The following is a 57,671-nucleotide window of genomic DNA, read 5'->3' on the forward strand; positions in this document are numbered from 1 at the left end:
TCTCTACTCCTTTTTCCTCTTCACAAAGGTCTTCATCACGTCCATGAGAACCTCTCTACTCCATTTTCCTCTTCACAAAGGTCTTCATCACGTCCATGAGAACCTCTCTACTCCATTTTCCTCTTCACAAAGGTCTTCATCACGTCCATGAGAACCTCTCTACTCCATTTTCCTCACACCAAGGTCTTACCTACATGAGGACCTCCCTACTCCTTTTTTCTTATCCCCCATATCTTCATCTAAACGTCAAGAAATACCCTTACGACTACTCCACCATTCAATTATTTTGTCAATTCCAATACTATAAAAAAGCCTGCCCAGAAAGCCTAGGCTCTCCAAACAGACTTACATCATTATAAATTCTTCACAAAATCAGCCAGTATCGGCGGAAATTCCTCAAATGAGAATTTCACATTCAACCTTTCCGTCCATTGATGAGGGTCCTTCCCTACTGGTCCCAAGTTGAACACCGGCATCTGCAATGCTTCCATATTTGCAAAAGGTAACGAGTATGTCGCCCCGTAAACCGGAATATTGAATGGTAAACGGTCTTTTGCCGAAAAGTCCCCTTTGCCTATGAAACTCAAATCGCATAAGCCCGAAAAATAGCGCTGCTCATTAAATTCAACATTCGCATTCACTTTCCACTTCTGAATGAATCTGCGTGCAGAATCCAGTAGCTCCTGATTGTCCGTTGCCACCGCTGGATAGTATGGAGGTGCAAAAAACAAAATAATCATTGGCCCTAAATCCTTACAAAGCGAGGCGACTTCTTCTACAACTTTGATGGACTGCTCCCTTTCATCTAAATGCAAATTGGATACAATCACCGAAGAAATTCTCATGTCCATTTCCTGATCCCCATGGATGGCTTTTGCCTTTTTCAGAATTTCTTCATAGGTATATACCGTTACGTCTACAGGCATTTCGGTAAAAGACGTAAACCGCTTAAACTGGTCGGCTTTCCCTTTGCAAAATTCATTGATATTCTTAGCCGCTTGTTTTGCAATTCGAAGGAAATCTGACTCCCAATCTGTCAGTGACTTTTCCATAAAAAGGACATTGTATAACGTCACCGCAGTGTGTGGAATCTGCACGGAATATTCCATTTTCAAATCCTTTTGTATCAAGCTAGTAGGGGGTGGTGTAACTTCCGCACCTACCTGCTCACACAAATCCGTATTCCACTCCATTAATTTTTGAATCTCTGAAACCATCAAGTTAGCATTAAGTCCAGCCAACGGCTCACCCACATGCGTTTCTTTTCCGTAGCAGAAAAAGCCGGGCAATAATTTACCTATTGCGCCAGTATAAAGATAAAGGTTGTTGTCACCAGGGTATTTTTGAAACATCGGTTCCGAATTGACGCAAGCCTTATAATTCAAATCATGCGTGGAAGCCAGATCAGCCAAAGCAGGCAATGCCTGAAGCATCCCTTGAGAGTTCACCTCTTCATCTGGGACTGCCAATAAAAGCAGGTTCACATCCCATTTCTCGTCAATTGCTTTTTCCAGGAGAGACATTTGCAGTGCCAGTCCCGCTTTCATATCCATGACCCCTCTGCCAAACAACCAATCTCCTGATAAAAGATGTTCTTTTGCTTCAGCAGGAAGTGCATCGGCATTGTTCTCTAGTTCCCGGGTCAGCTCAACCGGTTGAAAGGCCAAGTCCTTTAGGAAACCATAATCCTCAACCCCTACCACATCAAAATGACTGACAAGCACAATCGTTTCTTTCTTCTCTGATTGCTTCACTAAAGCGGTTACAAAAGAACGACCATCCTCCATACGATGAAGCTCAAGATTCCCAGGGTTCTCTTGGAAATAATCCAGATGATTCAGTTGATAATAAATAAAGGAAGCTAAGCGCTTCTCTTCCCCGGATAATGTCACACTTCCGTGCTGGACAAGGGATACAAGTAGATTTGTCAACTGCTCTTTCGTTTGCCAGTGCATCTCCCATCCTCCTCTAGTTAGTAATATTTTGCTCCTATCATACTACTAATTTTAGAAAATGAACACCTATCTTTTGGTGGGAACAAAAACGTTTGATATAATATTTTAGGAACTCGAAATATATAGGAGGAGTAACTTATGAATTCAGCATTATTTTCCCCATATACAGTAAAAGGCGTCACACTGAAAAACCGAATTGTCATGTCTCCAATGTGCATGTATTCCAGTCATAATGAAGACGGGCATGTTCAAGATTGGCATATGACTCACTATGTATCCCGTGCAGTTGGCCAAGTAGGGCTGATTATGGTGGAAGCAACAGCTGTCCAACCACAAGGCCGCATTTCTCCACAAGACCTTGGAATTTGGAACGACGAACATATTCAAGGCTTCCAAGAATTAAATAAACAAATCAAGGTCCATGGATCCAAAACTGCCATCCAGCTTGCTCATGCAGGAAGAAAGGCAATGGTAGACGGAGACATCTATGCACCAACCGCGTTGGCATTTAACGAAAAAATGAAAACTCCTGTGGAAATGTCTACAGAAGACATAAAAGAAACAATCGCTGCATTTGTGGAAGGTGCAAAACGTTCCAAAGAAGCTGGATTTGATATTATTGAACTTCACGGTGCTCATGGATATTTAATCAATGAATTCCTATCACCTCTTACGAACAAGCGTAAGGATGAATACGGTGGAAGTAAAGAAAATTGCTATCGCTTCCTTGGTGACATCATTGATGGTGTAAATGAAGTATGGGACGGACCTTTATTTGTCCGTGTATCAGCTAATGACTATCACCCTGAAGGCTTAACAGCTGAAGACTATGTAACCTATGCAAAATGGATGAAAGACCAAGGGGTGGATTTAGTGGATGTTAGCTCTGGTGCGGTGGTGCCGGCAGCGATTGATGTGTATCCTGGCTACCAAGTTGGCTTTGCAGAAACGATCAAGTCCGGTGCAGACATTAATACTGGCGCTGTAGGACTGATTACTTCTGGTTTGCAAGCGGAAGAAATCCTAAGAAACAATCGCGCAGATCTAATCTTTGTTGCAAGAGAACTCTTACGTGACCCTTACTGGCCAAGAACAGCTGCAAAAGAACTGGGTGTGGAGATTGAATCCCCTAAACAATATGATCGTTCTTGGTAAGACAAACGGCCACTCTTCGTGAGTGGCCGCTTTTTTTTAATGGGATGACTCTAGTAGGTTTTTCTTTTCTTCTTTAACAGAACGCAACTCTTCTTCCATTTGATCTCGCTGGCCTTTCAAGCTTCCAAGCAACCTGGAAACTCTTCCAATAATCTGAGACGTCTGGTCATAGCTTTCCGTAATTTTGCCATGTACCATCCAATCGACAATCAGCCCGTCAAAGAAGTAATCAGCAAAAGTCAGCATCCCGCCCACCTCAATAGTGGAATCAAAATGATGCTTTATATCGAGTAATTCATCTTGAAAAACTCGTAGCTTATTTTGTGCTTGATGAATATGTTTTTTTGCTTCATCCAAGCGACTGTGCTTCATCGCAGTCGAAACCATTCCGCCGCCGAACATATCAAACGTGGACCATCCTTTTGCAGAATCTAATGAAGATAACGCTCGCTCCAAAGCATGCAATGCCAATTGGCCGGCATCAATAGCTTCATGGTATTCATTTAAATTTGATTGCAGGTCCGCCTCTTTATCGGCCAAGTCAAATAATTTTACACTCCAAACGGAATTGGAGTCATAAATTAGTTTTTCTTTTTCCCGAATAATTTTCTCGTATCTGACAGAAGAGTTAGCAATGGGTGTTAAAAGCGCTTGAAACTCTGCCAACTCACCTTCTACGTCCTCTATTGTCTCAACCGCTTCCGTATATTTTAGTTTTGCCGCAAGTACTTCCTTTTGTTCTTGATCCAGCTTCTCAAACTTTTTGCCAGTCAAGGAGTAGAAAACACTTGTAAGTGTAAAGCGTTCAAGGCGAGCAACATCCTCTTCTTCTTTTTCCAACAATGACTTTAACTGACTTCTTTTCCGCTTTTCTTCTGTCAAATATGTATTTAACCTTTCAATATGCTCTTCGTACTTTGCTCTCTTACGCAGGTTGTCTTTAACTTCTAATAACTCTTGATTTAAATCCGCGAACAAAATAATCCCCCCTAATTTCTACCTATATAATTTACGTTTAAGGATTGATTAAGTTTCACTCTCATTCACATGCCAACCCCTTTAATGTATGAAGCTATTTGATTGTCATCAAACTCGTCCATAAAAAATCCTCATCAAACACTTCAGCCGGCTGCGAAACCTTTACCATTTCCCTAAATTCCAGAATATTAAAGGATTCCATGAATAGACGCTTTAATCTTTCTTCTGAATAGCCGATCCCTCCATTCATGCTTCTTTGTGCATAAACATCCCAGTCAAAAGTCACTGATGCACCTTTTGCATTAAAGCAGACCAATCCAAAGTGACCTCCTTTTTTAAGAGCTTTCCTTATCGTTTCTATGTAGCTCAATCGGCGATGAGGGGCAAGGTGATGGAACAATCCGCAATCATAGATAAAATCATAAGTATGGGGTTCAACTTCAAACTCAAAAATAGAGGATTGTTGAAAATTAATAGACACATTTTCAGATAGGGCACGTTCTTTGGCCCAGGTCAATGCATTTTCTGAAATATCTATGGCATCTACTGCACAACCCTTATTTGCTAGATAAATTGCATTCCTTCCTGGTCCACATCCAATCTCTAACACTCGTTTAGGGAATAAACCTTTCTCAAAATAGGATACTAGATTTTCATCCGGACCGTTCACTTGGAAAAATGGGATCTCCTTGTTTCTGTCCTCATAAAAATCATTCCAAAAAGCTCTAGGCTCTCGTAAAAGTCCGTCTAACATTTGAAAAAGATCTTCATTACTGATAATTTCTTTAGCCATTTCCACTCCCCCTTACCTTATATGTAATATTGTACCAATACACTATCCATCCATTGTTACAACATCTTTAAAGTTAGGTGAAATAGCTATAATTGCAAACCTGTATCACCTATAAAACTCTTATTTACCGCAACTATATTTGCCCTATCTTTCTTTAAGAAACACTAATGGACCTACAAGGGTAGGGACACACTAAATGATGTTCTACCCCGCCTAAATTCATCCTGGCAAATGATAGATTATCACTCTCTGTAACAATCGTAATATAATTGTAATAAAACTATTAAAAAGAACGATTACCTCGAGAGTAATCGTCCTTATTACTTTATTTTATTTAATAGTAATTTCATCAAAGTCATTTACCACTACCGTGTTAGAAAATATCTCTTTCGCCTCTTCCATTAAAGAGAGAACATCCTCTTTCTGATATCTAGCACTTATATGAGTAAGCAATAATTGTGATACACCGGCCTCCCTAGCTACAGTTGCCGCTTGTACAGTAGTGGAATGAAAATACTCCTTTGCAAGCAATTCATCCTTTGCTGCAAAAGTTGCTTCATGAATTAGAACATCCGCAGCTTCCGCTAGTTCAACAGAAACAGGAGTATACCTTGTATCCCCAAGTATTGTAATCACCTTCCCTTTTTTAGGAGGACCGATATAATCAATTCCTTCTACTATTCTCCCGTCAGAAAGGATGACGTTTTTTCCCTCTTTTAGGTCTTGGAGGTGTGGGCCAGAAGGAATATTGCTTTGCTTGACCTTATCCATCAATAAAGCCCCAGGCAAATCTTTTTGAACGATTCGAAAACCAAAGGAAGCAATTCCGTGGACAAGTAATTTCCCAATTATGCTGAAGTCCTCTTCTTCCAAAAATAATCCATCTTCTTCAAACTCTTTAATCACTATGGGATATTTCACATGCGTCATACTTACACGCAAAGAAGTTTCAATATAATCTTTTATCCCTACTGGTCCATAAACCGTCAAAGGTGTTTCCCCGCCTTGAAAAGAACGGCTGCTCAACAATCCTGGCAAGCCAAAGATATGATCTCCGTGTAAGTGGGTGATAAATATTTTGGAAATCTTTCTAGGTTTTAATGATGTATGTAGTATTTGATGCTGAGTTGCTTCTCCACAATCAAAGAGCCACACAGAACCCTCTTTATCATCTATATGTAATGCCTGCGAAGATACATTTCGGTGCTTTGCAGGAACACCAGAACCTGTACCTAAAAATGTTAGTTTCATATTCATCCGCTCCTCTTGTTCCATTATACTCAAAAATGAAAATTTCCATAATACAATCATTGAATATAGTACAATGATAGTATCACGGAAAAAGGAGAATGGATGCTATGGATAACATTTCTACAATCGTATTTGACCTGGACGGAACTCTTTATGAGGACACTCATCATTTTCAGTATTATGCCGATCTTCTAAAAAACAAATTGCCTGCGGAAGTACAGTCCAAGTTTGAAGAAGACTATAAAGCTATACAAGCAGGTACACATACGCTTAAGATGGGTAGGGTGTATGATGCTAAAAAGGATCTAATTCTCTCACATATTGATGGCAAGGTATCTAAAGGCTGGACTTGGGATGGAGTGGAAGTATTACAAAAAGAACTTACTTCTTATTATCCTGACACTCTTCAATTTGACCTGTTTGATATGCTAAGTATCGGGGATTTATGGTGGGTACCAGTTTCCATTGCCAAGCACTACGGATTAAGCAGCGAGGAAGCATATGCGGCATTTCTTCAAACAAGAGAACATATGATGACAGATGATTTCGTGTTAGAACCATTAGCAGAGTTTGCTACTGTATTAGAAAAACTTCATAAGAAATACACCTTAATTCTTATGACAAATAGCCCACAGACAGACAGCGATGTCATATTGAAAAAACTCGGATTCACTTCTTACTTCCATGATAAAATTTACGAGGCCAATAAACCGGTAAATACAGAAGACCGTCTTTCATACATATCTCAACAACACCATGTTCCTTACAAACAAATATTGAGCGTGGGTGATAACTACATAAATGAAATCCTTCCTGCCGCACTATTGGGTTGCAGTACAATTTGTATCGATCCATTTGACCTTTTTAAAGAAAGTGAAGCAACCTATACAGTTACAGGATTAACAGAGCTTTCCATACTACTAGATAAATCCTTTTTGAAATAACACTTCTTCTCGGTGTTATTTTTTTTGAATAAAACTCTTGCTTTTAGAACGTTTGTTCGATTATAATAAAAACAGAACAAATGTTCTGAAAACTAATGAGGTGATACTAATGAAGTTAATCCAACAATCTTTCTACGTCATTTTAAAACTATTGGCTGTTTCCGGTTTTGCGATTCTCTTTTATGTGATGATGACAGATAAGACAAGCAATGCCCCTATGTTCATGCTGAGCTTAATGACGTCTCTTAGTTTAATTGCAATCCCTGGTATGAAGAATGTAATCAATAACTACGAAGAGACTCATCATGAATCCTGATCCTTATTCTGTTTCCAAGGAAACTGCACTCCAAATTGCAAAAAGATTGATCCATTATAATGTTACTAATGACTTGGATATAATCAGCTCCGTAGTGGATGTCTGTAAAGAAGATGTCGTTGACTACCTCAAAAAGCCAACAAAATTTAAAAAAGCCCTGCAATCGAACATCACAGGACCAGGTTAATCAGTTATTATTCTTTTGTTCTTCTACTGGAATCTCTGGGATAATAACTGGTGCAACTCCTCCACCACCGCTTCCACTTTCATGATAATACATCGGAACTTTTCCTGGTATCACTAAATCTCCTATTTTAACAGAGTTATTTATTTCCATTGGCTGTTCTACCAACGGAATGATAATGTTCATCTTCACACTTACATTTACATAGACCTCTATAACTGTATTATTTATTCCCGTTTCAATAACTTTCGTCTCAACATTCGAGATAACATCTCCTAGGATTTCAAACCGCACCGGTATTTTGGGACCAAGATTGGAAAAAAGGGTCGTTTTGGTTGCCATCCCCAATGGAACCTTATAAACAATCCCATTCTGCTTTTTTGACTCTTCGTAATCTATGTTCAAATCATTTTTATATGATTCCATTCCTTCAAGATTACCTTCTTCTAGAAAGTCCAGATACCTTTGAACTCGTAATGTAGTTTCTGAAATGACTGTGTTGACTACTTTGTGATTAGTACTAAATGCAACATGATCTGTTCCTTCATTCAGAACGATAATTAATTCCTCGGGATTTAAACTGTTTGCAATTTTCTTTGAGACGGCATCATTAATAGCTTGTGTTGCAATCTGACGTGCTTTCGTTTCTGCTATACTCCTTAAACTGGGCTCCAAATTTTTATTGATAATGATCAAACTAAAAACCGTCAAAATATTAAATAAAATAAACGTAATCAAAAACACGTACTTTAATGGTAGTGGCCCACTTTTCAATAGGGAAGTCCGACGCATTCTTCTCATAGTTGCAATCCTCCTCCCCTTATATATATATGACTGTTGGACAGATTATTAATCATTTTTTTAGTAGTCTCTGTTAAAGTGGACCGTGAATTTATAAGTTTTCTAGCTACTGATTGGAGCAAAAGGCGTAGACTCCTGCGGGGGAGGAGCGACATTGTTAAGACCTCCAAGCGTTGTGAGGAGGCTCAAGGTCGCCTCGCGGAAAGCGTAGCCATTTGCGGAAATCAGCAGCGGTGTTACAAAGCCATATTTATTTGACATAAAAAACCTGCAACCAATATGGTTTACAGGTTTAAAACTTACTCCAAAAAATCCTTCTGAAAACTAGTCGTTATTTTAGCCTTTGAGCCCGCATCCGCAGTATTCTTATTCTTAATACCCCTTTTAATAATTCCCTTCCCAAATTTATCTTCTAGATCCTGAAGGGTTTTATGCAACGGTTCTTTTTTGGCATCCTCTTGAAACGTAAAAAGGTCCAACTGTTTAACGGAATCATCCTTTTCCACAAGTTCTTGAGCAGTTACACCCAATAAACGTACAGGCTCTCCGTCCCAATGCTTTCTAAGCAAAAACATAGCAGCTTTTTTTATATCACTTTCACCTTCTATGGGGTTTGAAAGCTTTCGGCTCCTTGTCACAGTATGACGAATACCATACCTTATCATTAGCTGAATGTTATGGCTGAGTACTGATTTCCTCTTCATTCTTGCACTGACAGAAGACGCAAGCTTCTCAATGGTCTTTTCCAACAAACGTTCATCGTCTGAATCTTTTGGTAAGGTAGTGGAGTTTCCGATACTTTTAAATTCAGAGACACTATCGGGATCAACTGGGCGATTATCCTCACCATTTGCTCGCTTTTTAAGCCTCTCTCCATTAATACCAAGCAGATGTTTTAGTTGATAATCATTGCCTTTAGCTAATTCTCCTACTGTAGTGATATTGATTGTCTTTAATTTTTCAGCCGTCTTGGCCCCTACACCATGCATTTCACCCACATTCATTGGCCAAAGGATTTTCTCGATTTCTCTTTTCCTAAGGATAGTAATTCCCATCGGCTTTTTCATATCTGAAGCCATCTTCGCCAAAAACTTATTCGGTGCAATTCCAATACTACACGGCAATAATAACTCTTTGTGCAATCTCATCTGGATTTCCTCTGCAATTTGTAAGGGTGTTAAATGTCCAGAATAATTCGTGATGTCTATGTAACCTTCATCGATGGAAACCGGTTCAACCAAGTCTGTATACTCTCTTAACAGATCAAACATGGCTTGGGAACTTTTTCTGTACCTATCAAAGTTTGGTTTTCGCACAATAAGATGAGGACATTTTTGTCTTGCCTCCCATAGGGGCATCGTTGTTTTTACACCAAATGCTCTCGCTTCATAGCTACAAGTGACGATGATGCCTCTTCGCTCTTCTACATTTCCCGCAATTGCTACTGGCTTCCCCATAAGCAAGGGATCGTATGCCATTTCAACAGATGCATAAAAGCTATTCATATCCACATGGAAGATTATTCGGTGTCCTTTTGTTGTTTTTCCACTCATACAATCCACCCTAAACTTCTCGGCCTATTTTAATTAACAACCAGCTTTGTCAGAAGTTCGCTTAATGCTTTTAGTTCATCAGTATTTAATGATACTTTTTCAAGAAATTTGTTTGGGATACACTCTACCTGTTTGTTTAAGTCCTTTCCTTTCGGAGTAAGAGTTATCACAACACTTCGTTCATCTTTTTTAGAGCGACTTCTTGTAATTAATTGATTGGTTTCCATACGCTTTAACATTGGAGTTAATGTACCTGAATCAAGCATTAGCTTTTTACCTAACTCCTTCACAGAAATGGCATCCTTTTCCCACAATACCAAAAGTACTAGGTACTGAGAATAAGTTATTCCCAACTCATCTAAGTAAGCCCTATATAATTTCATCATTTTCTTTTCTGCGGAGTAAATTTTAAAGCAAAGTTGATTATCTAGTTTTAGGTTGCTATCCATACATATATCTCCTTTAAATCTCAATACTACTATTGTACAACTCACTTATCTTTTACACAAACTCCTTTTACACAACTTATTAGTTGACTAAGTCATTAATGGACGATATGATAGTGAATAATTAAGTTTTGCACAATATAATTTTAAACAATCAAAAGGAGTGGATTTCACATGGATGCATTATACACTGCGAAAGTAACAGCATCAGGCGGTAGAGCGGGAAAAATTAAAAGTGAAGATGGGACTTTAAATATTGACCTTGCAATGCCAAAATCATTGGGTGGGACAGGAAAAGAAGGCGCAACTAACCCAGAACAACTCTTTGCAGCAGGATATTCCGCTTGTTTTGACAGTGCACTAAACCTTGTTGCCCGCCAGGCACGCCAAAAAATTGAATCAGAAGTAATTGCAGAGGTCTCTATTGGTAAAGATACTGATGGTGGTTTTAAATTGGCTGTCGTTTTAAATGTGAGCATAAGTGGTGTTACTCAAGAAGAAGCAGAAAAGCTTGTTAAACAGGCTCATGAAGTTTGCCCTTATTCAAAAGCTACAAGAGGAAACATTGAAGTTGAATTAGTAACTAATACCTAAGAGTATTTTTACTTCTATAAATATCTAAAAAGACCACCGGCGATAAAGGCTGGTGGTCTTGTAAGAAAAACTTATTTTTGTTTGAAATTCTATAAAGTAGAAGCTTCTACTGCATCCTTGATATGGTGGATTTTTTCTAGGGTACCAATTAATTTATCAGGCTCGATAATTGCAATTAACCGACTATTAAGATTCACCATCCCACTTATATACGGAGAGGACTGTAACGCCAACACATTTAAATCCTTAATAACCTCTTTTTTCACATCTAGTATTTCCTTAGCATCTTCCACTAATAACCCTGCAGAAAGATCTGATGTTTGTACCACAATTAAGCGCGTTTTATCATTCACTTCAACTGTACCAGAAAATAAAATATGCTTCACATCTAGAACTGGTATTAATTGACCCCTTACTTTCATAAGGCCTTTTAAATAAGCCTCCATTTCGGGTAGTGCAGTAACGGTTCCAAGCCTTTCAATGGAAACCACATATTCCACCGGTATACCATACTCTTCTTGATTTGCTTCAAAGATTACTAGTTTTTGGGATTCCATGACTTTTCTCCTATTCACCTTTTTTATCTATTATAAAACAAGGTATATAAAAAAGCTTGGCATTCACCAAGCTTTCCAAACTTTATTTTGCTACTTCTTTCATGATACTAACAACCAGTTCAGTTGTTTTAATCAATTCTTCTATTGGCATTCTTTCATTTGTCGTATGAATTTCTTCGTATCCAACTGCAAGATTGACTGTTGGAACGCCAAAGCCTGCGATAACATTTGCATCACTGCCTCCGCCGCTACGTTGTAGTTCAGGCGTTCTTCCGATCTCCGTAACCGCACGCTTAGCCACTTCCACCACATGATCGCCATCAGCAAATTTGAAACCTGGGTACATAACGTCTACCGTTACTTCCGCACGGCCACCCATGTCTGCTGCAACGCTTTCAAATGCATCCTTCATTTTTGCCACTTGCGCTTCCATTTTTTCAGGAACTAAAGAACGTGCTTCTGCTAAAATATCCACACGGTCGCACACGATATTTGTTGGACCGCCACCTTCAAAACGTCCGATGTTTGCAGTCGTTTCTTCGTCAATACGGCCCAATGGCATTTTGGCGATGGATTTAGCAGCAATTGTAATCGCAGAAATTCCTTTTTCCGGTGCAACTCCAGCATGAGCCGTCTTACCGTATATCGTTGCTTTTACTTTAGCTTGTGTTGGTGCTGCAACAATAATGTTTCCAACTGTTCCATCGCTATCAAGGGCAAAACCGAATTTCGCAGTTACTAAAGCTGGATCTAGAGCTTTTGCTCCTACAAGACCGGATTCTTCACCGACTGTGATGACGAACTCAATTTTTCCGTGTTCTATGTTATTTTCTTTTAGTACTTTCACCGCTTCAAGCATGGCAGCAAGTCCTGCTTTATCATCAGCTCCAAGGATAGTCGTACCGTCAGTCACAATGTAACCGTCTTTAATGGATGGTTTGATTCCCTTACCTGGAACCACTGTGTCCATATGGGACGTGAAATAGATGGTATCGACACCATCTTTTGTTCCTTCAAGTGTACAGATTAAGTTACCTGCACCATGTCCCGTTTCATTCATGGTATCATCTTCTACTACATGGACACCAAGAGCAGAAAATTTTTCTTTTAATACTTTGCAAATTTCTGCTTCAAATTTTGTTTCTGAGTCCACCTGTACAAGCTCTAAAAATTCTTCGACAAGTCTGTCTCTGTTAATCATATGTATGTTCCTCCTACTACTTTTTGAATCCCATCCTATTATAACCTATTCATGTGATTTTTTCCTTGATCAACCTAATTATTCGGTAAAGTAGCGGTATCAAATTCTTGGATAGACCTTCTATATTCATCGTAACGCTCTGTAAAAGTATTACTGGTATATTCTTTGATTGTTTTTCTCCAAAAAGCCTGAGCTGGATAGTTATTTTCAATCTGGAAAATTTGCCATTTACCAGGGAACATAGAAAACAGCTGTTGAGAAGCTATTGTTCCCACCCCTTTTCCATGAAACTTTCTCAGGACAAAAAACTCTTCTATTACGTTTGGTGAATCTCCTTGTCCCTCTTCAACCAAGGCAAACCCGGCAAGTTCTTCTCCAGATTTAATAAAATACGCATGATACTCATTGTTATTCCAATACTTGTCCAGATCAAATGGTTTATACTTTCCATCCGATTCTAAAGTAATTTGTTTATTAAATCTTGTGAACTCGTATATATAAAATTGAATAATATTATGAAGAACTTCTTCCTCGGCTTGACTTACTTTTACCAGATTAATCATGTCATTCTTCCCCTTTTTAGCTTAAAAAGATAGTAGGCTTTTTCCACCTACTATCTCTTCTGATGAATTATAGTGGGATATTCCCGTGTTTTTTATATGGTCTTGTTTCCTTTTTATTGCGAAGCATTTCTAGTGATTGTATCAATTTAATCCTTGTCTCTCTTGGATCAATCACATCATCTACCATTCCTTGGCTTGCGGCGACATATGGGTTGGCAAACTTTTCACGATACTCTTCAATCTTCTGGGCGCGTGTCTCTTCTGGATTATCACTCTCATTGATTTCACGGGCAAAGATGATGTTTGCAGCTCCTTGAGGACCCATTACAGCAATTTCCGCATTCGGCCATGCAAAGACAAGGTCGGCACCAATGGATTTACTGTTTAGGGCTACATATGCGCCTCCATAAGCTTTTCGCAAAATCACGGTAAGCTTTGGTACAGTCGCTTCTGAATAAGCGTAAAGGATTTTCGCACCATGACGGATGATCCCGCCGTGCTCTTGTTTTACGCCTGGAAAGAATCCAGTAACATCTTCAAACGTAATCAACGGAATATTGAAAGAATCGCAGAAACGAATGAATCTGGATGCTTTATCAGAAGAATCTATGTCAAGGCCGCCTGCCATCACTTTTGGCTGATTACAAACAAGTCCTACGACTTCTCCCTTCAGTCTTGCCAATCCAACTACGATATTTTTTGCAAAATCTTTATGAACTTCCATGAACGATCCTTCATCCACGACCTGGTTGATGACAATTCGAACATCATAAGGTCTGATTGCGTCAAACGGGATGGCATCTGCTAAATCTGGACGATAGTCATCACCTTGTTCACAAGAAATTCTTTCCGGCTTTTCTTCATTGTTTTGTGGAAGGTAACTTAGCAGATTTCGCACCTGTGCCAGCACTTCTTCCTCCGAAGAACTGGAAAAATGTGCATTGCCGCTTATCGCGTTATGTACTTTTGCTCCACCAAGGCCTTCTGAACTGATTTTCTCCCCTGTTACCGTTTCAATTACCTTTGGTCCCGTGATAAACATTTGACTCGTCTTTTCCACCATGAATACAAAATCAGTAATTGCCGGGGAGTAAACGGCACCGCCAGCACAAGGTCCCATAATCACCGAAATCTGTGGGATTACTCCAGAATAGATGGAGTTTCTATAAAAAATGTGACCATATCCATCTAAAGAAAGAACACCTTCCTGAATTCTTGCTCCCCCTGAATCATTCAAGCCGACAATCGGCGCACCATTTTTCGCTGCCATATCCATGACATTGGCAATTTTCTTTGCATGCATTTCCCCTAGGGCTCCACCAAATACCGTGAAGTCTTGGGAAAATAGATAGATTGGTTTGCCGTTCACTTTTCCATAACCTGTAACGACCCCGTCTCCAGGACCTTTTTTCCCCTGCAATCCAAAGTCATTGCAACGGTGTTCAATAAATGGATTAAGTTCTACAAAAGTCCCCTCATCCACCAAAAGCTCAATTCGCTCTCTTGCAGTTAATTTCCCTTTTTCATGTTGCTTATCAATGCGATCATCTCCACCGCCAAGTTCTACTTCGCGACGTTTGTCATATAGCTCGTTTATTTTTTCATAGATATCAATTGTCATGTTGTTTCGCCGCCTTTTCACAGAATTCTACCAGTACGCCATTGCTTGCTTTTGGGTGCATGAAAGCGATATTCGCTCCTCCTGCCCCGATTCGGGATTGCTTGTCAATCATCGGAATTCCCTTTTCAACCATTTCTTGAATTCTGTCTTCTATAGAATCTACACTTAAGGCTACGTGGTGAATTCCTTCCCCACGCTTTTCGATAAACTTGGCAACCGGACTATCCGGGGAGGTCGGTTCCAATAGCTCCAGCTTGCAATTTCCGGCATTGATAAATGCCACTCTTACCCTTTGCTCCGCTACATGTTCCACGGCTTCAAAGGTCAACCCCAAAGTCTCTGTATAAAATGGAAGCGCTGTCTCAATGGAGCTTACAGCGATCCCAATATGATTTACATTTTTAATCATGCCAATCCCCCTTGTTGTATGTCCCCTAACTATGACTCTATAACATTTCGACTTTTTGTGCAAAATTCCTTCCTTTTTCGTCTAGAATCCTAACTTGAGAAAGAATTGAAATCCATGTAAAATAGGGATAGTAGAATAAATGGGGAGTGAATGAACTCAAATGATGAATCGCAAATTCCAAAAGGTTGTCGTATATTTAATGATCGGCGTTATGCTTATTACGACACTATTAGCTGGAGCTTCCATGTTTTTTTAATAGATTGGCAAACAAAAACGAGCCAGAGATTATTCTTGACTCGTTTTTTTATTAGCTGTAAAGCTTTAAAAGGGAGTCAATATTGAACAGAAAAGCTACAAACACAACATTTATAAGCAATGTAATGATATATTCTTTAGATTCCTTAATATAAATATATTGGATGATTGCCTGAAGCCAAAACAGAAGGGTAAAAAAGATAACAAAGAGAAGCTTCAGTTGAAGTATACCTGTTTCAATAACGGCCGGGTACATAATAAAAATTAAAATGGCACAGATAATTCGGCCGAGCATATCGATTTTCTTTCCTTTTGGATCTGTTAGCTTCGCACGTTTTATTCCCAGTAACTTTCTTACAACCACGTCAATAAAAACCAGTGCAACTGCAATTGTTAACATCAACCACACAAAAGTCATACCAACACCACACTCCTATAAACTCTTCTAAATTGCGCAATTAGTACCAACATAAAAGGGACTTCTGATTCTCGGGTTCTCTTCACAGAGGTCTTCACACGCTCTATCAGGACTTCTCTTCCTCGATTTCCCACTAGCAGAGGTCTTTATACGCTCTATGAGGACTTCTCTTCCTCCGGTTCCCACTCGCAGAGGTCTTCATGCGCTCTATCAGGACTTCTCTTCCTCCGGTTCCCGCTCGTAGAGGTCTTCATGCGCTCTATCAGGACTTCTCTTCCTCGATTTCCCACTAGCAGAGGTCTTCATGCGCTCTATCAGGACTTCTCTTCCTCCGGTTCCCGCTGACAGAGGTCTTCATGCGCTCTATCAGGACTTCTCTTCCTCCGGTTCCCGCTCGCAGAGGTCTTCATGCGCTCTAGCAGGACTTCTCTTCCTCGAGTTCCCTCTAGCAGAGGTCTTCATGCGCTCTATCAGGACTTCTCTTCCTCCGGTTCCCTCTCACAGAGGTCTTCATGCGCTCTATCAGGACTTCTCTTCCTCCGGTTCCCACTCGCAGAGGTCTTCATGCGCTCTATCAGGACTTCTCTTCCTCGATTTCCCGCTCGCAGAGGTCTTCATGCGCTCTATGAGGACTTCTCTTCCTGCGGTTCCTCTTCCCAAGAAAATCTATCTCTTAGTAATACGTATACGTAAGAAAATACCTAGAGTTTCATTTATTTTCCAAAAATTAAAAACCGAACCAATTCGGTCCGGTTAGCCTTAGAAATCTAGCATCCTTGGAATAAAAAACACAGCGTCAGCCCAATAGGTAATAATCATCAGGATGAAAATTCCCATTATTAAAAATGGAGTGGTAGCCTTTATTAGCTTCTCGATTTTCACATCCGCAATGGAGGAGACTACAAACAATCCAGTACCAACAGGCGGTGTTAAAAGTCCAATGGTCAAATTGATACATATGATGACTCCGAAATGGATTGGATCAATCTCAAATGCAACAACAAGAGGCATTAATACAGGAATTAAAATAATTAATGCGGCAATGCCGTCTAATACCGCGCCGAGCAATAGAAGCATCAAATTAACCATCAATAAGAACACTAGAGGGTTTTCTGAAATGCTTAACATGCCGTCCGCTACAAGTTGTGGAATTTGTTCAAATGCAATCATCCAGCCAAAGATGTTTGCCATCGCAATAAGAAACGTTACGGTGGCGGTACTTATTACCGTGTTCATCAAGAGCTTGGGAATACTCTTCAGTTTTAATTCTTTGTAGAGAAACATACCTACTACCAGAGCGACAAAACATGCGACGGCAGCCGATTCTGTCGGGGTAAATGCACCGCTTAAAATACCAAAGATAATGATAAATGGAACACTTAATGCAGGGATGACATACAGCCCGTGATGTAGAATATCTTTAAATGACGCACGGTCACTTTTGGGGAAATTATACTTATAACCCATAAAGGCAATGAGACCAATAAAACCTAAACCATAAATGATTCCGGGGATTATTCCTGCCATGAATAATCCACCTATGGAGGTGCCAGAGAGAGTCCCATAAATGATGAAAATCATGCTAGGAGGAATGATGGGGGCAACAATGGAGGAGGCAAGGGTGAGCGCGGAGGAAAACTCTCTTTTATACCCTTCTCTTTCCATTTCCGGGACCATAACCTTACTCATCATCGCTGCTTGAGCATTCGCGGAACCTAATATGGACGCGATAAACATATTAGATATGATCGTTACGTATGCAAGGCCACCTCTCACGTGACCAATTAATGTTTTGGAGAACTTTACGAGCCTTGTGGTAATTCCACCGCTATTCATCAATTCGCCCGCGAGCATAAAGAGTGGGATTGCCAAAAGTCCGAAATTTTCTAACCCCGAATACAGTCGCATTGGTGTAGATTCTAGTAGTACCGGGCTACCTACAAGTAGGAAGTACAAAACAGTTGTCATACCTAATACGAGAGAGATAGGAATACCAATCAGTAAAAATACAAAAAACAAGAAAATTACTAGTATCGTCATTCTACTTTCCCCTCCCGAAAAACAACTAAAAAGTTAGTAAAAATATGGAACGCTGCACACGTAAGCCCAATTGGCACTGCGCTATATGGTATCCACATGGGTAACAGAATACCACTGGATTTTTGCAAAGCTACATTAGGGGATAGTATCCATGAGTAGGTATAATAAAGAATTATGAAAAGAAATAACAGCATACATATTTGGCCGATTAAGGTTAATGCCTTACTAATTTTTGTTGGCACATACTCCAGGAATATTGAAACAGAAGCCTGGGACTTATATTTCAGTCCCAAGCTACCTCCAATAAAGCTGATCCAGATTAATAGAAAGATAGATACTTCCCCGGCCCATGATAAGGGGGAGTTCAGGAAGTATCGGAAGGCAACTGATAATGTTATGATAACCGCCATACACAACATTAAAAATGCACCGAGAAATTTCTCGACTTTGGCTATTCCGTCGCTGACTCTCATCATTCTTGTGACTTCCCCCTTCAAATCTTATTTTCTATACGTGTCAATAAATTCTTTAATTAGAGGATCTGAATCTTTGTATTTTGCATCAAACTCTGCAATCTGGTCTGCAAATGCATCCGCAGGGATATCATAAATTTTCATTCCATTGTCACTTAGTGTTTGCCTGAATTCTTCTTCCTGCCCAGAGCGAGTGTTTACTGCAAAATCGGTAGCTACCGTCAGTGCATCACGAACTAATTTTTGGTCTGCTTCAGACATACCCTCAAATGTAGATTTATTTACGATGGCAACGGATGGCCAAACCATATGGTTGGTAACAGCTCCATATTTTACGACTTCATAATATTTATTAGTGATGGCAGCATCCAAATCCATGTCCATACCATCAATCACTCCAGTTTGAACGGCTGCATAAACTTCAGGAAGAGGCAATCCTTCAGGAGAGGCACCTGTAGAACGATAGAAATCTTGCATCGGCGGACTTGGCGTAACACGTAATTTTAAACCGGCCATATCTTCCGGGGAAGTCACTTCCTTGTCTTTAAATAACATGACACGTTGACCGGCAAACAGATAATCCAATCCAACAAGACCTTGTTCATCCAATGTAGCCAAAATTTTCTTAGAAACATCAGAGGTCCTAGCTTCATGTGCTGCATTGATATCTTCAAATGCATATGGCATAAACCATGCGGCAAAAGAAGGAGAGCGGGAACTCATATAGGCTGCCGTGATCAAACCAAAATCTACGGATCCTGCCTCAATCTGTTGAACCATATCTGCCTCTGTGCCAAGCTGGCTTGCTGGATAGATTTCCACTTTCATTCTTCCATCTGATTTGCTTTCCAGTTCTTCTGCAAATTTTTCTGCAGCCTGATGCCACATGTGGTTGGTTGGGGTAATATGTGCTAATTTAAAGGAATATGTCTTACCTGTTTCATCTCCACTTGCTTCGTCTCCTCCACATGCTGCAAGCAACAAAACCATTGACATGATCATCATCATTACTATACTTTGTTTTAGCTTTTTCATCGTTCTCCCCCTTTATTGTCCTTATTGATCAAGTTGTGCCTTTGTAACACCGCCTGTTCCCCAATTTTCTTTAGGTATCTCCATAAGCAACACCCTCACTTGTTCAGGAGCAACTCCAAGGGTGTCAGTGATGGCTTTGCTGACATTTTGAATCAGTTCTTGTTTTTGCTCAACACTTCTACCTTCCAACAAATGAATGTGAGTAATCGGCATATTGGTTCTCCTTTACAACTCGACGTTCAATTTCAATGTTCCTAACTGATCATAATGAACCTCTACTACATCCCCGTTGTAGACATTAATTGCTTCCGTAATACCACCAGCAAGGACCACCATTCCAGGTTTGACTGAAAGCCCTTCCCGATCCAGCATTTTCACCAATTCCACAATAGACTTCACAGGATGATCCAATACCGCCGCTCCCACTCCTGATTGAACCGTCTCCCCATTTCTGGTCATTGTTACTCCAACCTTATCCCAGGATGTAAAATATGGGGAAAATGCTTGATTTCCTAAAAAGAACTTGGAAGATGATGCATTGTCTGCCACAACATCCTCTAGAGTAAAGGAGAAGTTACGATATCTGCTGTCAATGACCTCTATCGCAGGGAAGATGCATTCTGTTGCCATCCAGACATCACGAACGGTGATTTGATCTCCTTTTAGTTCTTTGTTGAGAATAAAAGCAAATTCAGGCTCCACTCGCGGATGAATGAGATTACCAATATGTAAGGTAGGTTCCGTCAATTCCATTGAAGATGTTAATCTACCATAAATGGCCTCCTCGACTCCCACCGACAATTGTTTAGCCTTACTAGTCAATCCCATCTTCCAACCAATTAATCTGTCTCCATTATTTATTGCCTGATCCATGCTCAGTTTTTGAATTTCATAAGCATGCTCCACATTCATGTTCGGATGAGTAAGTGTGATTTTATCCATCTCTTGTCCATTTTTTTGGTGATCTGCCACATGTTTTGCAATTTGAAGTAAGTCCAATTTAGATCCTCCTCTTAAGCCTTTACGGTCTTTTTGGCCATCTCGGCAGCAATATCGACAATCATATCCTCTTGTCCCCCGACTACTTTTCTTTTGCCCAACTCTATTAATATATCTTTTGCATCTACATTGAACTGTTTTGCAGCTTTGTTAGCATGAACCAAGAAACTTGAGTACACGCCTGCATATCCGAGCAGTAGGCCTTCCCTTGTGATTTCTTGTGGCTTCTGCAAAATAGGGGCGACAATCTCCTCTGCCACATCCATCATTTTATATACATCAATACCAGTCTGTATATCCAGCCTGTCAAGAACAGATACCAACACTTCTGTCTGTGTATTACCGGCACCTGCCCCAAGGCAACGAATGCTCCCATCTATTCTGGTTGCACCTTGTTCAATAGCTACTAATGAATTGGCCACCGCTAATGAGAGATTGTTGTGGGCATGGAACCCAATTGGTATATCCAAGCTATTTCTCAAACAATGAACTCTTTCTTTTACTTGATGTGGTAAAAGAGCCCCCGCAGAATCAACCACATAAACCACGTCCGCTCCATAGCTTTCCATCAAGCTTGCCTGTTCGAGCAGCTTTTCTGTTGGTGCCATATGAGACATCATCAGAAAGCCAACTGCTTCTAAGCCAAGTTCCTTTGCAAAAGAAATATGCTGCTTAGACACATCCGCCTCTGTTACATGGGTAGCAATCCGGGCTATTTTGGCACCACGGCTTGCTGCTTCTTTTAGATGTTGAACGGTACCTATGCCGGGAAGCAACAAGACGGCTATTTTTGCCTTCGTTACAACATCTGCTGCAGCACTAATCAGATTCATTTCATTTGTATGTGACAATCCATATTGAAGGGAGGATCCTCCAAGCCCATCACCATGGGACACTTCAATAACAGGGACATTCGCATCATCTAATGCTTTGGCAACACTTTTCACTTGCTCAACGGTAAATTGATGACTGATAGCATGGCTGCCATCCCTTAAAGCAACCTCTGTAATCCATACATCACGTTTCAATCTTTTAGCCTCCCCTCTCTTATGTAGCTTTAACTGCTTTAATTCTTTTTCCTACCAATCTATTAGCTTTTTCTTCTCCCACTTTTACTGCTGCTGCAGTCATGATATCAAGGTTACCTGAGTACTCTGGCAGGTAATCCCCCGCTCCCTTTACTTCTATGAAAATACTGACCTTATTTCCATCAAATATTGGGTCAGTGCGTAGTCTATAGCCAGGTACATATTCTTGAATTTCTTCTACACGTCTAGCTACCGCAGCACTTATTTGTTCTTCTTTTCCTTTCAAATTTTGTACTTGGCAGTAAACAGTATCTCTCATTAAAATTGGCGGTTCTGCAGGATTAAGAATGATAATGGCCTTGCCATTTTTAGCACCACCTATTCTTTCAATGGCACGGGCTGTAGTGGTAGTAAATTCATCAATATTCATACGTGTCCCTGGACCAGCACTTTTGCTTGCAATGGTTGCAACAATTTCCGCGTACTCCACCTGACACACTTGACTGATAGCATGAATGATAGGAATCGTTGCCTGTCCACCACAAGTAACCATGTTTACTACAGGTTCGTTCAAATGTTCCAGCAGATTTACTGTCGGAACGACGAAAGGACCTATAGCTGCAGGAGTTAGATCGATGAGATGTTTCTCCGTTTTTTTCAGAGCCTCTGCATGCCTATAATGGGCTTTGGCAGAGGTTGCATCAAAAAGGATGTCTGCAAGGTCCGGCTTTTCCAGAAAACCATCCACTCCATTGATGATAATGGTATGTCCAAAAGCCTTTGCCCGTCTGAGGCCGTCTGAATGAGGATCTATGCCAATCATGGCAGTCAGTTCCAGGAGCTTGGAACGATGAAGTTTAAGCATTAGGTCTGTACCAATGTTTCCTGAACCGATAATCGCTACTTTCACTTTCCCCAATGCGTACTCCCCCTTTCTTTATCTAAAGTTTACTTTTACTTCTCCGAGTGTTTGGAATTTGGCTATAAATTTATCTCCTTCTCCTGCGTTTACTGCCGCGGATAAAGCACCCGACAGAATCACCTCATTGGCTCTCAATCTGATTCCAAATTCGGATAGTTTGTTAGCAAGCCAAGCAACACAATAGGCGGGATCTCCTAAAGCCGCTTTACCGATACCTTCATTGATTAATTGCTCATTCTTATAAAAGGCCATCTTTTCTTCCTTAAGGTCCAGTTGATGTGGGGAGATCTTTTTTTCACCTAGTACGTACAGGCCTGAAGAAGCATTATCCGCTATCGTGTCACATAGTTTAATTTTCCAACCTGCTACGCGACTGTCGACAATCTCCAATGCAGCCATTACATATTCTGTAGCATCCAACACATCCTCCACCGTCACATTAGGTCCAGTTAGGTCTTTTTTTAAAAAGAATGCTATTTCTCCCTCCACTTTCGGTTCGAGAAGCTGCCTGCGGGAAATGACCCCATTATTATTCACTTCCATTGATTGAAGGAGATGACCATAGTCGGGTTCGTTCACCCCAAGTAGCTGCTGCATGGCCAGTGAAGTTAGTCCGATTTTTTTCCCACTGATTGTTTCCCCGTTGTCTAGCTTCACCTGAATGTTATCGAGTTGAATAGTATATGCTTCTTCCACAGTTAAACTTGGGTTCATTTCTGTTAAAGGCGACACGCCTTTTCTAGATTTCTCTGCCTTCAATAACAGGTCAGATAAGTTTTTAGTTTGAATGGTCAATTTTCAGAGCCCCTTTCAAGCACTAAAGTTTTACCGTAACATTGGACAATTCACTGTAAAAATCAAAGCTGTGCATGCCGCCTTCCCTGCCAATCCCGCTTTGCTTCATACCGCCGAACGGAGTCCTTAAATCTCTTAAATACCAAGTGTTGATCCAAATGATTCCCGCCTCAATCTCCCTTGCAACACGATGTGCACGACGAAGATCATTTGTCCAAATTGTTGCACCCAGCCCATAATGTGTATCATTTGCCTGTTCCAATACCTCTTCTTCTGATTCAAACGGGATTACGGTGACAACCGGCCCGAAGATTTCCTCTTTAACACATCTTGCATGTCGATCTAGTCCTACGACAATAGTAGGTTCAATGAAATACCCTTTATCAACAGAGTCTGGGCGACCTCCACCTGTCAAGATGGTCCCGCCTTCTTTTTTAGCAATGTCAATATACGAGAGGACACGCTCGTAGTGTTCTTTACTGATAACTGCACCTACTTTGGTTGCAGAATTAAAGGGATCTCCGGTTTGTAGTTCTTTGGTTCTGGCAGTGAATTTTTCTAGAAATGATTCATAGACCGAACTCTCTACATAGATTCTTGAACCGCAAAGGCATACTTCCCCTTGATTCATGAAACTTGATTTAAGCGTGGTATCAATCACTTCATCCAAGTTTGAGTCAGCGAAGATAATATTTGGATTTTTCCCACCAAGCTCATAAGATAATTTTTTCAGTGTAGGAGCTGCCGCTTTCATAATGGCTGATCCTGTTTTGGTTTCCCCTGTAAATGTTATTGCGTCTACACCCGGATGCTCGGTTAATGCAGAACCAGCTGAATCCGCTCCAAAGCCATGAACTAGATTTACCACCCCGTCAGGTACTCCTGCTTCCTTACATATTTCTGCGAGAACCGTTGCTGTCATTGGGGACCATTCCGCAGGCTTCATGACCGCCGTATTCCCCGCCGCAAGACATGGGGCCAATTTCCAAGTCAATAAGAGTAATGGTAGATTCCAAGGATTGATCATCCCAACGACTCCAACCGGTCTTCTAATAGAATAATGAAGCGCAACATTATCTTGTTGGTAGGATTCTCCGCCCATCGATGTTAAAAAATCAGCGAAAAAATAAAAATTGTAGGCAGATCTGGTGATGTCCATTTCAAGAGCCAATTGGTATGGCTTGCCTGTATCCATAGACTCCAAGACAGCCAATTCTTCTTTTCTCTCTAAAATTCCATCCCCAATTCTACGTAATAATTCCGACCGCTCCTTGTTTGTATACTTTTTCCAAGGACCTTTTAACGCTTTTCTTGCAGCAATAACCGCACGATCCACTTCCTCTTTCCCGCCTTCTGATACTTTGCCAATCACTTCTTCTGTTGCAGGATTTATGTTATCGAAGGTTTTCAAATTAATAGAATCGATGTAATCGCCGTCGATAAAGTGCTGACAATCTATCGGCTTGATTTTACCAGGAATAAACTCTTTTACTTGCATCAGACAACCCACCCTTTCCAAAATGAAGACTCCCTCTCATCCAAGAGAGAGAAGGAGTCGTTACTCTGCGATTTCCACAATCAGTTCTATTTCGATAGCCGTATTGTTAGGCAACTGTGCCATACCTACTGCAGAACGGGCATGTCTTCCTCGATCACCGAAAACCTCAACCAATAAGTCTGATGCCCCGTTCATCACCTTAGGCTGATCAGTGAAATCCTCTGTACTATTGACAAAGCCCAGCATTTTAACGACCTTTTTCACCCTGCTTAATTCACCCAGCTCATGTTTTAACACACTTAACAAATTAAGCATCGACTGGCGGGAAGCAAGATACCCTTCCTCAATCGTAAATTCCCTGCCTAATTTACCGTGATATTGATCCACTCCTTGGCCTGCGGTGAAAATGAGATTTCCCACTCTGACATGACTGACATAATTACCGACTGACGGACGAATATCTCTCAACTCAAGACCTAATTGTTTCAGCTTTTCCTCTGGAGTCATCAGCTTTTGTTCCATAGTCGGTCTCCTTTATATTCAAAAATTCCAAAGCATTCTTCCCTAATAGCAGGTTTTTCTCCGATTCCGACAAGTCCTCCATCTCATCAATCACTTTTCCTGGAGCAATTTCACGTAACAGGAAAGGATAATCAGAACCCATGATCACTTTATCGATACCAAATCGTTCAATCAGAAATTTCATGGTAAGCGCATCATAGTTCAATGAGTCGAAATAGAACTTCTTTGCATAGTGACTAGGAGGATGTGTCGTAAGCCTGAGGTGTGGCCATACCTCCCACCCCTTGTCCAAGCGCGGTAATATATATGGAAAAGAACCGCCACCATGGGCAAAACAAATTTTTAGATTCGGGAACTTTTCCATTACCCCACTCCAAATCAAGCTTGCGGCAGCAAGAGCTGTCTCACTTGGCATCCCGATCGTGTACATAAAATTATGTCTTGGGGTACGGTCTTTCGCCATCGTTTCCCAAGGGTGAATAAAGAGAGGTACGTTCCACTCTTCGGCCATTTTAAAGAACTCTGTTAAATGGGGCGAATCGAGATTTTCCCCATTTACATTAGTTCCGATTTCTATTCCGGCAAGCTTAAGATCATGCATACACCGATCCATTTCTTGAATAGCCACTACCGTATCTTGAAGAGGTACGGTTCCCAGACCAATGAATCGTTTGGGATATTCTTTAACCGTATCAGCGATAAAATCATTTTGAAGCTGTGCCATTTCAAGTGCTGCCTCTTTATCCGCCCAGTATGAAAATGTCACGGGAATTGGAGAGAGTACCTGAATATCCACACCCTCTCTGTCCATGTCCTGAATACGCTTATGCGGACACCAAACTTGATCGGTCACTTCCCGAAAAACCTTGCCCGCAACCATAATGTTTGCTCCACACGTACAAGTTTGATCTAGTGTCGGCCAGCGGTCCCCGCCATATTTTTCGGCAAAGTCCGGAAGTTCCTTTGGAATGATGTGTGTATGAAAATCTATTCGCATTTCCACACATCTACTTCCTCTGGCATCACATGGCCGCAATGGTCACAAGTGCGCAGTTCTTCGCTACCATTGAACTCCTCTATCGCTCCCTTTACCTGAGTTTCAATATTAGTTAATTGAACCGTCACCCGGTGCATTTCCTCATTACAGTTGTCACAGAACCAAACAAAGTCCTCAAGCTCCCCTTTATCCCTCTTCCTTTCCAAAACAATTCCGTACGTATCCGCTACACGGTGAGGGGAATGTGGGACATTTGCCGGCAACATAAACATTTCCCCTTCTTTTACCGTAACCACTTCGCGCTCTCCACTTTCATTGATGCATTCTACATAACAGTCACCTTTCACTTGATAAAAGAACTCGTCTGAGGGATCAACATGGAAGTCCCTTCTTCTATTCGGTCCTCCAAGAAGCATCGCAATAAATTCAGAATCCTCCCAAAGTACTTTATTATTAACCGGCGGTTTCAATAGGTGCTTATTGTCCTCGATCACTTTCATAATGTTCATAGATCTCGTCTTTAATGCCATTGCTAATTCCTCCTCATTATTTTGTAAGCGCTATCAAATTGCGCTAATATAACCAAGTTCTTTTGAAATTTGCCTGGATGTCCGTAAAACACTTTGAATAATGGCCTGTTTTTGCTCTCCTTGCATATAAGATATCGGTCCAACCATATTCAGAGCCGCTACTGTTTGACCTGTATAAGAATGAATAGGAGCAGCAATTCCGTATAACCCCAATTCATTTTCATTATTGCTGATGGCGTAGCCTTGTTCTCTTATTTCTTCTAATTCTCTTTTTAACTTTTTCACACAAGTGATGGTATTTGGCGCTCTTTGCAACAGGCCTTTAGAAATAGTAGGTTGGATGAATGATGGATTGAAAGACAATAAAATCTTTCCTGTACTTGTACAATAAGCAGGCTTGCGGGCACCGACAAAAGTCGGAACAGGTACGGAATTTTTGGCAGAAACCTTCAGGACAAAACGAACCTCCCCAGCATCAAACATACCGATATGGACGGTACCGTTGTACTGGCGGACCAAGTCCTCCACGATTGGAATGGCTTCACTGTATATGTCCTGCTGATACATGACATGATTACTCCACTCAAGCAATTTCCAGCCGAGCCGATATTTCTTTTTGCTGTCCTGTATCAAAATTCCTTCATGGCATAGCGTACTGACAATATGATGGACCGTACTTACATTCATCCCTAACTTCTCCGCAATTTCCCGATTACCCAAAACTGGCTCATTCCCTGTAAAACAGTTCAGAATCTTTGCTACTTTCAGCACAGAGGATATCATGTCTTCGCCCCTTTTTCATCAAAGTTCTACAACAAATATCAGAATATAACTAATATTCTAATATTTATACACAGAACGCCATTTCCCTTTATTTCAGATGAGATTTTTTTCTGGTTTAGTTGTAACCTTCAGAGCTTGTTCAGCCATATCGAATTTACTCTTACGTTTGTATTGATTGTAAAAAATTGCTCTTTTTCTGATTGGATCCCCGGTATAATAGCGTTCGTATTGTAATAAGCGTTGGCCGAAAGCTTCTCCGCAAAGGTCCCATGCCAGCTTAAATATGCGAACACGTTCTTCTGCTGACACTCCTTCTCGTCCTCCAAAATACTTGTCTAAATCTGGGCGTAATTCTGTATTTTCGAAGTCGGCACCTGTAGGAGACATCAGCAAACCACCTGCTCCAATAATTTGCATCACTTCGATTGCGCGTGGGTACATTTTTGGTAATAGGCCTCTAATGGTTTCAAGAGGTGCCGGTGCCGGACGGTATTCTCCATCCTTTGTCACTTCATACTCATATTCGGATACTCGTAATAGTGCTCGAATTGTTTCTACTGCTTGAACCAGTTCACCAAGATCATTTTGCACATTCAAAAATCCATCTACTCCAATGGAATCTGCTACTTTACATGCGACTTCTGTTGCAAAGGCCAGTTTCACATACCCTCTGACCCCTGATTGATGCGCAGGCTGTTGAGCAATTCCTGTCATTGGATATAAGGAATTGGCCGCTTCCACATTGTTATACATGAATACTCTGTCCCACGGCACCGATACATCGTCGAACGCAAGGATAGCATCCATTTCTTCATACCTAGAAGCCAACGGATGATCAAATACAGATCGTTTTCCATCCTGCATCGGCTCACGGCAAATAATCCGTAATCCTGGTGTATCAATAGGAATGGCAAATGCAAGTGCATACCTCTCATCACCAGGTTGGAACCCTGGGAAAGAATAGATAATCACTTCATCTGTGATAGGAGCTAATGTTGCCAACATTTTGGCACCTCTAACAACTAACCCATCCTTCGTTTCCTTTACTGTCCCTAAATGGGTAAACAAATCCTTTTGTTCATAGGAAGCTTTACTTCGATCATTTTGCGGATTAATGATTGCATGTGTTAAAAATAAATCATTATCCCTGATATGACGGTAATAGTTTCGTATATTTACGGACCAATCCGGATTGTATTTATCCAAAAACCAAGAGTTGCTTGCCATCGAGGTGACCACTACATTCAAGAAATCCGGAGTTCTTCCCATCAGTCCGAATGTTGCACGTGCATAAGCCTCAAACAACCTGCTGCGGGCCATAAGATCTTCATGGGACCTAGGTACAAGAAACGCGTTATTCACCCGTTCCCCTGTTTCTTCACACACATGCGTTATCTTATCCTGATACTCGGGATCAAACTGCATGTCATAAAGTTTGGCAATTTCATGAATTGGCTGCTTGAACACATCTTCGTTATATAAATCCTCAACTTTCCGACCACCAAGCCAGACTTCAGGCTTTCTTGCTCTTAACGAGTTAATGTATTGCTCCCCTGTCCTGATTCCCATTCCAATTCCCCCTTTATTGAAATCGCTTTCATTTTGTTGCACTCTGTCTCCAAGAATATGTAGTTTCACCTCCCTACAAACTCTCTTCCTAAACTATAGGATGAAAAATTTATCTAAACAATTAGAAAATTTCAAATAGTGAAATCTCAATAAAAAAAGCCAGTTCTTTTTGATAAAAAAGAACTGACTCTTATATAAAACTGACTCTGTTAAACACCGCGGTTGATTTCCGCACTAGGCTTCGCTTTCCTAGGGGCGTTTGGGGAGCCTCCTCGACTTTCGACTGGGGGGTCTCCTAAACGCTATCTCCCTCAGGACAAGGAAGGCTATGACAGAGAAACATCGCACGAAGAAAAGCGTACCATTTTCGAGGAGTCTTCGCCTATTGCTCCAATCAACAACTAGGTTGCTGCAAAAATCAACAGTATGCTTTAACAGAGCCATAAAATTAAAAAGTAGAGGAACTACCGTTTGTTCACCTCAATACACCCTTCTCTTTCCCAAGCTCCTCAAAAGTTTTCCCAGTTTTCACTATCCATATTTTCGTCCCAACAGGCACCCTATCGAACAAAGCTTCCACATTTCTATTTTCCAACCGAATGCACCCTTGTGTCACATAGCCTCCAATGGAGTACGGATTGTTCGTTCCATGCACTCCATAAGTCCTGCCATCGGTATCTTCTGCGTCAAAACCAATCCATCTTGTGCCAAGGGGATTCTTTGGATCGCCGCCAGCGATGTCTTTTTTGCGATAGTAAGGATTAATTGCTTTTACTATAATGGTGAACTCACCCTCAGGTGTAAGTTCTTTCGATTTACCTGTGGCTACGGTATGGACTTCTTTCAATTCTTCACCTTGAATATACGCAAGCTGATTGGTCTGTTTATTAACAATAATATATGGATCGCCTGGAAGAGGATTTGGTCCAAGCGGCCAGAGTGGTGAGGTCACCAGTGCGAAAATTAATGAAAAAATGAACATCTTCCATCCACCTGCCTTTTAGGTATAGTGTGGTTGAAAGGTGTTCATTCCATTCGCTTACTTCGTTGTTTCCAAACCGATAAAATCACTTTTAAGTATTAAGTATTGTTCAAATTCTTTTAGGAGATGACGAAGAGCCGCTCTCGTTTCAAACTCTTCACGGGATTGTGGAAGCGGCATTTCTTGAAAGGCCTCGTGCATATCGCGCAAGCGTTGCAAGAATAGATATGCAGTATTTCCTGCGTGAATGGCATGCTCAAGATCCTCTATAAAATCTGCTACCATGTGAGCTTGCTCCACATTATGTTCTATTGAAGCTACTATAGGAAGCATCCGTTCCATGACATCCAGCTGCTTTTCCCTCATTTTAAAATAAAAATAATGATGATTTTCCTCCCGTCTGAAGTGGTTTTCCACATCACGGAAGGCCAAACTTTTCGCTTCTTTTAATATCTTATTCGTTTCTGGTATCTCTTGCCCACCCCATCCACGATCACCATGACGAAGAAAATAGGCTATCTCCGAAAACACCTTATGAAAGTTTTCCTCTACTTGCAACTGGTAGCTTTTCAATTCCTTTTCCACACTTGGCATATAAGTATTCATAATGAGAGCGACTCCTATGCCTATGAAAATGATGCTTAGTTCATTGATGACAAGTCCTATTGAATAAGCCTCCACTGAATAAACATGAAGAAGTATGACGGAACTGGTGGCTATACCCTCTGTGATTCTGAGCATCACCGTAACAGGTATAAAAAATAATAAAAGAAGCGCTATGGATACCGGATTGTACCCTAATAACTCAAAGAACACAAAACCGAATAAGAGGCTTAAGGAGCATGCGAAAAAACGGGCAGTTGCCACTTTCCATGACTTCCTTACTGTATTTTGGATACAGAGGATTGCAATGATTCCAGCTGAAGCGTAAAAATCCAGGTTTAATAACTGTGCAATACTGATTGCAATCCCTGTACCGAGGGCGGTCTTTGCTGTGCGGTATCCGATTTTAAATTTTCTCATCCATAAAACTCTCCCGACTTTCGTTTGTTCAACATATCACATAGTACTACTATACATGAAAATTGGAGGGAGTTGTTTATTTATCGGTATTAATGCAATAGCTTCTCAAATTCATTGACCAGCTCTTCAAACCTTTTCAACGATTCCTCGATTGGCTCTTTTTGACTCATATCCACTCCTGCCCGCTTTAAAATATCAATTGGGGGTAGGCTGCCACCTGAAGAAAATAGCTCTTTCAGTATCTTATTCTGCGCATCAGTTCCGCCTTCTTCCAATTGCTCTGCAAGCGCTGCGGATGCAGCAAAACTTGTTGCATATTGATACGTATAGAAACTTGAATGGAAAAAGTGAGGTACTCTGGCCCATTCCATGGCAATTTCCTTATCCACTTCCATGTCTTTTCCATAATACTTTTTATTTAGGTCATAATAGACTGCTTTAATGGCTTCTGCATGTAACGGTTCTTCATTTTGCCCCATTTCATGGATAATCTTTTCAAACTCCGCAAATTGCGTTTGACGGAAAAGCGTAACTCGAAAATCCTCTAAATATTGATAGAGGGCATGAATTTTTTCTTCCTTCGTTTTTGCTTCATCCATCAACTGCTTATGAAGAAGATGCTCCTGCAATGTAGAGGAAACCTCTGCCGTAAACGTCACGTATCTTGCATCCTGATAAGGTTGATTTTCATTGGAAAAATAAGAATGCATCGCATGCCCCATCTCATGGGCCAGAGTCAGCACGTCGCTTGGAAGCCCCTGATAATTCAATAAGACAAATGGGTGGGAATCATAAGAACCTATTTGATAAGCCCCTGTTGCTTTACCAGGTGTGTTATAAACATCCACCCAATTGGAAGAGAGCCCCTTTGATAGCGTTTTTATATATGCCTCACCTATTGGCGATAATCCCTTTATTACTATTTCCTTTGCCTCCTCATATGGAATCTTTTCCTCTTTGGTATAAGGAGATGGTGCAGAAAGATCGTACATGTGCATGGAGTCGGCGATGCCAACATATTTCTCTTTCAATGTAAGATACCGATGAAATAACGGAAGGCCTTCTTCAACGGTGTCAATCAATTGTGTGTAAACCTTCGGGTCAATATCGTTGCCCTCTAAATGCGCTTCTAATGAGGAAGGATAGTTCCTCGTTGTGGCAAAAAAGTTATTCGCCTTTACGACATTGGCAAGCATGGAAGCAAAGGTATCTTGGTAATTTTCAAGGGTCTTGTAATACGTTTGGAAAGCAGCCTTCCTCACTTCCCTGTCCTTGCTCGACATATAGACAGAATATAAAGGTGCCGACATTTCATACACTTTATCCTTTACCGTAAAACTTGGGAGGACAAGGTCTTTAGACATCATCGTAAAAAGCTCGCTAGGTGCATTTACAATTGGCATCGTCTTTATTAGCATCTTTTCCATTTCCGGTGGCAAGGAATGAATTTTTTCATCATAGGTGTCTTGTAAGTGATTGTAATAAGGAGTTAGTTTCGGACTTTTCATGAGCTTTTCCCATTGATCTTTTTCTATCTCCTGTAATTCATTTGAAAACCATGCTGTCCTCTCCACCACATATACCATCATGTTTTGGCCTTCATCAGATAAGGCCTGGGCTGAAGTATTGCTAATATCCACATCCAAATTGATTCGGGAATAGACAAAGATTTTTTCCATCAAACGAAACAGTTCAAAGTAATCCTCTAGTAAATTTAGGATTTGCTTATCATTGTCCAGTTTTTCTTCTTTTTTGGCAAAACGGTCAGCTAACTTTTTAGCTTTATATACATCCTGTTTCCATTGCGTTTCATTCTTATATAGAGTCTGGAGATTCCATTTATATTCAGTTGGAATATCAGCGCGCGATTTGTAGGTTGGGCTTTCTGCGTAGGTTAGGGTTGTAGTGAAGCTTAGAATGATGGTTATTAATAGAGATGTAATGATTCGTGTGGTTTTCATTTTTATTGTGGTCCTCCCTTAGTCTTCTGCTAAGGGTTAGTGTTTGTTTTCCAGCTTTTTCTATACATTTTGTTTAGGATGAGGATGGCGTGACCTCTTTGGGAGTGAAGGGAGTGATGTTGATGGATGAAGACAATTTTGGGCTAGATTTGTGATGAGTGTCTTCATAAGGTGCATGAAGACATTCTTGGGGTTTATTTCGCGATGGAAGAGTCTTTATCCTGGCGGGTAGAGATGAAGCAACGTGCAAATCCCCCTACCATTTCAATGCATCCACCAAGGAAATTATTTTGCCCGCTTCTTCTTTATCCCAATGCATAATCTCTTCTTTCAAGGAAGATAGTGTACCATATCCTTTTACAAAACTGTTTAGCCTCGCTACCAAAGTTGCATCTGTAAAGGCCTCTTCAGTCAGGAAGTGCTCTCTAAGTTTTTGGGTAGCATTAGAATATCTTTTCAGGTAATATTTCTGATGTTTCTCTTCAGCAAGAGTGAAATGAACAAGTGGTGCAATTTCTGTCCCTATTAATTGTGAGTTTTTAGTTTGGATCTCTGTTTTATTTTTTTCTATAGCATCTTTTTGGTCGATGTCTTGGTATAAAAATACCGATAAGTATTGCCTCCCCTTATAGTTTCCACGATTAGAATTGTGGGAGCTCCAAAAGTGACGGGCTATATCATCAAAGGTTATTAAGGTAGGATCATAATCAATTTGTAAGCACTCTGTATGATCTCCCATTTGTTTGTAGGTGGGAGAAGGTGTAGTTCCGCCTGCATAACCAACTCTTGTGCGAATGATTCCTTTTAAATACCCGAACCGGGCATCTGTTCCCCAGAATCAGCCCATGCCAAGAGTAGCCGTTTGGAGGCTGTGGTCGCGATTGATCATTGTATGTGCTCCTTTCATTTGAGGAGTTATTATTTGTTAGTTTTAAGTTAGCACGAATAATTATGTATGGGAAGCTGTTGTATGAGGACAATATTTCTCTTTTTTAGAATACTTTGTCCTCATTCACGCACTATGAGGACAATGTTTCTCTTTTCTCGCTAACTTTGTCCTCATTCACGCTCTATGAGGACAATGTTTCTCTTTTCTCGCTAACTTTGTCCTCATACACGCTCTATGAGGACAATGTTTCTCTTTTCTCGCTAACTTTGTCCTCATACACGCTCTATGAGGACATTGTTTCTCTTTTCTCGCTAACTTTGTCCTCATACACGCCCTATGAGGACAATGTTTCTCTTTTCTCGCTAACTTTGTCCTCATACACGCCTTATGAGGACAATGTTTCTCTTTTCTCGCTAACTTTGTCCTCATACGCGCCCTATGAGGACAATGTTTCTCTTTTCTCGCTAACTTTGTCCTCATACACGCTCTATGAGGACAATGTTTCTCTTTTCTCGCTAACTTTGTCCTCATTCACGCTCTATGAGGACAATGTTTCTCTTTTCTCGCTAACTTTGTCCTCATTCACGCTCTATGAGGACAATGTTTCTCTTTTCTCGCTAACTTTGTCCTCATACAAAAAAAGAAAACCAGCTCCTCAAACTAGAGCTGGTCCCTCGTTATTCCTACAACATCTTCTCCAAAAACACCTTTGCACGTTCTGTTTTCGGTGTGGTAAAGAACTCAGCAGGCGGCGCATCCTCCACTAACATTCCATCATCAAGGAACAATACGCGGTCAGCAACCTCACGTGCAAAGCCCATTTCGTGTGTCACAATAGCCATCGTCATTCCCGTTTGCGCTAGTGACTTCATAACTTCAAGAACCTCTTTTACCATTTCCGGGTCCAGTGCGGAAGTTGGTTCATCAAACAACATAACTTCCGGATCCATAGCCAGTGCGCGGGCAATGGCTACACGCTGCTTCTGACCACCTGACAGACGATTAGGATATTCTTTTGCTTTCTCAGCTAGGCCAACTTTTGCAAGGAGATCCATCCCTTTTGCTTCCGCATCCTTTTTTCCAATTCCTTTTACTGAGACAGGAGCATATGTTAGGTTTTCAAGAACCGTCTTGTGAGGAAACAGGTGAAAGTGTTGGAATACCATCCCAAGATTCTGACGTACTTTATTGATATTCGTTTTCTTATTTGCAACATCTTGCTCTTTAATCCAGATATGACCGGAAGTTGGCTCTTCAAGTAGATTCATACAACGAAGCAATGTGGACTTTCCAGAACCAGACGGCCCGATGATTGCCACTACTTCCCCAGCCTTTATTTGAGTAGAAATTCCTTTAAGCACCTCTAGCTTGCCAAAGGATTTGTGTAATTCTTCTATTTTAATCATAGCGTCTCATTCTCCTTTCAATGAGCTTGCCAATGAACGTCAGGATCATTACTAGTACGTAATAGATAAGTCCGGCAAAAATAAATGATTCCAAATATGCATACGTGTTAGAAGCAGTCATAAAGGAGCGTCTCATAACATCCATTACCCCGATAACCGTAACTATTGCTGATTCTTTTGTAAGAGTTATATATTCATTCATTAGTGCAGGTAAAATATTTTTCAATGCTTGCGGTAAAATTATGTCTTTCATCATTTGGCGATATGGCACACCTAAGGCCATAGCCGCTTCTCTCTGTCCTTTATCAACAGCCATTATCCCTGCACGAATTACCTCCGAGATATATGCCCCAGAGTTTAACCCGAAAGCAAGAATGGCAGCAGTTACCGGTTCAAACGTTATACCAGTTGCTTGCGGCAATCCAAAAAATATTAACATTAATTGAAGAACAAGCGGTGTTCCTCGGAAAATGGATGTATAAACATCCGCAAAAATCTTAAGTAGTTTAATTCTACCGATTTTACATAAAGCCAACAGCGTTCCTATGATAAATCCTAGTATCCCAGCAAGTGATACGACTTGAAGCGTAACCTTCACACCAGCAAGAATATAATCCATGGAACCTGTGATGGCACTAAAATCTAAGAAGTCAATCGTCAAGTGCTACCAGTCCTTTCTGTCAAATTACCTAAATAACAAGGCAAGTATGAATATACAGTTTAAGAGCGGATGATTGGAGTGAGAGGCGAAGACTCCTACGGGAGGTAGTGCTTAGGGGAGACCCCGCAGGCTTGCCGAGGAGGCTACCCAAGCGCCCCGTGGAAAACGAAGCCTTGCACGGAAATCATCAGCGGTGTAAAACCGTATTCTCATACTAACAAGAAAATCAAAAGGGCAAATACTGCACCCTTTTGATTACATGAAAGCTTATTCTTCTTCTCCACCAAACCATTTGTTAATTAACTTTTCCATCTCACCGTTCTCTTCCATCTCTTTCAGAACTCGGTTAAATTCCTCCGTTAATTCACTGCCTTTAGGAAGGGCAATCGCAGATCCTTCTTCATCAGACTCAAGCGTGAAACCAGTCAAATCAGCATCTTTTTCCATGAAGCCTTTCATAACTGTATCTTCAATGATAGCTGCATCAAAACGACCAGTTTTTAGATCTTGTACAATTTGTGGGATGCGGTCGCGGTTTTCAATAGTGATATTCACTTCTTCTGCAATTTCTTCCGCTTTGTCATATTGAATGGATCCCATTTGTACGCCAACCGTTTTACCTTCTAAATCTTCTAAACTAGTAATATTGCTATCTTTCAATGAAACAATCATGTGATTCGCAGTATAATATACATTTGTAAAATCAACTTGCTCTGCACGCTCTTCTGTAGGTGTCATACCTGCCAAAATAAGGTCAATGTTACCTGACTTCATCGCAGTGATTAAACTTCCAAAATCCATATCTTGAACTTTCAATTCATAACCAAGCTCTTCTGTAATAGCTTTCGCAAGATCAACGTCAAAACCGATAATCTCTTCTCCAGCTTCCGTGTCGATATACTCAAATGGCGGATAGTCAGCGGAAGTTCCCATTACTAACACTTTATTTTCTCCTTCCCCTTCTCCATCTCCACTTGTTTCATCGCCATTGCCGGAAGTTCCACAAGCGGACAACAAACCTACTACTAAAATACTAATAAATGAATACACAAACCATTTTTTCACAATAATTTCCCCCTATTCTCTTTTTCAGAAAAAAGTAAAAATTTAATTTAATTATGAAACAAACCTACATTTAAATCAAGTATAATTGCGATGTATGTTTATTCGGATAAATGTATTTTAACACATGTTAATATTTATGCAATATAGTTAATAAAGATAAATAATATTTTTATATTTTTATTATTCTGAAATATTCACATTCTGTTATAATTCCATTAGTCTAGGTTCATGTTATAATTACAATGAACTAGAAAAGAGAGGTGATTTAAGATGAACACAGATGCTAAATTGGACTTGATTTTAAATAGGATGTTGGATTTTAAAGATGAAATGAAAAAAGATCTAAGTGAGTTGAACGACAGAACTTCCATCCTCTCTGACAACCAGATCCTAATGAAGGAGGAGATTCGTGGGCTTAACGAAAAAACCTCCATCCTCTCTGACAACCAGATCCTAATGAAGGAGGAGATTCGTGGGCTTAACGAAAAAACTTCCATCCTCTCTGACAGCCAGATCCTAATGAAGGAGGAGATTCGCGGACTTAACGAGAAAACCTCCATCCTCTCTGACAATCAGATCCTAATGAAGGATGAGATTCGCGAACTTAACGAGAAAACTTCCACACTCTGTGAGAATCAGATGCTTATGAAGGAAGAAATTAGCGTACTTGGTGAAAAAACATTCATGCTTTCTGCAGGACAGCACCAGATAAAAGAAGAACTCCATTCTTTGAGAAATACTACTAGCACACTTCGCGAGGAATTCTATTTATTCAGGCATGATGTAAACGACAGGTTTAATGAAATCAACGCTACCTTAACAAGAATAGAAAATGATCAAACTAAGGACATTGAAGCGATACTTGAAGAAATATCTGCAAAATTGGATGAAAGAGATCAACGTGATTTTGAATCAAAATAATAAAACCAGTTTATGTACCCCTTGGAGTTTGTCCTCGTAAGAACTTCTCTATTAAAACATTTATACAAATTCCTTTAAAAAAAGTGCAGGGAGCACTTATTAAGAAAGTAGTCCCTGCACTAATATGATTAAGCACTCAATTCTACTGCCATCTGTTCTTTTAATTTCCTTCGAGCTCTATGGATCTTTGACTTGACAGTAGCTGGATTCATCTCTAACGCCTTAGCAATTTCCCGCTCTTTTAATCCTCTTTCCATTTTTAAAACGAGCAGTTTCTTGTCTTCCGTTGTGAATTCTTCCATCTTTTCATCTAGGAGCTCCTTCAACAGTTTCACTTCTACTTCTGCTTCCACGTTTTGACCTGCTTCTTTTCCTAGACAATCTAAGACCTCTAATTCCATCGGACATCCTTTGTTTTTTCGCTCTCGTCTGACAAAATCAATAGCTGTTCTCGTAGCAATCACGCAGAGCCAAGCTCCTATTTTTTCAATTTCCTCTAAGCTTTCCAATTTCTTATACGCCTTTATGAAAGTTTCCTGCACATTGTCTTCAGCCAACTGGCGGTCGCGAATAACGGCTAAGCTCACGTAAAACACTCTGTCATAATGCTCATTATATATTGTCGTGAAATCCACCTTATTCCACCACTCTCAAACCGATATTCACTTTAAATAAATCGCCGTCCGTTTCAATATCAAGACTTCCTTCATGAAGATCGATGATAGATTTTGCAATAGCAAGGCCAAGTCCAGAACCATCTGTATGTCTGGAGGTATCTCCTCTTTTAAAGCGTTCGTATAGTTCTTCACTTTGATCATTCAATTCGTATTTTGATACATTTTTAAACGTAATTTTTGCTTTGTTTTCAATCTGTTGGACTTGTATATAGACTCGTGAATGTTCCAGTGAGTATTTCACGATATTTCCTATCAAGTTATCAAATACACGCCACAATTTCTGTCCATCCACCATGGCATATAAAGGTTTATCCGTGTTGGCAACTCGAAATTGCAAATTTGATTCCTTCAATGAATCATCATATTCTGCCAAGGCTTGTTGAAGGAGCTGGTTTAAATCTACACGCTCTTTTACAAGCTCGATATTCCCGCTCGCCATTTTGGAAACTTCAAATAAATCCTCAATTAGTCCCTTTAAACGTTGTGACTTTCTATCAATAATCTCAAGGTACGCGGACCGATCCTCAGCAGTCAGGTCGTTTTTCTTCAAAAGCTCCGTGTAAGTGATGATGGAGGTTAACGGTGTTCGAAGATCATGGCTGACATTTGTAATCAGCTCTGTTTTCAAGCGCTCACTTTTTGCCTGCTCGTTTAAAGATACCTTAACCCCTTGATTCAATACATTTAGGTTTGCTGCCATTTTAGAAAGAATGGAATTCCCTTTCACTTCTATTGGCTCCCCTAGTTTACCTGATGCCATCTCCTCTGTTTTAATGGAAATCTTATTGAAATAACCGACACTTTTTACTAAAAGAATGAACGTCGGCACTCCTATGAAAATAGCAAAGAGGAAATATAGTAGGAAGAAAGCTATATCAATAAAGATCATAAAGAATCCAAAGCCTAATCCAAATACTAACGCAAGGAGAATGAACACTTGTATGCCTGTAGTTGTATTTAGGAAGGCCTCCTTAATAACTTCATAGATGCGATCGTATGCTTTTTTACAGAATTTAAAAATAATGAAGAACAAACTACTCTTCCATAGTTCTCTGAAGTCAGATATACGCCTCATACTAGCAAACAAATAGCGTAACTGGACGTAAGTGAGTAAACTTAAAATAGTAGAGATAAATATACTTATTACAAATTCGGTCAGATACATAGTGGAGCTATAGGTTAGCTGATTAATGCAATCATGAACCCATGTTAAACTGAATAAGAGTAATAAAGCTGATATTCCCGCCACAACAACGCTTAAGTCAACTGGAATTTTGTCATATAGTGTTTGCCATCTCCCTCGTTCTTTTGGTATGGAAACCACTTTAATCATCGCGACAAACCAAATCAATAAAACAATCAATGATGCTATCCCTAGTCTCCAGAACCACATTCTGTTTTTTTCATAACTATTTCTAGCTGTCATTAGCTCACTGTCCGAAGCAAGTTCTTTTGGAACCCCTATCGTCCCTTCAAAATCCCCTCTTACATCTGCAATTGTTTGGTATAACCAGTCCTCATACGGCCAATTAGTGGAATGAAAATAGTCCTCACCTGATATTTTATACTTGGTAACATACAACATATTGCTCTCATTGAACACTTGATCCATTGATGAATTATGAACAGCGGTATTAGTAAAAGTTTTTTCACCTTGCTCAAAAAAGTATTGGAAATCGTCGTAAAATCTTGAAGGATACAAATCAAAATTTGAATCTCTAGCAAAATACTCTTCCACTATTTTTTCTTTTTCTGATCTTATTTTCTTCTCTACATGTTCATCACTTGAAAAGTTCTTTTGAATGTCATCTAATTTTTCATCTCTTTCAGCTACTATCTCTTCTGGTTGCTCGCTTATTTCGCCATCCTCTGCAAGTTGAAGTCGCTCCTCATATTGATAGCGGATGTTATCAAGTTGAGCATCCAAAGAACCATATTTATAACGATGTTCTTCTATTTCTTCCATGGAGACGTGTATCTTTTCTTTAACACTCTCTTCAGATAACGTTCCTAATTCGCTGGTAATTAAATAATTGGCATATTGCGCAAGTTCCTGCTGAAATTCTTCCGTTTTAAAATAACTTTCCTGATTAAATCTATCTAGATTATAGATAAAATAAAAGCTTCCACTTAGCGCACTAACAAAAACTAGTGACATACAGAAAGCTACTATTCTATTTCTCCATCTTGTACCCAATCCCCCATACCACCTTTAAATATCTTGGATTTTTTGGATCTATCTCAATCTTTTCTCTAATTTTTCGAATATGTACCGCCACTGTATTTTCTGCATTGTAGCCAGGCTCATTCCATACCCGCTCGTAAATATCATTGATGGAAAATACTCGTCCGGCATTGGTCATCAATAACTCCACTATTTTATATTCAATCGGCGTCAACTTGACCGGATCTCCCTGAACCGTAACTTCCTTGGATTCTTTATCAATGGTCAGTCCGTTCAAATCAATGACTTTCTTGATTCCTTCAAACGTACCAAGTGTGACATACCTCCTGAGCTGCGATTTCACTCTAGCGACAAGCTCCATTGGATTAAACGGCTTTGTCACATAATCATCCGCTCCAACCTGCAGCCCAAGGATTTTATCGGTATCCTCACTTTTTGCGCTTAAGATGATGATTGGAATGTTTTTTTCTTCACGAATCCTGTGCGTTGCAGAAATACCATCAAGCCTCGGCATCATCACATCTAGTAAAATTAGATGCACTTCTTTTTCATGAAGCATTTCTAACGCTTCCACCCCATCTTGAGCCTTTAAGACCTTTACACCTTCATTTTTTAAATAAATTTCAATCGCATCTCTTATTTCTTTCTCATCATCTACTACCAACACCGTATAGTTCGCCATCTCTCACCCTTCTCCCACTTACCATTGTTTCTCTATGTACACATCATATATGGTAAATCTTAAGTATTATTGAAGTATTTTCTTAAGAATTTCTTAAGTTACTAACCTATTATATAATTGTTGCGAAGTGGGAAACATGGAAACATTAATTAAATATAAGAATTAAACTTAAAATATATTTAGAAGTAAGGTATTTTCTGTTTTGTATAAATAAAAGCCACAAAACCCTATTCACTGGTTTTGTAGCTTCTTTAGTAGCTTATGTGAGACGAGGTACTTGTTCCCACAACTTGTAAAATTTTTGGAAATTATTATCCTTGTAAGAAATGTTTTCGCCTATTAGCTCTACATAGAAAAACAAATCGTCTGTTAGGCTTTCTTCGTTTAAATTAACGGTATATTCCCAAAGTTCTATCTTGCTATATGGAATGTACTCTTTAAACCTCGCTTCACTAATTAGTGAGTGGCTCTCATTAAAACATACAAATCGAACACTTCTCTTGTTATACGAAGGTTTTATCAATATTGATCCTGTTAGTTTTAGGTGTTGTAAATATAGTAAATGATGTTTAATTATTGATTCTTCAAGAACAATATCTCCAAAGCTTCCTCCAATATGATAATCATCTGTTATATAGGAAGAAGAAAGACTTAATTGAAAAGTAAGCCCTTCTGCTAATAATCCAGACTGTTTCGTTAGCAAGATATCAAACTTGATAACTCTTTGATTACCCATTACCGTTACATTCGTACTATGGACTTTGTCAAAGTTAGCACCTATTGAATAGTTCATCATAGGTTCTTTATTATCCATTGTGCTAATAGGGACGGTTGCATACGCCTCTAATTTATACATGTGATATGATAGATCACTAATTTCCGCATGTAGCAGCGCAATTTTCATTTAATTAATCATCCCCCAGAAGAACAGTTATTGCTTCACCCAAACAGAAACAGACCCTCCGTTAACAGAGAAATTCCCCCATCCATCTGCGTTTATTGTTACGGTGCCGGTTTTATTCCCTGTAATATCTCTCCAAACTTGTCCTGCTTTATTTTTACCGACATACATCCATTTATAACCACCGGGACCATCTGACATAATGGTGGCAAGTCCTGAATTTGGATGGGAACTGTCGCCCTCTCTTGTCCATCCGATAATATCTTGATGATCAAAATAGTCATGCTGTATTCCATACGCATAGGTTTGACGCGCCTGTAAAAGCGGGTCTATTTTTGTTTTCAATGAGGTAACACCACTGGTCGGGATACCATAGTAATCTCCATAAAAAACGGAAGGGTAACCTTGTTCCCTCGTCAGGATTAAAGCATATGCTAGTGGTTTAAACCATGACTGAACAAAGGATTCCAATGCTTGTCCAGGCTGGGAATCATGATTATCAACAAATGTGACCGCATGTGTAGGATGCTTTTGCATGACAGAACCATTTAGAATATTTCTCATATCATAATATCCACCGCTGTTAGATGCATTGTACAAATTATAGTGAAGAGGGACATCAAATACCGAGTGGTTCCAGCTTGTTTTATTCAAATAGTTTTCAATTGCGCCAAGGTCATTTTTCCAAAACTCTGCAACTGCAAACATTGGTTTGCCTGTGGTGTTACGAACATGTGTAAGCCAATCTCTCGTAAAGCTATATTTTATATGTTTCACTGCATCAATTCTAAATCCATCAAGATTTAGAGAATTGGTATACCAAACTCCCCAGCTTCTAAGTTCATTAATTACTTCAGGGTGATCCATATCAACGTCTGCATACATAAGATAGTCATAGTTGCCATTCTCTGTATCGACTTCCCAATCCCATGCCTTGCCTGTTCCCCTAAACTTATAAATCTTGTTCTGAAGCTGACGTGACTGATCCCAATCTGTCCCATCAAAATGATACCATCGCCATTTAAAGCTAGAATGCGTATTTCCTCTTCCAGTAAAATCAAACTTCGTCCAAGCTTCAATTGCATACTCTCCTGAGATTTCCTGATTTCGGTTGCTGCGGTTCACTTCCACTGCACTTACCATTTCCGTACCATCTGCTGCACCTTTATGATTCATGACGACATCACCATATACCTGAATACCTTGATTTTTTAAAGATGTCACTGCGGACTGAAGCTGGCTGCGTGTTCCATATTTTGTACGAATGGTACCTTTTTGGTTAAACTCTCCTAGATCATATAAATCATAGGCTCCATAACCTACATCATTTTGGGAAGTCCCCTTCCAAGCAGGTGGAATCCATACAGCTGTTATACCTTTACTCTTTAAGTTTGCTGCGTCATCTCTTAACCTGTTCCAATGATTTCCATCGTTTGGTAAATACCATTCGAAATATTGCATCAAAGTTCCATTTGTCCCATTATGATGAGCTTTCGCTGGTTCAGATGTATACGGAATCAGCACCGCTACAGCTAACAATATTGTTAATACAAAACTTACAATTCGATTCTCGAATTTCATAACATACCCCTCCCTTTTTGTGCAAACGCTTTCATAAAAATCCAAAAAAATAAGTCTCTTTTAATATCACTCCCCAACTATCTATTTTTTCAATGTGCAAACATTGGTATATGTTTCATAGTTGTCCATTTCAAATTTATATTAACATGATGATTTTCATACATGCAACCGTTTTCTTTTTATTCCGAAAATATTGAATCTTTATTCCTATTAGTTATCCTTACTTTATTATAAAATGTATAAACCAGAATTTTTCACAATAAAAAAACGCTCCTTATGAGCGTTTTTAGTGATGAATAATATAGCTTCGATTTATTTAAGATTTAATTTTCTATCTCTATCTATTCAATTCTGTATAAATTCGTTCCAATAATACTCTCTCAGGATCCTGACTTAGTTCCCAAACCATCGCTCCACCTAGTCCATTATCTTTCAGAAATTTGGTCTTCTTCACTATCGACTCTTCATCATCATAACTAATAAACGTATTGCCATCATAAAGAATCGGTACTTCCGTATCTTCCAACCAGTAACGCTTAAATCCGTTCTTATTAATGTAATCCGATTCAAGCTTGGCATAGCTAAACGATGTACCCCCATTAAACGACTGATACAGTCCGTTATTAGCAGAATCAGCATTATGGAACACCCTCCCGTAAAAAGGCAATCCCATTACCAGCTTATTTGCAGGGACACCGCTTTTCAAATAGGTTATTATACCATCCTTTACACTCCACTGCCAACTGAACTTACTATTAGGATCCTGATACAATGGCGCATTCAAACCGGTTAACTCATCCCATTCCCCATTGATGTCATAGGTCATCAATTGAATATAATCAACATATTGATGCAGCTCTGCTAATTCCATGTTGGCAGCATGTGATCCACTCGCCCCTGCTGCGATTGTTAGCAAATACTCCTTGCCATCCTTTTGTTCTTGGTCGTTCAAGGTTTCCCTGATCGTTTTAAGTAAAAGGGTGTAATTACGTTTATCCTCCGGGCGGTTTACATTATCAGGATGTCCCCCACTCACCGGGTACTCCCAATCCAAATCCACCCCATCAAAACCATTTTCCAAAATAAATCGTCGCACACTTTCTGCAAATCTTGCTCTTGAAATTTCTGAAGCCGCTGCGTCGGAAAATTTCTTAGACCAAGTCCAACCTCCCACAGAAATCATTGTTTTTAGATGAGGGTGCTGTTCCTTTAGCTGTTGCAAGTCCTTGAAGTTTTCATGGTCAATTGCAGGGTCTCCCACAACTATTTCTCCATCGGCTGATATATTAGCAAATGCATAGTTTATATGTGTCAGTTTACTAGCATCAATGTTGACCACGTTAAATCCAGAATAACTGGACCAACCAGCATAATAACCGACCATTTTGTAGTCCGCTTTCTCTTCTTTATTATCTACTGTTACCTTTTTCGTTGCTTCCGCCTTATGTCCGGCGCTATCATACACAATTGCTTTCAGTATCTGCTCACCATTTTCCACCCAAGGATCGGTGGCCCAATTAATAGTGTATGGCGTTTCAGTCTTTTCGCCAATTAAGTAGTCTCCATTGCTAGAATAAAATTCAACTTTACTAATTTCGTTGTCATCTTTGGCTTCTATCTGTAGTTCTACATCCCCACTTACTACAGAATCTTCCTTCTCATCTGAAGAAGTATGGGTAAAATTAATAATCTCAGGTGGAAAATCTTCTGTTTCTTCCACGACTTCCGGTTTCTTTTCTGTAGTCGAATTAGTAGGGACCGACTTTGTAGAATATACTAAATATATAGCTATGGCACTCATAAAAACCAGTAGAGCCAATAAATATAGCGTAAGTTTCCGTCTAAGTTGCATGCTCTGTAACTTCCTCCTATTAAACTGCCTAACTATTATTGTAATATGCTAATGGTGGAGGATGTAGCGGTAAATATTAGCTCTAAGCTACAACAAAAATCACTTACCTTCTGTAAACGCCAAAATGGAATCAAGGTCTCAGATGCTTTGAAATATTGGCCGGATCTTGCCCTTACGCCTCATTCTTGCCTGATCCAATATTATTCATTGTCACCAAGCTCTTTATCTCCTCTATGAGGAACTCTCTTCTCCTTTTTCCTCGTCTCCGAAGTCTTCATCCCCCTTATGAAGACCTCTCTTCTCTTTTTTCTTCGTCACTGAGGTCTTCATCACCCCAATGAAGACCCCTCTTCTCCTTTTTTCCTCGTCACTGAAGCCTTCATCCCCCCTTATGAAGACCTCTCTTCTCTTTTTTCTTCGTCACTGAGGTCTTCATCACCTCAATGAAGACCCCTCTTCTCCTTTTTCCTCGTCACTGAAGTCTTCATCCCCCTTATGAAGACCTCTCTTCTCTTTTTTCTTCGTCACTGAGGTCTTCACCCCAATGAAGACCCCTCTTCTCCTTTTCCCTCGTCACTGAAGTCTTCATCCCCCTTATGAAGACCTCTCTTCTCTTTTTTCTTCGTCACTGAGGTCTTCATCACCCCAATGAAGACCCCTCTTCTCCTTTTTCCTCGTCACTGAAGTCTTCATCCCCCTTATGAAGACCTCTCTTCTCTTTTTTCTTCGTCACTGAGGTCTTCATAACGACGATACCCTAACGATTATTCTATAATGCAATGAATTTAACTTCTTTTAAACAATAAAAAATACCGGTCCCATAAAAAGGAACCGGCACTCTTCTAATTATTTCTTATAGCTCTTCACAATGCTCTTCGAAATACCCTTGAAGCTTTGTGATAACAGACATTGGTGCATGACCTTCAATTTCGTGTCTTTCTACCATCGTTACAATCTTGCCGTCCTTCAATAAGGCAAAAGAAGGAGAGGATGGTGGATAACCTTCGAAATATTCGCGTGCTTTCTCTGTCGCTTCTTTATCTTGACCAGCAAATACAGTAACCAAATGTGTTGGACGCTTGTCATAATGCACCGCATGAGTTGCAGCTGGACGTGCAATACCGCCGGCACAACCACAAACAGAGTTGACCATTACAAGTGTCGTCCCTTTACGAGCAAATGCTTCTTCTACATCTTCTACTGTTCTAAGTTGCTCATAGCCAGCGTTATCCATTTCTTCTCTGGCAGTACGAACAACATCATTCATAAACATATTAAAATCGATATTCATGTTGTATCACCTCAAGTTTTAAACTACTCTTATCATACCAATTTTTTTCAAATAAAAAAACAAAAAAGGTTTATTTTCTAATTTGGCGGGTATTATATCCTTAACATCCAGATATCCATACCCCTATACTCCCTAGTTGAAGGAAAGTGATATGCTCACTTTCCTTTTTTTGCCCACTAATTATTTTCTGTAACTTCCAACTAACTTCTCCACAGCCAAAGATACAGATATTTCATCGTCTCCAACTTGCTTCTCTAGCAGGGGTATCTGTTTTTTTACTAATTCATCTTCAAAAAACATCCGCTCAATTTGATCCTTCAATGAAGTATAAAACCAAGTCTTCTTTTGAGAATTCCTGCGTTCTTCAAAAACTCCTGTCTTTTTAGTACAATCCATAAACTCCTGAATAATCTTCCACGTCTTATCAACATTCACATTATTCAAAGCCGAACAAGTAACCGTCTTCGTTTCCCATCCTTCTGTTGCAGGCTGCAAGAAATGAAGGATTTGTCTGTACTCATGAGCAGTTTTCACCGCTCTTGCTTTATTATCTCCATCCGCTTTGTTAACGACAATCGCATCAACAAGCTCCATTATGCCCTTTTTCATTCCTTGCAGCTCATCACCTGCACCCGTTAGAACAAGCAGTAAAAAGAAATCGACCATATCTCTCACTATGGCTTCGCTCTGACCGACTCCAACAGTCTCCACTAAAATCACATCATAGCCGGCTGCTTCACACAGAAGAATGCTTTCTCGGGTTTTGCGATGTACGCCACCTAACGTACCGCTTGAAGGAGAAGGACGGATAAACGCTTGGGGGTGTCTTGCAAGCTGCTCCATCCTCGTTTTGTCCCCAAGGATACTTCCACCTGTCTTGGAACTGCTAGGGTCGACTGCAAGCACAGCGACTTTATGACCCTGCTCGCACAAATACAACCCAAACGCTTCTATAAAGGTACTCTTACCAGCACCTGGAACGCCGCTAATCCCGATGCGGACAGAGCGACCAGTCGAAGGCATGATCTCTTGTATAATCTCTTGGCTTTTATGAAAATGTCGTGTTGCATTGCTTTCCACGAGCGTGATGGCTTGAGCGAGGTCAGAGCGGACTCCTGCATGGATACCAGCTATGATATCCACTGTACTCCGCTCCTCTTTTTTGAGCACCTTTTTTCTAGGTTTACGCTCTTTACTCATGCGTCTCTTCCACTTCTTCATAGCCAAGGCGTTCGTAGATTTCCTCTAGAACTTTTTCGGCGGCACGAGGGATAACCGTTCCAGGTCCGAAGATGGCGGATGCACCATTGCTATATAGGAATTCATAATCCTGTGCTGGGATTACCCCACCAATTACAACGATGATGTCTTCACGGTTCAATTTTTTCAGCTCCTCCACGAGTTGTGGAAGGAGTGTTTTATGCCCCGCAGCAAGGGAACTGATTCCAATAACATGCACGTCATTTTCCACTGCTTGCAGCGCTGTTTCTGCAGGTGTTTGGAAAAGAGGTCCGATATCTACATCGAACCCAAGGTCGGCGAACGCAGTTGAGATGACTTTTGCCCCTCGGTCATGACCGTCCTGTCCCATTTTCGCAATCATGATCCTTGGTCTTCTTCCTTCAAGTTCAAGGAACTCTTCAATTTTATCCTTCACAGCCTTCATCTCCTCCTCATTGGAGAATTCACTGCTGTACACGCCGCTGATAGAGCGGATAACAGCACGATGGCGATTAGCTACCTTTTCAATAGCATCTGAAATCTCTCCTAGACTTGCTCGAGCACGGGCAGCGTCCACGGCTAGTTCCAGCAGATTGCCTTTCCCTGTGCGAGCCGCATCTGTCAGTGCTTCTAGAGCAGAAATAACTTCCGTTTCATCTCTGTTTTCACGAAGCTCTTGCAAACGAAGGATTTGCTTTTTACGAACCTCTGCATTATCAATATCCAATACATCTATTGCCATATCTTCTTTTTCCAAACGGAATTTGTTCACACCAATAATGGATTCTTTGCCTGAATCGATTTTTGCTTGACGACGTGCAGATGCCTCTTCAATTCTCATCTTCGGTAATCCAGTTTCAATCGCTTTTGCCATGCCACCAAGCTCTTCTATTTCTTCAATATGAGCCCAAGCTTTATCAATCAATTCCTTCGTCAAGGTTTCTACATAGTAAGAACCAGCCCAAGGATCAATTACTTTGGTTATCTCCGTTTCCTCCTGCAAATACAACTGCGTATTACGAGCGATACGGGCGGAAAAGTCCGTTGGCAATGCAATGGCTTCATCTAATGCGTTGGTGTGCAAGGATTGTGTATGCCCATTGGCAGCCGCCAATGCCTCAATGCAGGTACGCGTCACATTATTAAATGGATCCTGTTCTGTTAAACTCCATCCAGACGTTTGTGAATGGGTCCTTAAAGCCATCGACTTCGGATTTTGTGGTGCGAATTCCTTCATCATTTTAGCCCATATAAATCGAGCGGCACGCATTTTTGCTACTTCCATGAAAAAGTTCATACCTATTGCCCAGAAGAATGATAGTCTTGGCGCAAATTTATCAATATCAATGCCAGCTTCCAATCCTGTTCTCACATATTCCAGACCGTCTGCAAGCGTATAGGCAAGCTCAATATCCGCCGGTGCTCCTGCTTCTTGCATATGATAACCCGAAATACTGATACTATTGAACTTCGGCATATGCTGGGACGTGTATGCAAAAATATCACCAATAATTCGCATAGACATCTCAGGAGGATAAATATACGTATTACGAACCATATATTCTTTTAAAATATCATTCTGAATAGTCCCTGAAAGTTTCTCTGGACTTACCCCTTGTTCCTCAGCAGTAACGATGTAAAAAGCCATAATCGGCAGTACCGCGCCATTCATCGTCATCGAGACAGACATTTTATCCAATGGAATTCCATCAAAAAGAACCTTCATATCGAGAATGGAATCAATGGCTACACCAGCTTTTCCAACATCCCCCTCTACTCGTGGGTGATCGGAATCATAGCCACGATGTGTAGCAAGGTCAAAGGCAACCGATAACCCTTTTTGCCCCATTTCCAAGTTTCTTCTGTAGAATGCATTACTCTCTTCCGCTGTCGAGAAACCAGCATACTGACGGATCGTCCATGGACGGTTAACATACATCGTTGGGTAAGGTCCACGGACATACGGGGCAATACCAGGAAGAGTTCCCAAGTGATTGGCTCCCTCCAAATCCGCCTGTGTGTAATTAACCTTCAATTTAATCTGTTCATTTGTTTCATAAAACAGTTCTTCCACCGCTTCATTGGACAGCGGCACTCGTGTAGCTATGGTTTGCTTGTTCAGTATTCTCGTTGAAAAATCAGGCTTCATTGTCTGTCAACCCCATTTCTTGGTGTATCATTACTAATTGCTCATAACAGTTGGAGCGCATATGGATAAAATTACTAACTCCTACTTCCTGCAGCTCTTTTTGGCGTCCAGCTTCAGGCAAGCCTGCAACCAATACTTTTCGTTTAGGCGTATTAATAGCCATAACCGCTGCATTCAAAAACTCTTCGTAAGTGTCATCACTGCCGCAAATACATACATATCCAGTTATGTTTTGATTAGATAACCACTCGACGATTTCTTTAACATTTTCAAAGCTTGGGCTAACTACAGGCTGAAGACCACCTACCTGGAAAAAGCCTGAGGCGAAGTCAGTTCGTGGCTTGTGTGATGCTAATGTACCAAGGTTAATCAAGGTAACTTTTGGTGATGTCCCCTGTTTTTCCTGATACAACTTCGCTTGGTATCGCAAACTTTCAAAGGCTTCAGAAAGCCTTAGGGGTTGCATGGCCTGTATTTTTTCTGGAGCATGCTCATTTTCTTTCACACGTTTTGTGCTTATTTGCCACTTTAACTCCTCTTGAAGATTGGCAAACATATTGATACCGACCAACACTTTTTTCCTGCTTTGGACATCCTTAAGTCGCTTTTCTTTTACCACGGCAATGCGGTCTTGAAGGAAATTCGTTCGCAGAGCTTCCATTATTCCCCCAAGCTTATCTAGCTCCTGAAACAACTTCCATGCCTCATCAGCTAATTGATTTGTTAGCTTTTCGACATAAAATGAGCCTGCTGCTGGATCCACGATTTTATTTAAAAAGCTCTCTTCTTTTAAGATATAGTGAGTATTTCTGGCGATTCTTCGTGAGAATGCGTCCGAATCTTGCTGGTAGCTGTCTACATTCATACTATCTGCTCCCCCAACGGCTGCAGAGAATGCCTCTGTTGTTGTCCGCAGCATATTGACATACGGATCCAAATTTGACTTTGTGAATATGGAGGTTGTTGCATGCACTGTCATCGGCTGTGCTTTTTCATCCCCTCCAAAAGCCTCCATGATATTTGCCCATAACACTCTTGCCGCTCTCAGCTTGCTAAGTTCCATGAAAAAATCACTTCCAACAGGGAAAGTAAATGCAATTTCCTTGGAAGCATCTTCAAAGGAAATCCCTCTGTTCATAAGCGCCTGTATGTATTCTACTGCTGTTGCCATAACAGTTGCGAGCTCCTGTACGGCATTGGCGCCCCCGTTGTGGTAAGCATTGGACTGCACCCACACTGTTTGAAGTCCTGGAGCATTGTTTTCCTTCCATTCGATATTGGATTTCATTTCATCATAATACTGCTCCAATGGCTGATTCAATGATCCTGTTGCTGCAAGCTCGCCAATTGGATCAGCTCCAATAATCCCTTGCAAACTCTTCGTTTCCAACTCGCTATCTATTAACGCATTGATGAACGTTGTTGCACTGGGGCCTGCATGTACTTGGAGTGTTATATCATTTAATGAAATATTATTTAATAATGTCCTTAGGTCCGTTTGGTCTTTTATTAATAATGCTTTAGCATCTGTTGATGGAAAAGTGGCAAATTGAATGGATTGCAAGCCGTTTTCTAGTTCCATTTTCAGTTGAGCATTTAATTCCGCAAATGAATTAGATCCATATAATTGCTGGCTGACTGCCCAATCAGACTTCTCTATTAATTGTTTGGATGCATTATTTCTATCGTCTTCAGTATATACCGGTTTACGTGTAATGCCTTCATATGTAACGGTGTTTAACTTGGATACAGGCTTCCCCTTTAACGCTTTTTCTGCCTGTTCAGCCCATTCTTCCATTGTCACTTTCGGGAAACTATTGTTTTTCATGTCTTTTAATCTACTCATCTTCATCCCCTCGTCCCCTTAATAGCGTAATCGCTTACAAATTTAAATTTTTCAAAAGTTCATATATTTATTTTAATATAGTTATGAGGGCACGGCAAATAAAGAAAGCATTGGAATTACTTATTTTTCGGTAGTATTCACTCGGCAAAAAAACTATACTTACTATATAAATGATAGTTTCATAAAAAGGTAGTGATTTGTAACGATGTTATACATATGGAATATTGAAAGCATAATCAATGAAACATTAGAGGAACTTGGTTTAGATATTAATTTTGAATTTGACAATAACTTGAAAGCACCAATGAGTTTTAACATTTCCACCAATACAATCAAATTCAATTATTTGCAGATTAATGGGTACAAAGCCAAAATAAATAATAAAATTAGAGAATCAGATGAAAACTTTGTGAAACTCATGCTCTTCCATGAAATCGGCTATTACCTGGATTTTAAGAAAAACAAGCATGACTTGAGGATATTGATGTATGGAGGAGAAGATGAAAAAGAAATCTTGATGCGACAAATTGAAAAAAATGCATGGGTGTTTGGAAGGAAGGTTGTACCTGAAAATTTGTTAGAGGCTTATGATAAGATGCGGGAGTTGGATGGGATGTTTTTGACGAACAGATAAACTAAATATCTGACAAAAAGGGTGTAGGAAACATAGCGGTTTCCTATACCCTTTTTATTTACTTATTGATCGTAGGTTTCGTCGATAATAACCCCAACATTGCCTTTCTTGTGCCCCTTTTCTACATAGGTGTGAGCAACTGATAATTGTTCCATCGGGTAGCTTTTATCGATAACTGCTTTATACTTGCCTTTTTCAATCAGTTCTTTCAGGAATTTAATATCGTCTTCTTTTTCCAATGCAACACCTGATATTATTTTATAGCCACGTGACATGCCACTCCAGTATCCCTGCACCATCTGAGTAACTCCTGCTGCGCCAAGAATCCACGTTCCTTTTTTCTTAAGCGTTTTCTTGATTGCTTGATAAGGAATTTTCCCTACTGTATCAAAAATGACATCATAGATTTCTTCACCGAGTTCCTCTTTGGTATAGTCAATTACTTTATCTGCCCCTAAAGACTTCACCATTTCGACATTAGTTGTGCTACATACCCCTGTAACCTCAGCACCGTATATTTTGGCTAGTTGAATGGCTGCTGTACCGACTGCACCTGATGCCCCGTAAATGAGAACTTTTTGGTGAGGTTGGATATTTGCTTTTCTTAGAAAATGAATAGCAGTGTGCCCTCCAAACGGAACAGTGGCCGCTTCTACATAGCTTAGATTGTGTGGTTTTAATACGACAACTCCATTTTCTGCAAGACATACATATTCTGCGTAAGCACCAAAGCTCATCCCTGTAGATCCAAAAACCTGGTCCCCTACCTTAAACCGAGTTACTTTACTTCCAACTGACTCAACTATTCCTGCCAGAACTCCACCTAGAATGGACTTCTTTGGACGAGTCAGTCCAAAGAACAATTTCACTGCAACCGGATCCGCCTTTCTTATTCGCCAATCTGCTGCATTAACAGCTGTCGCCACTACTTTTATTAGAATTTCATTATCTTTTGGAACTGGTTTATCGACCTCTTTTAATTGAAGTACCTCTGGTGGACCATATTTGGTATACACAACAGCTTTCATGGACTGCCTCCCCTGAATATAGTTATTTATTTGCCTGCAACCATTGTATGTTGGTCCACCAGTAAATACGTCCAACAGTCTGTAGAACATTTAAAATAAAAAACGTCTGGCCGAAATGGCGATCAAAACTTTTCGGGCGATTTTGGAGGTTTTTCGGGCGATATTACGTAGAAACGGGCGAAAATTAAAATTTGCGGGCGATTTTGGACTGCAATCGGGCGATAATTTGATTATACGGGCGATTTTCAAAAGTAATCAGGCGAACACAAAAAACCGACAAAGCCCTCCCTTAAGAAGGACCTTATCGGTTTCCACAAACACCTTACCTATTAATAAATAGACGTATTCTCTTTAGACATTTTCTCAATGATTTCTTTAACGCGAGCTAGGAAGCGTCCGCATACAAGACCATCAAGTACACGGTGGTCAAGAGACATACATAGGTTCACCATGTCGCGAACAGCGATCATACCGTGGTCCATGACTACTGGACGTTTCACGATGGATTCCACTTGCAGGATGGCTGCTTGTGGGTAGTTAATGATACCTTGTGATTGTACAGAACCGAATGAACCAGTGTTGTTGACAGTAAATGTTCCACCTTGCATCTCTGCAGATGTTAATTTACCAGCACGAACTTTGTTTGCAAGATCTGTAATTTCACGAGCAATGCCTTTGATTGTCTTTTCATCAGCGTTGCGGATAACCGGCACATAAAGTGCGTCATCTGTTGCAACGGCGATTGAAATATTGATGTCTTTCTTTTGAACGATTTTGTCGCCTGCCCACATGGAATTGATTTGTGGGAATTCTTTCAATGCTTGCGCTACCGCTTTTACGAAGAATGCGAAGAAAGTTAGGTTGTAGCCTTCTTTTTTCTTGAACTCGCTCTTCAAGGAGTTGCGGTATTCTACAAGGTTTGTCGCGTCCACTTCGATCATCGTCCAAGCATGTGGCGCTTCGTGCTTGCTGCGTAGCATGTTTGCAGCGATTGCTTTACGTACACCTGTTACAGGGATTTCGATGTCGCCTGCTTCCACTGGTACGTTTACAGGTTGAGCTGCTTTTGGTGCACTTGCTGCTGCCGGTGCAGATGGAGCCGCTGGTGCTGCAGGCGCCGCCTTTGGAGCTTCCGCTGCTGGAGCTTGAGTAGCTGCCGGTTTAGAATCTGCAGTTGGAATGTTACCGGAATCGATCACCGCTTGGATGTCTTTTCTTGTAATACGTCCGCCTGCGCCGCTTCCTTTTACTTGCTCAAGATCTACATTGTTTTCTTGTGCAAGACGAAGAACCGCTGGAGAGTAGCGACGTTTGTTTGGCGCGTCTGCATCATCTTCTACAGCTGGTGCTGTTGGTGCTTCTGATTTCGCTGAAGGTGCAGGTGCACTTTCCTCTTTTGGTGCGTCAGCAGTTGCTTCTGCTTCTCCGCCACCTTCTGTTTCGATATAGCAGATGATTTCCCCTACTGCTAGTGTGTCACCGTCTTCTGCTACAAGTTCCTTGATTGTCCCTGTAAAAGAAGAAGGGATTTCTGCGTTAACTTTATCAGTCATGACCTCTGCTAGAGGGTCGTATTTGTTTACTTTGTCGCCTACACTTACGATCCAGCGGCTGATTGTTCCTTCCGTTACGCTTTCTCCAAGCTGTGGCATTGTAATTTTTTCTACTGCCATGATGAGAACCTCCTTTAATCGGTGGGCTCTGTTGAAATCTGCAGTTAATCTCCGTTCCAGGAGCTTGCTTTCCGCGGGCGGCCGGGAGCCTCCTCAGGCTACGCCTTCCGGGGTCTCCCCTATCCCTTCCTCCCGCAGGAGTCAAACTCCTTCCACTACGATCAACTGCAAGGAAATCAACATTACCATTCGTTCACTCGTCTACTTAAAAATTCAGGTATTAGTATTGAGCTAGCTCACGCATCGCTTTTTCTACTTTGTCTGGGTTAACCATGAAGTATTTTTCCATCGTTGGTGCATATGGCATTGCAGGGACGTCTGGTCCAGCAAGACGCATGATTGGTGCGTCAAGGTCGAATAAGCAGTTTTCTGCAATGATGGCAGATACTTCACTCATGATGCTTCCTTCTTTTGTATCTTCAGTAAGTAGAAGTACTTTTCCTGTTTTGGAAGCAGCTTCCACGATTGCTTCCTTATCAAGCGGGTAAACCGTACGCAAGTCAAGGATGTGTGCGGAGATTCCGTCTTGTGCAAGACGCTCAGCAGCTTGTAGTGCAAAGTGTACACATAGACCGTACGTGATAACTGTGATGTCTTCTCCTTCACGTTTTACGTCGGCTTTACCGATTGGAAGGACGTAATCATCTGTTGGTACTTCGCCTTTGATTAGACGGTATGCACGCTTGTGCTCGAAGAATAGAACTGGATCTTCGTCACGGATTGCCGCTTTCAATAATCCTTTTACATCATAAGGAGTTGAAGGCATGACAATTTTAAGACCAGGTTGGTTTGCAAAAACTGCTTCTACAGATTGGGAGTGGTAAAGTGCACCGTGAACTCCTCCGCCGTATGGCGCGCGTACAACAAGTGGACAAGTCCAGTCGTTGTTGGAACGGTAACGGATTTTAGCCGCTTCGGAGATAATTTGGTTAACTGCAGGCATGATGAAATCCGCGAACTGCATTTCTGCGATTGGACGCATTCCATACATTGCTGCACCGATTGCTACACCTGCGATAGCTGATTCTGCCAGAGGTGTGTCGATAACTTTATCTTCACCGAATTGATCATAAAGGCCGGTAGTCGCTTTGAATACTCCACCTTTTCTTCCTACGTCTTCCCCAAGTACAAATACTTTGGAATCACGTTCCATCTCTTCACGGATGGCCATTGTTACTGCATCTATATAAGAAATAACTGCCATGATGGTTCCCCCTTACTCTGCGTAGACATGCTTCATTGCGGATTCTGCATCTGCATATGGAGCATTTTCTGCGTATTCTGTTGCTTCGTTTACTTCTTTTGCAATTTTATCGTTAATTTCTTTTTCTTTTTCATCTGTTAACACGCCAGCCTCTTTTAAGTAAGCTGCAAAGCTGATGATTGGGTCATTCGCTTTTGCTGCTGCCACTTCGTCACGCTCACGGTATGCACGATCGTCGTCATCACTGGAGTGAGGAGTCAGACGGTAGGAGATAGCCTCAACAAGTGTAGGCCCTTCGCCACGACGTCCACGGTCTGCTGCTTCTTTAACCGCTGCATACACTTCAAGCGGGTCGTTTCCATCAATAGTGATACCAGGCATTCCGTATCCTAGTGCACGGTCTGAGATTTTCTCACATGCCACTTGTTTTTCATAAGGAACAGAAATTGCATATTTGTTGTTTTCGCACATGAAGATAACTGGTAGCTTGTGAACTGCTGCATAGTTAGCGCCTTCATGGAAGTCTCCTTGGTTGGAAGAACCTTCACCAAACGTTACGAACGTACATAGGTCTTTCCCTTCTAAACGGCCACCAAGTGCCACTCCAACTGCGTGTGGTACTTGTGTTGTTACAGGGGAAGAACCAGTTACGAT

Annotated in this window: 55 protein-coding genes and 1 pseudogene (1 of these 56 running past the window's edge); 8 read left to right on the forward strand and 48 right to left on the reverse strand. The window is 40.6% G+C overall.

Translation table 11 applies throughout. The features are described 5' to 3' along the window. Positions 1–353 precede the first annotated feature (353 nt). Positions 354–1,955 (reverse strand): M20/M25/M40 family metallo-hydrolase, encoded by a 1,602-nt coding sequence (locus HC179_RS12605; RefSeq protein WP_168864621.1) that lies wholly within the window; start codon positions 1,953–1,955, stop codon positions 354–356. 138 nt (positions 1,956–2,093) lie between these two features. Between HC179_RS12605 and namA the strand changes: the two genes are divergently transcribed. Continuing rightward, positions 2,094–3,110, forward strand: a complete 1,017-nt coding sequence (namA, locus tag HC179_RS12610) for an NADPH dehydrogenase NamA (RefSeq protein ID WP_168864622.1) — start codon at positions 2,094–2,096, stop codon at positions 3,108–3,110. 36 nt (positions 3,111–3,146) lie between these two features. On the opposite strand, the gene HC179_RS12615 is transcribed toward namA, so the two are convergent. The 3 genes from HC179_RS12615 to rnz form a co-directional block, all read right to left on the reverse strand. Then, positions 3,147–4,088, reverse strand: coding sequence for a hypothetical protein (locus HC179_RS12615; RefSeq protein WP_168864623.1), 942 nt, complete (start codon positions 4,086–4,088; stop codon positions 3,147–3,149). A gap of 94 nt (positions 4,089–4,182) precedes the next feature. Continuing rightward, complete coding sequence (locus HC179_RS12620) at positions 4,183–4,881, reverse strand: class I SAM-dependent methyltransferase (protein ID WP_168864624.1); 699 nt, start codon at positions 4,879–4,881, stop codon at positions 4,183–4,185. A 330-nt stretch (positions 4,882–5,211) separates the two neighbouring features. Continuing rightward, positions 5,212–6,132: a ribonuclease Z gene (gene rnz / locus HC179_RS12625; protein ID WP_168864625.1), complete on the reverse strand. Its 921-nt coding sequence runs from the start codon at positions 6,130–6,132 to the stop codon at positions 5,212–5,214. Positions 6,133–6,239: 107 nt separating this feature from the next. On the opposite strand from rnz, the gene HC179_RS12630 reads away from it, so the two are divergent. The 3 genes from HC179_RS12630 to HC179_RS12640 all read left to right on the forward strand — a co-directional run bounded on the left by HC179_RS12630 (position 6,240) and on the right by HC179_RS12640 (position 7,579). Beyond that, complete coding sequence (locus tag HC179_RS12630; protein ID WP_168864626.1) at positions 6,240–7,076, forward strand: HAD family hydrolase; 837 nt, start codon at positions 6,240–6,242, stop codon at positions 7,074–7,076. Positions 7,077–7,185: 109 nt separating this feature from the next. Further along, positions 7,186–7,392, forward strand: a complete 207-nt coding sequence (locus HC179_RS12635; RefSeq protein WP_060666442.1) for a hypothetical protein — start codon at positions 7,186–7,188, stop codon at positions 7,390–7,392. Beyond that, on the forward strand, positions 7,382–7,579 hold the full coding sequence (locus HC179_RS12640; protein WP_168864627.1) for a hypothetical protein: 198 nt from the start codon (positions 7,382–7,384) through the stop codon (positions 7,577–7,579). Before HC179_RS12635 ends, HC179_RS12640 begins: the two co-directional genes overlap by 11 nt. On the opposite strand, the gene yunB is transcribed toward HC179_RS12640, so the two are convergent. From yunB to HC179_RS12655, 3 genes are all read right to left on the reverse strand, one after another. Next, complete coding sequence (gene yunB / locus HC179_RS12645; protein ID WP_168864628.1) at positions 7,580–8,377, reverse strand: sporulation protein YunB; 798 nt, start codon at positions 8,375–8,377, stop codon at positions 7,580–7,582. Between the two features lie 299 nt (positions 8,378–8,676). Continuing rightward, the gene (locus HC179_RS12650; protein WP_168864629.1) at positions 8,677–9,930 is read right to left on the reverse strand and encodes a DNA polymerase IV; all 1,254 of its coding nucleotides are present in this window, start codon (positions 9,928–9,930) and stop codon (positions 8,677–8,679) included. 29 nt (positions 9,931–9,959) lie between these two features. Further along, the gene (locus tag HC179_RS12655; protein ID WP_168864630.1) at positions 9,960–10,379 is read right to left on the reverse strand and encodes a MarR family winged helix-turn-helix transcriptional regulator; all 420 of its coding nucleotides are present in this window, start codon (positions 10,377–10,379) and stop codon (positions 9,960–9,962) included. Positions 10,380–10,550: 171 nt separating this feature from the next. Between HC179_RS12655 and HC179_RS12660 the strand changes: the two genes are divergently transcribed. Beyond that, the gene (locus tag HC179_RS12660) at positions 10,551–10,970 is read left to right on the forward strand and encodes an organic hydroperoxide resistance protein (RefSeq protein WP_168864631.1); all 420 of its coding nucleotides are present in this window, start codon (positions 10,551–10,553) and stop codon (positions 10,968–10,970) included. An 89-nt stretch (positions 10,971–11,059) separates the two neighbouring features. On the opposite strand, the gene HC179_RS12665 is transcribed toward HC179_RS12660, so the two are convergent. From HC179_RS12665 to mce, 5 genes are all read right to left on the reverse strand, one after another. Next, on the reverse strand, positions 11,060–11,527 hold the full coding sequence (locus tag HC179_RS12665) for a chemotaxis protein CheW (protein WP_168864632.1): 468 nt from the start codon (positions 11,525–11,527) through the stop codon (positions 11,060–11,062). A gap of 82 nt (positions 11,528–11,609) precedes the next feature. Further along, positions 11,610–12,728, reverse strand: a complete 1,119-nt coding sequence (locus tag HC179_RS12670) for a tripeptidase T (RefSeq protein ID WP_168864633.1) — start codon at positions 12,726–12,728, stop codon at positions 11,610–11,612. Between the two features lie 74 nt (positions 12,729–12,802). After that, on the reverse strand, positions 12,803–13,291 hold the full coding sequence (locus HC179_RS12675; RefSeq protein ID WP_168864634.1) for a GNAT family N-acetyltransferase: 489 nt from the start codon (positions 13,289–13,291) through the stop codon (positions 12,803–12,805). Positions 13,292–13,358: 67 nt separating this feature from the next. Further along, a complete protein-coding gene (locus tag HC179_RS12680; protein WP_205825316.1) occupies positions 13,359–14,912 on the reverse strand; it encodes an acyl-CoA carboxylase subunit beta in 1,554 nt (517 codons plus the stop codon). Then, entirely contained in the window at positions 14,902–15,321 is a 420-nt protein-coding gene (gene mce, locus HC179_RS12685; RefSeq protein ID WP_168864635.1) for a methylmalonyl-CoA epimerase, read from the reverse strand. The genes HC179_RS12680 and mce overlap by 11 nt, the downstream gene beginning before the upstream one ends. A 160-nt stretch (positions 15,322–15,481) precedes the next feature. Here mce and prli42 point away from each other — a divergent pair, with 160 nt between their 5' ends. After that, positions 15,482–15,577 carry a stressosome-associated protein Prli42 gene (prli42, locus tag HC179_RS12690; protein ID WP_010194162.1) on the forward strand — a complete coding sequence of 32 codons (96 nt, stop codon included), beginning with the start codon at positions 15,482–15,484 and terminating at the stop codon, positions 15,575–15,577. A gap of 51 nt (positions 15,578–15,628) precedes the next feature. Here prli42 and HC179_RS12695 read toward each other — a convergent pair whose 3' ends face one another. The 22 genes and pseudogenes from HC179_RS12695 to HC179_RS12800 all read right to left on the reverse strand — a co-directional run bounded on the left by HC179_RS12695 (position 15,629) and on the right by HC179_RS12800 (position 37,172). Then, positions 15,629–15,994 carry a DUF4181 domain-containing protein gene (locus tag HC179_RS12695; protein ID WP_168864636.1) on the reverse strand — a complete coding sequence of 122 codons (366 nt, stop codon included), beginning with the start codon at positions 15,992–15,994 and terminating at the stop codon, positions 15,629–15,631. A 759-nt stretch (positions 15,995–16,753) separates the two neighbouring features. Continuing rightward, on the reverse strand, positions 16,754–18,034 hold the full coding sequence (locus tag HC179_RS12700) for a TRAP transporter large permease (RefSeq protein WP_168864637.1): 1,281 nt from the start codon (positions 18,032–18,034) through the stop codon (positions 16,754–16,756). Continuing rightward, positions 18,031–18,510, reverse strand: coding sequence for a TRAP transporter small permease (locus HC179_RS12705; protein ID WP_168864638.1), 480 nt, complete (start codon positions 18,508–18,510; stop codon positions 18,031–18,033). The genes HC179_RS12700 and HC179_RS12705 overlap by 4 nt, the downstream gene beginning before the upstream one ends. A 24-nt stretch (positions 18,511–18,534) precedes the next feature. Continuing rightward, positions 18,535–19,542, reverse strand: a complete 1,008-nt coding sequence (locus HC179_RS12710) for a TRAP transporter substrate-binding protein (RefSeq protein ID WP_168864639.1) — start codon at positions 19,540–19,542, stop codon at positions 18,535–18,537. A 21-nt stretch (positions 19,543–19,563) separates the two neighbouring features. Beyond that, positions 19,564–19,755, reverse strand: a complete 192-nt coding sequence (locus HC179_RS12715; RefSeq protein ID WP_168864640.1) for a 2-hydroxymuconate tautomerase — start codon at positions 19,753–19,755, stop codon at positions 19,564–19,566. A gap of 12 nt (positions 19,756–19,767) precedes the next feature. Next, the gene (locus tag HC179_RS12720; protein ID WP_168864641.1) at positions 19,768–20,541 is read right to left on the reverse strand and encodes a 2-keto-4-pentenoate hydratase; all 774 of its coding nucleotides are present in this window, start codon (positions 20,539–20,541) and stop codon (positions 19,768–19,770) included. A 14-nt stretch (positions 20,542–20,555) separates the two neighbouring features. Beyond that, positions 20,556–21,569 (reverse strand): 4-hydroxy-2-oxovalerate aldolase, encoded by a 1,014-nt coding sequence (dmpG, locus tag HC179_RS12725; protein WP_168864642.1) that lies wholly within the window; start codon positions 21,567–21,569, stop codon positions 20,556–20,558. 19 nt (positions 21,570–21,588) lie between these two features. Further along, entirely contained in the window at positions 21,589–22,488 is a 900-nt protein-coding gene (locus HC179_RS12730; protein ID WP_168864643.1) for an acetaldehyde dehydrogenase (acetylating), read from the reverse strand. A gap of 18 nt (positions 22,489–22,506) precedes the next feature. Beyond that, positions 22,507–23,286, reverse strand: a complete 780-nt coding sequence (locus HC179_RS12735) for a 2-keto-4-pentenoate hydratase (RefSeq protein WP_168864644.1) — start codon at positions 23,284–23,286, stop codon at positions 22,507–22,509. Positions 23,287–23,308: 22 nt separating this feature from the next. Continuing rightward, on the reverse strand, positions 23,309–24,784 hold the full coding sequence (locus tag HC179_RS12740; protein ID WP_168864645.1) for an aldehyde dehydrogenase: 1,476 nt from the start codon (positions 24,782–24,784) through the stop codon (positions 23,309–23,311). A gap of 60 nt (positions 24,785–24,844) precedes the next feature. Next, complete coding sequence (locus tag HC179_RS12745) at positions 24,845–25,306, reverse strand: RidA family protein (protein WP_168864646.1); 462 nt, start codon at positions 25,304–25,306, stop codon at positions 24,845–24,847. Continuing rightward, the gene (locus HC179_RS12750) at positions 25,254–26,303 is read right to left on the reverse strand and encodes an amidohydrolase family protein (RefSeq protein WP_205825321.1); all 1,050 of its coding nucleotides are present in this window, start codon (positions 26,301–26,303) and stop codon (positions 25,254–25,256) included. The genes HC179_RS12745 and HC179_RS12750 overlap by 53 nt, the downstream gene beginning before the upstream one ends. Beyond that, complete coding sequence (locus HC179_RS12755) at positions 26,294–26,833, reverse strand: 3-hydroxyanthranilate 3,4-dioxygenase (protein ID WP_168864648.1); 540 nt, start codon at positions 26,831–26,833, stop codon at positions 26,294–26,296. Before HC179_RS12755 ends, HC179_RS12750 begins: the two co-directional genes overlap by 10 nt. Before the next feature lie 33 nt (positions 26,834–26,866). Beyond that, a complete protein-coding gene (locus HC179_RS12760; RefSeq protein ID WP_168864649.1) occupies positions 26,867–27,616 on the reverse strand; it encodes an IclR family transcriptional regulator in 750 nt (249 codons plus the stop codon). A 93-nt stretch (positions 27,617–27,709) separates the two neighbouring features. Further along, positions 27,710–29,185, reverse strand: coding sequence for a 4-hydroxyphenylacetate 3-hydroxylase family protein (locus HC179_RS12765; RefSeq protein WP_168864749.1), 1,476 nt, complete (start codon positions 29,183–29,185; stop codon positions 27,710–27,712). A 475-nt stretch (positions 29,186–29,660) separates the two neighbouring features. After that, entirely contained in the window at positions 29,661–30,167 is a 507-nt protein-coding gene (locus HC179_RS12770) for a L,D-transpeptidase (protein ID WP_168864650.1), read from the reverse strand. 57 nt (positions 30,168–30,224) lie between these two features. After that, positions 30,225–31,190 carry an aromatic acid exporter family protein gene (locus HC179_RS12775; protein WP_168864651.1) on the reverse strand — a complete coding sequence of 322 codons (966 nt, stop codon included), beginning with the start codon at positions 31,188–31,190 and terminating at the stop codon, positions 30,225–30,227. A gap of 89 nt (positions 31,191–31,279) precedes the next feature. Next, entirely contained in the window at positions 31,280–33,151 is a 1,872-nt protein-coding gene (gene pepF, locus HC179_RS12780) for an oligoendopeptidase F (protein WP_205825317.1), read from the reverse strand. Between the two features lie 256 nt (positions 33,152–33,407). Beyond that, a pseudogene (locus tag HC179_RS12785) lies at positions 33,408–33,977 on the reverse strand (peptide-methionine (S)-S-oxide reductase MsrA); the annotation flags it as partial. Positions 33,978–34,723: 746 nt separating this feature from the next. Beyond that, complete coding sequence (locus tag HC179_RS12790) at positions 34,724–35,446, reverse strand: amino acid ABC transporter ATP-binding protein (RefSeq protein ID WP_168864652.1); 723 nt, start codon at positions 35,444–35,446, stop codon at positions 34,724–34,726. Then, the gene (locus HC179_RS12795) at positions 35,439–36,065 is read right to left on the reverse strand and encodes an amino acid ABC transporter permease (protein ID WP_168864752.1); all 627 of its coding nucleotides are present in this window, start codon (positions 36,063–36,065) and stop codon (positions 35,439–35,441) included. The genes HC179_RS12790 and HC179_RS12795 overlap by 8 nt, the downstream gene beginning before the upstream one ends. A 309-nt stretch (positions 36,066–36,374) precedes the next feature. Beyond that, the gene (locus HC179_RS12800) at positions 36,375–37,172 is read right to left on the reverse strand and encodes a transporter substrate-binding domain-containing protein (protein ID WP_168864653.1); all 798 of its coding nucleotides are present in this window, start codon (positions 37,170–37,172) and stop codon (positions 36,375–36,377) included. Between the two features lie 270 nt (positions 37,173–37,442). On the opposite strand from HC179_RS12800, the gene HC179_RS12805 reads away from it, so the two are divergent. Then, the gene (locus HC179_RS12805; protein ID WP_168864654.1) at positions 37,443–38,093 is read left to right on the forward strand and encodes a hypothetical protein; all 651 of its coding nucleotides are present in this window, start codon (positions 37,443–37,445) and stop codon (positions 38,091–38,093) included. Positions 38,094–38,221: 128 nt separating this feature from the next. Here HC179_RS12805 and HC179_RS12810 read toward each other — a convergent pair whose 3' ends face one another. The 10 genes from HC179_RS12810 to HC179_RS12855 form a co-directional block, all read right to left on the reverse strand. Further along, positions 38,222–38,728 (reverse strand): sigma-70 family RNA polymerase sigma factor, encoded by a 507-nt coding sequence (locus HC179_RS12810; RefSeq protein ID WP_168864655.1) that lies wholly within the window; start codon positions 38,726–38,728, stop codon positions 38,222–38,224. 1 nt (position 38,729) lies between these two features. Further along, a complete protein-coding gene (locus HC179_RS12815; RefSeq protein WP_168864656.1) occupies positions 38,730–40,967 on the reverse strand; it encodes a sensor histidine kinase in 2,238 nt (745 codons plus the stop codon). Next, complete coding sequence (locus HC179_RS12820) at positions 40,945–41,637, reverse strand: response regulator transcription factor (RefSeq protein ID WP_168864657.1); 693 nt, start codon at positions 41,635–41,637, stop codon at positions 40,945–40,947. Before HC179_RS12820 ends, HC179_RS12815 begins: the two co-directional genes overlap by 23 nt. 259 nt (positions 41,638–41,896) lie before the next feature. Beyond that, on the reverse strand, positions 41,897–42,541 hold the full coding sequence (locus HC179_RS12825; protein ID WP_168864658.1) for a hypothetical protein: 645 nt from the start codon (positions 42,539–42,541) through the stop codon (positions 41,897–41,899). A gap of 27 nt (positions 42,542–42,568) precedes the next feature. Further along, complete coding sequence (gene amyS / locus HC179_RS12830) at positions 42,569–44,119, reverse strand: alpha-amylase (RefSeq protein ID WP_168864659.1); 1,551 nt, start codon at positions 44,117–44,119, stop codon at positions 42,569–42,571. A gap of 337 nt (positions 44,120–44,456) precedes the next feature. Continuing rightward, complete coding sequence (locus HC179_RS12835; RefSeq protein WP_168864660.1) at positions 44,457–45,971, reverse strand: glycosyl hydrolase family 18 protein; 1,515 nt, start codon at positions 45,969–45,971, stop codon at positions 44,457–44,459. Between the two features lie 853 nt (positions 45,972–46,824). After that, positions 46,825–47,262 (reverse strand): BrxA/BrxB family bacilliredoxin, encoded by a 438-nt coding sequence (locus tag HC179_RS12840; RefSeq protein ID WP_010194943.1) that lies wholly within the window; start codon positions 47,260–47,262, stop codon positions 46,825–46,827. Between the two features lie 180 nt (positions 47,263–47,442). Further along, complete coding sequence (meaB, locus tag HC179_RS12845) at positions 47,443–48,462, reverse strand: methylmalonyl Co-A mutase-associated GTPase MeaB (protein WP_168864661.1); 1,020 nt, start codon at positions 48,460–48,462, stop codon at positions 47,443–47,445. Beyond that, positions 48,455–50,632 carry a methylmalonyl-CoA mutase gene (scpA, locus tag HC179_RS12850; RefSeq protein ID WP_168864662.1) on the reverse strand — a complete coding sequence of 726 codons (2,178 nt, stop codon included), beginning with the start codon at positions 50,630–50,632 and terminating at the stop codon, positions 48,455–48,457. The genes meaB and scpA overlap by 8 nt, the downstream gene beginning before the upstream one ends. Next, complete coding sequence (locus HC179_RS12855; RefSeq protein WP_168864663.1) at positions 50,622–52,484, reverse strand: methylmalonyl-CoA mutase family protein; 1,863 nt, start codon at positions 52,482–52,484, stop codon at positions 50,622–50,624. Before HC179_RS12855 ends, scpA begins: the two co-directional genes overlap by 11 nt. Positions 52,485–52,683: 199 nt before the next feature. Here HC179_RS12855 and HC179_RS12860 point away from each other — a divergent pair, with 199 nt between their 5' ends. Next, positions 52,684–53,112 (forward strand): hypothetical protein, encoded by a 429-nt coding sequence (locus tag HC179_RS12860; protein ID WP_168864664.1) that lies wholly within the window; start codon positions 52,684–52,686, stop codon positions 53,110–53,112. Positions 53,113–53,174: 62 nt separating this feature from the next. On the opposite strand, the gene HC179_RS12865 is transcribed toward HC179_RS12860, so the two are convergent. The 4 genes from HC179_RS12865 to HC179_RS12880 form a co-directional block, all read right to left on the reverse strand. After that, the gene (locus HC179_RS12865) at positions 53,175–54,140 is read right to left on the reverse strand and encodes an NAD(P)-dependent alcohol dehydrogenase (protein ID WP_168864665.1); all 966 of its coding nucleotides are present in this window, start codon (positions 54,138–54,140) and stop codon (positions 53,175–53,177) included. A gap of 329 nt (positions 54,141–54,469) precedes the next feature. Beyond that, positions 54,470–55,813, reverse strand: coding sequence for a dihydrolipoamide acetyltransferase family protein (locus HC179_RS12870; RefSeq protein WP_168864666.1), 1,344 nt, complete (start codon positions 55,811–55,813; stop codon positions 54,470–54,472). Between the two features lie 220 nt (positions 55,814–56,033). After that, on the reverse strand, positions 56,034–57,017 hold the full coding sequence (locus tag HC179_RS12875; RefSeq protein ID WP_060666307.1) for an alpha-ketoacid dehydrogenase subunit beta: 984 nt from the start codon (positions 57,015–57,017) through the stop codon (positions 56,034–56,036). Positions 57,018–57,029: 12 nt separating this feature from the next. Next, positions 57,030–57,671, reverse strand: the 3' portion of a protein-coding gene (locus tag HC179_RS12880) for a thiamine pyrophosphate-dependent dehydrogenase E1 component subunit alpha (RefSeq protein ID WP_168864667.1). It continues 351 nt past the right edge of the window; the window shows 642 of its 993 coding nt (coding positions 352–993); its start codon lies off the right edge, out of view — the gene reads right to left on this strand; it ends in the stop codon at positions 57,030–57,032.

The organism is Bacillus sp. RO1 (assembly GCF_012524115.1).
Lineage (GTDB): Bacteria > Bacillota > Bacilli > Bacillales > Bacillaceae_I > Sutcliffiella_A.

Excerpts from the sequence above, each read along its gene's own strand:
- HC179_RS12605 (WP_168864621.1), bottom strand. The coding sequence starts at position 1,955 with ATGCACTGGCAAACGAAAGAGCAGTTGACAAATCTACTTGTATCCCTT.
- namA (WP_168864622.1), top strand. The coding sequence starts at position 2,094 with ATGAATTCAGCATTATTTTCCCCATATACAGTAAAAGGCGTCACACTG.
- HC179_RS12620 (WP_168864624.1), bottom strand. The coding sequence starts at position 4,881 with ATGGCTAAAGAAATTATCAGTAATGAAGATCTTTTTCAAATGTTAGAC.
- rnz (WP_168864625.1), bottom strand. The coding sequence starts at position 6,132 with ATGAAACTAACATTTTTAGGTACAGGTTCTGGTGTTCCTGCAAAGCAC.
- HC179_RS12630 (WP_168864626.1), top strand. The coding sequence starts at position 6,240 with ATGGATAACATTTCTACAATCGTATTTGACCTGGACGGAACTCTTTAT.
- HC179_RS12635 (WP_060666442.1), top strand. The coding sequence starts at position 7,186 with ATGAAGTTAATCCAACAATCTTTCTACGTCATTTTAAAACTATTGGCT.
- HC179_RS12640 (WP_168864627.1), top strand. The coding sequence starts at position 7,382 with ATGAATCCTGATCCTTATTCTGTTTCCAAGGAAACTGCACTCCAAATT.
- yunB (WP_168864628.1), bottom strand. The coding sequence starts at position 8,377 with ATGAGAAGAATGCGTCGGACTTCCCTATTGAAAAGTGGGCCACTACCA.
- HC179_RS12650 (WP_168864629.1), bottom strand. The coding sequence starts at position 9,930 with ATGAGTGGAAAAACAACAAAAGGACACCGAATAATCTTCCATGTGGAT.
- HC179_RS12655 (WP_168864630.1), bottom strand. The coding sequence starts at position 10,379 with ATGGATAGCAACCTAAAACTAGATAATCAACTTTGCTTTAAAATTTAC.
- HC179_RS12660 (WP_168864631.1), top strand. The coding sequence starts at position 10,551 with ATGGATGCATTATACACTGCGAAAGTAACAGCATCAGGCGGTAGAGCG.
- HC179_RS12665 (WP_168864632.1), bottom strand. The coding sequence starts at position 11,527 with ATGGAATCCCAAAAACTAGTAATCTTTGAAGCAAATCAAGAAGAGTAT.
- HC179_RS12670 (WP_168864633.1), bottom strand. The coding sequence starts at position 12,728 with ATGATTAACAGAGACAGACTTGTCGAAGAATTTTTAGAGCTTGTACAG.
- HC179_RS12675 (WP_168864634.1), bottom strand. The coding sequence starts at position 13,291 with ATGATTAATCTGGTAAAAGTAAGTCAAGCCGAGGAAGAAGTTCTTCAT.
- HC179_RS12680 (WP_205825316.1), bottom strand. The coding sequence starts at position 14,912 with ATGACAATTGATATCTATGAAAAAATAAACGAGCTATATGACAAACGT.
- mce (WP_168864635.1), bottom strand. The coding sequence starts at position 15,321 with ATGATTAAAAATGTAAATCATATTGGGATCGCTGTAAGCTCCATTGAG.
- prli42 (WP_010194162.1), top strand. The coding sequence starts at position 15,482 with ATGATGAATCGCAAATTCCAAAAGGTTGTCGTATATTTAATGATCGGC.
- HC179_RS12695 (WP_168864636.1), bottom strand. The coding sequence starts at position 15,994 with ATGACTTTTGTGTGGTTGATGTTAACAATTGCAGTTGCACTGGTTTTT.
- HC179_RS12700 (WP_168864637.1), bottom strand. The coding sequence starts at position 18,034 with ATGACGATACTAGTAATTTTCTTGTTTTTTGTATTTTTACTGATTGGT.
- HC179_RS12705 (WP_168864638.1), bottom strand. The coding sequence starts at position 18,510 with ATGATGAGAGTCAGCGACGGAATAGCCAAAGTCGAGAAATTTCTCGGT.
- HC179_RS12710 (WP_168864639.1), bottom strand. The coding sequence starts at position 19,542 with ATGAAAAAGCTAAAACAAAGTATAGTAATGATGATGATCATGTCAATG.
- HC179_RS12715 (WP_168864640.1), bottom strand. The coding sequence starts at position 19,755 with ATGCCGATTACTCACATTCATTTGTTGGAAGGTAGAAGTGTTGAGCAA.
- HC179_RS12740 (WP_168864645.1), bottom strand. The coding sequence starts at position 24,784 with ATGCAAGTAAAAGAGTTTATTCCTGGTAAAATCAAGCCGATAGATTGT.
- HC179_RS12745 (WP_168864646.1), bottom strand. The coding sequence starts at position 25,306 with ATGGAACAAAAGCTGATGACTCCAGAGGAAAAGCTGAAACAATTAGGT.
- HC179_RS12750 (WP_205825321.1), bottom strand. The coding sequence starts at position 26,303 with ATGCGAATAGATTTTCATACACACATCATTCCAAAGGAACTTCCGGAC.
- HC179_RS12755 (WP_168864648.1), bottom strand. The coding sequence starts at position 26,833 with ATGGCATTAAAGACGAGATCTATGAACATTATGAAAGTGATCGAGGAC.
- HC179_RS12760 (WP_168864649.1), bottom strand. The coding sequence starts at position 27,616 with ATGATATCCTCTGTGCTGAAAGTAGCAAAGATTCTGAACTGTTTTACA.
- HC179_RS12765 (WP_168864749.1), bottom strand. The coding sequence starts at position 29,185 with ATGGGAATCAGGACAGGGGAGCAATACATTAACTCGTTAAGAGCAAGA.
- HC179_RS12770 (WP_168864650.1), bottom strand. The coding sequence starts at position 30,167 with ATGTTCATTTTTTCATTAATTTTCGCACTGGTGACCTCACCACTCTGG.
- HC179_RS12775 (WP_168864651.1), bottom strand. The coding sequence starts at position 31,190 with ATGAGAAAATTTAAAATCGGATACCGCACAGCAAAGACCGCCCTCGGT.
- pepF (WP_205825317.1), bottom strand. The coding sequence starts at position 33,151 with ATGAAAACCACACGAATCATTACATCTCTATTAATAACCATCATTCTA.
- HC179_RS12790 (WP_168864652.1), bottom strand. The coding sequence starts at position 35,446 with ATGATTAAAATAGAAGAATTACACAAATCCTTTGGCAAGCTAGAGGTG.
- HC179_RS12795 (WP_168864752.1), bottom strand. The coding sequence starts at position 36,065 with ATGGATTATATTCTTGCTGGTGTGAAGGTTACGCTTCAAGTCGTATCA.
- HC179_RS12805 (WP_168864654.1), top strand. The coding sequence starts at position 37,443 with ATGAACACAGATGCTAAATTGGACTTGATTTTAAATAGGATGTTGGAT.
- HC179_RS12820 (WP_168864657.1), bottom strand. The coding sequence starts at position 41,637 with ATGGCGAACTATACGGTGTTGGTAGTAGATGATGAGAAAGAAATAAGA.
- HC179_RS12825 (WP_168864658.1), bottom strand. The coding sequence starts at position 42,541 with ATGAAAATTGCGCTGCTACATGCGGAAATTAGTGATCTATCATATCAC.
- amyS (WP_168864659.1), bottom strand. The coding sequence starts at position 44,119 with ATGAAATTCGAGAATCGAATTGTAAGTTTTGTATTAACAATATTGTTA.
- HC179_RS12835 (WP_168864660.1), bottom strand. The coding sequence starts at position 45,971 with ATGCAACTTAGACGGAAACTTACGCTATATTTATTGGCTCTACTGGTT.
- HC179_RS12840 (WP_010194943.1), bottom strand. The coding sequence starts at position 47,262 with ATGAATATCGATTTTAATATGTTTATGAATGATGTTGTTCGTACTGCC.
- meaB (WP_168864661.1), bottom strand. The coding sequence starts at position 48,462 with ATGAGTAAAGAGCGTAAACCTAGAAAAAAGGTGCTCAAAAAAGAGGAG.
- scpA (WP_168864662.1), bottom strand. The coding sequence starts at position 50,632 with ATGAAGCCTGATTTTTCAACGAGAATACTGAACAAGCAAACCATAGCT.
- HC179_RS12855 (WP_168864663.1), bottom strand. The coding sequence starts at position 52,484 with ATGAAGATGAGTAGATTAAAAGACATGAAAAACAATAGTTTCCCGAAA.
- HC179_RS12860 (WP_168864664.1), top strand. The coding sequence starts at position 52,684 with ATGTTATACATATGGAATATTGAAAGCATAATCAATGAAACATTAGAG.
- HC179_RS12865 (WP_168864665.1), bottom strand. The coding sequence starts at position 54,140 with ATGAAAGCTGTTGTGTATACCAAATATGGTCCACCAGAGGTACTTCAA.
- HC179_RS12870 (WP_168864666.1), bottom strand. The coding sequence starts at position 55,813 with ATGGCAGTAGAAAAAATTACAATGCCACAGCTTGGAGAAAGCGTAACG.
- HC179_RS12875 (WP_060666307.1), bottom strand. The coding sequence starts at position 57,017 with ATGGCAGTTATTTCTTATATAGATGCAGTAACAATGGCCATCCGTGAA.